Origin of the sequence: Polycladomyces abyssicola (assembly GCF_018326425.1) — a bacterium.
Lineage (GTDB): Bacteria > Bacillota > Bacilli > Thermoactinomycetales > JIR-001 > Polycladomyces > Polycladomyces abyssicola.
In genome coordinates this window covers 1,800,802-1,858,472 of record NZ_AP024601.1, presented here as the reverse complement: position 1 = coordinate 1,858,472, position 57,671 = coordinate 1,800,802, and the positions used below count along the sequence as shown (strand labels likewise).

At 53.2% G+C, this 57,671-nt stretch carries 58 protein-coding genes and 2 pseudogenes; 52 read left to right on the top strand and 8 right to left on the bottom strand.

The window, feature by feature from the left end; genetic code table 11:
- The first annotated feature begins 89 nt into the window (after positions 1-89).
- The 3 genes from KI215_RS09300 (at position 90) to KI215_RS09290 (ending at position 3,077) form a co-directional block, all read left to right on the top strand.
- A complete protein-coding gene (locus tag KI215_RS09300) occupies positions 90-632 on the top strand; it encodes a copper resistance CopC family protein (protein WP_212772480.1) in 543 nt (180 codons plus the stop codon).
- Positions 629-1,729, top strand: coding sequence for a copper resistance D family protein (locus KI215_RS09295; RefSeq protein ID WP_212772479.1), 1,101 nt, complete (start codon positions 629-631; stop codon positions 1,727-1,729). Before KI215_RS09300 ends, KI215_RS09295 begins: the two co-directional genes overlap by 4 nt.
- A gap of 142 nt (positions 1,730-1,871) precedes the next feature.
- A complete protein-coding gene (locus tag KI215_RS09290) occupies positions 1,872-3,077 on the top strand; it encodes a GTP-binding protein (protein ID WP_212772478.1) in 1,206 nt (401 codons plus the stop codon).
- An 82-nt stretch (positions 3,078-3,159) separates the two neighbouring features.
- Here the strand turns inward: KI215_RS09290 and KI215_RS09285 are convergent, their stop codons facing one another.
- The 4 genes from KI215_RS09285 to KI215_RS09270 form a co-directional block, all read right to left on the bottom strand.
- Positions 3,160-3,582: a hypothetical protein gene (locus tag KI215_RS09285; protein WP_212772477.1), complete on the bottom strand. Its 423-nt coding sequence runs from the start codon at positions 3,580-3,582 to the stop codon at positions 3,160-3,162.
- 122 nt (positions 3,583-3,704) lie between these two features.
- Positions 3,705-4,589, bottom strand: coding sequence for a MurR/RpiR family transcriptional regulator (locus KI215_RS09280; protein WP_275956695.1), 885 nt, complete (start codon positions 4,587-4,589; stop codon positions 3,705-3,707).
- A gap of 2 nt (positions 4,590-4,591) precedes the next feature.
- Positions 4,592-5,962, bottom strand: a complete 1,371-nt coding sequence (locus KI215_RS09275; RefSeq protein WP_338048293.1) for an aspartate aminotransferase family protein — start codon at positions 5,960-5,962, stop codon at positions 4,592-4,594.
- Between the two features lie 178 nt (positions 5,963-6,140).
- On the bottom strand, positions 6,141-6,587 hold the full coding sequence (locus KI215_RS09270; protein WP_212772474.1) for a cupredoxin domain-containing protein: 447 nt from the start codon (positions 6,585-6,587) through the stop codon (positions 6,141-6,143).
- Positions 6,588-6,744: 157 nt separating this feature from the next.
- Between KI215_RS09270 and KI215_RS09265 the strand changes: the two genes are divergently transcribed.
- The 23 genes from KI215_RS09265 to arsC all read left to right on the top strand — a co-directional run bounded on the left by KI215_RS09265 (position 6,745) and on the right by arsC (position 28,630).
- Positions 6,745-6,972: a WYL domain-containing protein gene (locus KI215_RS09265; RefSeq protein WP_212772473.1), complete on the top strand. Its 228-nt coding sequence runs from the start codon at positions 6,745-6,747 to the stop codon at positions 6,970-6,972.
- On the top strand, positions 6,956-7,282 hold the full coding sequence (locus tag KI215_RS09260; RefSeq protein ID WP_212772472.1) for a YolD-like family protein: 327 nt from the start codon (positions 6,956-6,958) through the stop codon (positions 7,280-7,282). Before KI215_RS09265 ends, KI215_RS09260 begins: the two co-directional genes overlap by 17 nt.
- A gap of 126 nt (positions 7,283-7,408) precedes the next feature.
- A complete protein-coding gene (locus tag KI215_RS09255; protein WP_205494337.1) occupies positions 7,409-7,552 on the top strand; it encodes a hypothetical protein in 144 nt (47 codons plus the stop codon).
- Between the two features lie 242 nt (positions 7,553-7,794).
- Positions 7,795-8,955 carry an ADP-forming succinate--CoA ligase subunit beta gene (gene sucC / locus KI215_RS09250; protein ID WP_205494339.1) on the top strand — a complete coding sequence of 387 codons (1,161 nt, stop codon included), beginning with the start codon at positions 7,795-7,797 and terminating at the stop codon, positions 8,953-8,955.
- Between the two features lie 36 nt (positions 8,956-8,991).
- Positions 8,992-9,897 carry a succinate--CoA ligase subunit alpha gene (gene sucD / locus KI215_RS09245; RefSeq protein WP_212772471.1) on the top strand — a complete coding sequence of 302 codons (906 nt, stop codon included), beginning with the start codon at positions 8,992-8,994 and terminating at the stop codon, positions 9,895-9,897.
- A gap of 72 nt (positions 9,898-9,969) precedes the next feature.
- Positions 9,970-11,058 (top strand): DNA-processing protein DprA, encoded by a 1,089-nt coding sequence (gene dprA / locus KI215_RS09240; protein WP_212772470.1) that lies wholly within the window; start codon positions 9,970-9,972, stop codon positions 11,056-11,058.
- 208 nt (positions 11,059-11,266) lie between these two features.
- On the top strand, positions 11,267-13,339 hold the full coding sequence (topA, locus tag KI215_RS09235) for a type I DNA topoisomerase (RefSeq protein WP_212772469.1): 2,073 nt from the start codon (positions 11,267-11,269) through the stop codon (positions 13,337-13,339).
- Between the two features lie 18 nt (positions 13,340-13,357).
- Positions 13,358-14,677, top strand: coding sequence for an FADH(2)-oxidizing methylenetetrahydrofolate--tRNA-(uracil(54)-C(5))-methyltransferase TrmFO (gene trmFO, locus KI215_RS09230; protein ID WP_212772468.1), 1,320 nt, complete (start codon positions 13,358-13,360; stop codon positions 14,675-14,677).
- Between the two features lie 278 nt (positions 14,678-14,955).
- Positions 14,956-15,495, top strand: coding sequence for an ATP-dependent protease subunit HslV (hslV, locus tag KI215_RS09225; RefSeq protein WP_212772467.1), 540 nt, complete (start codon positions 14,956-14,958; stop codon positions 15,493-15,495).
- A gap of 5 nt (positions 15,496-15,500) precedes the next feature.
- Complete coding sequence (hslU, locus tag KI215_RS09220) at positions 15,501-16,916, top strand: ATP-dependent protease ATPase subunit HslU (RefSeq protein WP_212772466.1); 1,416 nt, start codon at positions 15,501-15,503, stop codon at positions 16,914-16,916.
- A gap of 21 nt (positions 16,917-16,937) precedes the next feature.
- Positions 16,938-17,717, top strand: coding sequence for a GTP-sensing pleiotropic transcriptional regulator CodY (gene codY, locus KI215_RS09215; RefSeq protein ID WP_212772465.1), 780 nt, complete (start codon positions 16,938-16,940; stop codon positions 17,715-17,717).
- A gap of 246 nt (positions 17,718-17,963) precedes the next feature.
- A complete protein-coding gene (rpsB, locus tag KI215_RS09210; RefSeq protein WP_212772464.1) occupies positions 17,964-18,662 on the top strand; it encodes a 30S ribosomal protein S2 in 699 nt (232 codons plus the stop codon).
- 205 nt (positions 18,663-18,867) lie between these two features.
- Positions 18,868-19,518, top strand: a complete 651-nt coding sequence (gene tsf / locus KI215_RS09205; RefSeq protein ID WP_212772463.1) for a translation elongation factor Ts — start codon at positions 18,868-18,870, stop codon at positions 19,516-19,518.
- Positions 19,519-19,629: 111 nt separating this feature from the next.
- Positions 19,630-20,355: a UMP kinase gene (gene pyrH, locus KI215_RS09200; protein ID WP_212772462.1), complete on the top strand. Its 726-nt coding sequence runs from the start codon at positions 19,630-19,632 to the stop codon at positions 20,353-20,355.
- Positions 20,355-20,912 carry a ribosome recycling factor gene (gene frr, locus KI215_RS09195; protein WP_212772461.1) on the top strand — a complete coding sequence of 186 codons (558 nt, stop codon included), beginning with the start codon at positions 20,355-20,357 and terminating at the stop codon, positions 20,910-20,912. The genes pyrH and frr overlap by 1 nt, the downstream gene beginning before the upstream one ends.
- Positions 20,913-21,097: 185 nt before the next feature.
- Entirely contained in the window at positions 21,098-21,883 is a 786-nt protein-coding gene (locus KI215_RS09190) for an isoprenyl transferase (RefSeq protein WP_212772460.1), read from the top strand.
- 21 nt (positions 21,884-21,904) lie between these two features.
- Positions 21,905-22,705 (top strand): phosphatidate cytidylyltransferase, encoded by an 801-nt coding sequence (locus KI215_RS09185; RefSeq protein WP_212772459.1) that lies wholly within the window; start codon positions 21,905-21,907, stop codon positions 22,703-22,705.
- 12 nt (positions 22,706-22,717) lie between these two features.
- Positions 22,718-23,869, top strand: coding sequence for a 1-deoxy-D-xylulose-5-phosphate reductoisomerase (locus tag KI215_RS09180; RefSeq protein WP_212772458.1), 1,152 nt, complete (start codon positions 22,718-22,720; stop codon positions 23,867-23,869).
- Between the two features lie 72 nt (positions 23,870-23,941).
- Positions 23,942-25,201 carry an RIP metalloprotease RseP gene (gene rseP / locus KI215_RS09175; protein ID WP_212772457.1) on the top strand — a complete coding sequence of 420 codons (1,260 nt, stop codon included), beginning with the start codon at positions 23,942-23,944 and terminating at the stop codon, positions 25,199-25,201.
- 22 nt (positions 25,202-25,223) lie between these two features.
- Complete coding sequence (locus tag KI215_RS09170; protein WP_212772456.1) at positions 25,224-26,948, top strand: proline--tRNA ligase; 1,725 nt, start codon at positions 25,224-25,226, stop codon at positions 26,946-26,948.
- 273 nt (positions 26,949-27,221) lie between these two features.
- A complete protein-coding gene (locus tag KI215_RS09165; RefSeq protein ID WP_212772455.1) occupies positions 27,222-27,545 on the top strand; it encodes an ArsR/SmtB family transcription factor in 324 nt (107 codons plus the stop codon).
- A gap of 10 nt (positions 27,546-27,555) precedes the next feature.
- The gene (locus KI215_RS09160; protein ID WP_212772454.1) at positions 27,556-28,218 is read left to right on the top strand and encodes an MIP/aquaporin family protein; all 663 of its coding nucleotides are present in this window, start codon (positions 27,556-27,558) and stop codon (positions 28,216-28,218) included.
- Complete coding sequence (arsC, locus tag KI215_RS09155) at positions 28,205-28,630, top strand: arsenate reductase (thioredoxin) (protein ID WP_212772453.1); 426 nt, start codon at positions 28,205-28,207, stop codon at positions 28,628-28,630. Before KI215_RS09160 ends, arsC begins: the two co-directional genes overlap by 14 nt.
- Positions 28,631-28,671: 41 nt before the next feature.
- Here the strand turns inward: arsC and KI215_RS09150 are convergent, their stop codons facing one another.
- The 4 genes from KI215_RS09150 to KI215_RS09135 form a co-directional block, all read right to left on the bottom strand.
- Complete coding sequence (locus tag KI215_RS09150; RefSeq protein ID WP_212772452.1) at positions 28,672-29,175, bottom strand: arsinothricin resistance N-acetyltransferase ArsN1 family A; 504 nt, start codon at positions 29,173-29,175, stop codon at positions 28,672-28,674.
- Between the two features lie 36 nt (positions 29,176-29,211).
- Positions 29,212-29,700 (bottom strand): arsinothricin resistance N-acetyltransferase ArsN1 family A, encoded by a 489-nt coding sequence (locus KI215_RS09145; RefSeq protein ID WP_212772451.1) that lies wholly within the window; start codon positions 29,698-29,700, stop codon positions 29,212-29,214.
- On the bottom strand, positions 29,701-30,048 hold the full coding sequence (locus tag KI215_RS09140; protein ID WP_212772450.1) for an ArsR/SmtB family transcription factor: 348 nt from the start codon (positions 30,046-30,048) through the stop codon (positions 29,701-29,703). It abuts the gene before it with no gap.
- A 65-nt stretch (positions 30,049-30,113) separates the two neighbouring features.
- Complete coding sequence (locus KI215_RS09135; protein WP_420830101.1) at positions 30,114-30,548, bottom strand: ArsI/CadI family heavy metal resistance metalloenzyme; 435 nt, start codon at positions 30,546-30,548, stop codon at positions 30,114-30,116.
- A gap of 926 nt (positions 30,549-31,474) precedes the next feature.
- Between KI215_RS09135 and KI215_RS09130 the strand changes: the two genes are divergently transcribed.
- From KI215_RS09130 to KI215_RS09010, 26 genes and pseudogenes are all read left to right on the top strand, one after another.
- On the top strand, positions 31,475-35,767 hold the full coding sequence (locus KI215_RS09130) for a PolC-type DNA polymerase III (RefSeq protein WP_212772449.1): 4,293 nt from the start codon (positions 31,475-31,477) through the stop codon (positions 35,765-35,767).
- 342 nt (positions 35,768-36,109) lie between these two features.
- Complete coding sequence (gene rimP / locus KI215_RS09125; protein WP_205494385.1) at positions 36,110-36,571, top strand: ribosome maturation factor RimP; 462 nt, start codon at positions 36,110-36,112, stop codon at positions 36,569-36,571.
- Positions 36,572-36,594: 23 nt separating this feature from the next.
- Complete coding sequence (nusA, locus tag KI215_RS09120; RefSeq protein ID WP_212772448.1) at positions 36,595-37,701, top strand: transcription termination factor NusA; 1,107 nt, start codon at positions 36,595-36,597, stop codon at positions 37,699-37,701.
- Positions 37,702-37,749: 48 nt separating this feature from the next.
- On the top strand, positions 37,750-38,028 hold the full coding sequence (gene rnpM / locus KI215_RS09115; protein WP_212772447.1) for an RNase P modulator RnpM: 279 nt from the start codon (positions 37,750-37,752) through the stop codon (positions 38,026-38,028).
- Positions 38,021-38,317, top strand: coding sequence for a YlxQ family RNA-binding protein (locus KI215_RS09110; RefSeq protein WP_212772446.1), 297 nt, complete (start codon positions 38,021-38,023; stop codon positions 38,315-38,317). Before rnpM ends, KI215_RS09110 begins: the two co-directional genes overlap by 8 nt.
- 18 nt (positions 38,318-38,335) lie before the next feature.
- Positions 38,336-38,444: pseudogene (locus KI215_RS16325) on the top strand (translation initiation factor IF-2 N-terminal domain-containing protein); the annotation flags it as partial.
- 401 nt (positions 38,445-38,845) lie between these two features.
- A pseudogene (infB, locus tag KI215_RS09105) lies at positions 38,846-40,573 on the top strand (translation initiation factor IF-2); the annotation flags it as partial.
- A complete protein-coding gene (locus tag KI215_RS09100) occupies positions 40,570-40,857 on the top strand; it encodes a DUF503 domain-containing protein (protein ID WP_246512070.1) in 288 nt (95 codons plus the stop codon). The pseudogene infB and the gene KI215_RS09100, both read left to right, overlap by 4 nt.
- 23 nt (positions 40,858-40,880) lie before the next feature.
- Positions 40,881-41,240 carry a 30S ribosome-binding factor RbfA gene (gene rbfA, locus KI215_RS09095; RefSeq protein ID WP_212772444.1) on the top strand — a complete coding sequence of 120 codons (360 nt, stop codon included), beginning with the start codon at positions 40,881-40,883 and terminating at the stop codon, positions 41,238-41,240.
- Complete coding sequence (locus KI215_RS09090) at positions 41,221-42,216, top strand: DHH family phosphoesterase (protein ID WP_246512069.1); 996 nt, start codon at positions 41,221-41,223, stop codon at positions 42,214-42,216. Before rbfA ends, KI215_RS09090 begins: the two co-directional genes overlap by 20 nt.
- The gene (gene truB, locus KI215_RS09085; protein WP_212772443.1) at positions 42,213-43,124 is read left to right on the top strand and encodes a tRNA pseudouridine(55) synthase TruB; all 912 of its coding nucleotides are present in this window, start codon (positions 42,213-42,215) and stop codon (positions 43,122-43,124) included. Before KI215_RS09090 ends, truB begins: the two co-directional genes overlap by 4 nt.
- A 6-nt stretch (positions 43,125-43,130) precedes the next feature.
- Complete coding sequence (locus KI215_RS09080) at positions 43,131-44,090, top strand: bifunctional riboflavin kinase/FAD synthetase (protein WP_212772442.1); 960 nt, start codon at positions 43,131-43,133, stop codon at positions 44,088-44,090.
- A gap of 197 nt (positions 44,091-44,287) precedes the next feature.
- On the top strand, positions 44,288-44,557 hold the full coding sequence (gene rpsO / locus KI215_RS09075; RefSeq protein WP_212772441.1) for a 30S ribosomal protein S15: 270 nt from the start codon (positions 44,288-44,290) through the stop codon (positions 44,555-44,557).
- Between the two features lie 123 nt (positions 44,558-44,680).
- Positions 44,681-46,783, top strand: coding sequence for a polyribonucleotide nucleotidyltransferase (locus KI215_RS09070; protein WP_212772440.1), 2,103 nt, complete (start codon positions 44,681-44,683; stop codon positions 46,781-46,783).
- Positions 46,784-46,942: 159 nt separating this feature from the next.
- Positions 46,943-47,923, top strand: a complete 981-nt coding sequence (locus tag KI215_RS09065) for a polysaccharide deacetylase family protein (protein ID WP_212772439.1) — start codon at positions 46,943-46,945, stop codon at positions 47,921-47,923.
- Positions 47,924-48,000: 77 nt separating this feature from the next.
- Positions 48,001-49,254, top strand: coding sequence for a M16 family metallopeptidase (locus KI215_RS09060; RefSeq protein ID WP_212772438.1), 1,254 nt, complete (start codon positions 48,001-48,003; stop codon positions 49,252-49,254).
- Positions 49,232-49,690 carry a dUTP diphosphatase gene (dut, locus tag KI215_RS09055; protein WP_212772437.1) on the top strand — a complete coding sequence of 153 codons (459 nt, stop codon included), beginning with the start codon at positions 49,232-49,234 and terminating at the stop codon, positions 49,688-49,690. Before KI215_RS09060 ends, dut begins: the two co-directional genes overlap by 23 nt.
- Before the next feature lie 23 nt (positions 49,691-49,713).
- Complete coding sequence (locus KI215_RS09050; protein ID WP_212772436.1) at positions 49,714-49,887, top strand: aspartyl-phosphate phosphatase Spo0E family protein; 174 nt, start codon at positions 49,714-49,716, stop codon at positions 49,885-49,887.
- A 90-nt stretch (positions 49,888-49,977) separates the two neighbouring features.
- On the top strand, positions 49,978-50,247 hold the full coding sequence (locus tag KI215_RS09045; protein ID WP_212772435.1) for a YlmC/YmxH family sporulation protein: 270 nt from the start codon (positions 49,978-49,980) through the stop codon (positions 50,245-50,247).
- Between the two features lie 110 nt (positions 50,248-50,357).
- Positions 50,358-51,257, top strand: a complete 900-nt coding sequence (gene dpsA / locus KI215_RS09040) for a dipicolinate synthase subunit DpsA (protein ID WP_212772434.1) — start codon at positions 50,358-50,360, stop codon at positions 51,255-51,257.
- Positions 51,254-51,856: a dipicolinate synthase subunit B gene (locus tag KI215_RS09035; RefSeq protein ID WP_212772433.1), complete on the top strand. Its 603-nt coding sequence runs from the start codon at positions 51,254-51,256 to the stop codon at positions 51,854-51,856. Before dpsA ends, KI215_RS09035 begins: the two co-directional genes overlap by 4 nt.
- A 119-nt stretch (positions 51,857-51,975) precedes the next feature.
- Entirely contained in the window at positions 51,976-53,013 is a 1,038-nt protein-coding gene (locus KI215_RS09030; protein WP_212772432.1) for an aspartate-semialdehyde dehydrogenase, read from the top strand.
- Between the two features lie 15 nt (positions 53,014-53,028).
- Positions 53,029-54,267: an aspartate kinase gene (dapG, locus tag KI215_RS09025; RefSeq protein WP_212772431.1), complete on the top strand. Its 1,239-nt coding sequence runs from the start codon at positions 53,029-53,031 to the stop codon at positions 54,265-54,267.
- A 13-nt stretch (positions 54,268-54,280) separates the two neighbouring features.
- A complete protein-coding gene (gene dapA / locus KI215_RS09020) occupies positions 54,281-55,153 on the top strand; it encodes a 4-hydroxy-tetrahydrodipicolinate synthase (RefSeq protein WP_212775139.1) in 873 nt (290 codons plus the stop codon).
- Between the two features lie 279 nt (positions 55,154-55,432).
- Positions 55,433-57,112 (top strand): ribonuclease J, encoded by a 1,680-nt coding sequence (locus tag KI215_RS09015; RefSeq protein WP_212772430.1) that lies wholly within the window; start codon positions 55,433-55,435, stop codon positions 57,110-57,112.
- A gap of 216 nt (positions 57,113-57,328) precedes the next feature.
- Positions 57,329-57,628 (top strand): HesB/YadR/YfhF family protein, encoded by a 300-nt coding sequence (locus tag KI215_RS09010; protein WP_212772429.1) that lies wholly within the window; start codon positions 57,329-57,331, stop codon positions 57,626-57,628.
- Positions 57,629-57,671: the final 43 nt, after the last annotated feature.

The following is a 57,671-nucleotide window of genomic DNA, read 5'->3' as shown; positions in this document are numbered from 1 at the left end:
TGTGAAAGTCCTGAGGATTTCACCTAATGGGTGTTATATTATAGTAAGATTGGGTACTGCGTTCAGTCTGCTTGGACGAGGTGGAAAATATGAACCGAAAATGGATCAGGTATATCGGTTTGTGCTTGTGTATTTGGCTCGTGCCTTCACTGACGTGGGCCCACACGCACCTGAAACAATCGACACCGGGTGATGGGGACACGGTTTCCCAACCAGTGCAGAAGCTCACGTTGGTGTTTGAGGAGCGCATTGAACAGGGTGGTTCGGTGGAACTGCGTGACGACGCTGGGCACACGGTTAAACCGTCTTCCGTCAAGATTCAAGGGGATACGTTGGAAGCGACATTGGGGTCCGCCCTGCCGGACGGCAACTACACCGCCCAGTGGAAAATCATCGGATTGGACGGTCATCCGATGCAAGGGTCATTTCACTTTGAGGTGAAAGCGGGTAAAACATCGACCAGCCAAAAACCGCCGACCGTACCCAAACAACAGCCTACGCCGCATCACGACCAACATCCCGCTCCGGTTAAACGGTCCACTTCTTCTCCCGTGATCTGGGTGGTGGCCTTACTGATACTCAGCGCCGCGGTGATTGTGGGCTGGTTGTTCTGGAGGAAGCCGAAAGCATGATCGTATGGGTTCAAACATTGTTCGAGACGATGGCAGTGACGTGCCTCGCCCTGTTGACGGGCGGGGCGCTTCTTTCACTGGTGGGGGATGAGTACAAACCGATCGTTGTTTTCCCGCACCGCCTGTTTCCCTTGGTCACTCTGTTAGCGGGCCTTGCTTCTTTTGTTCCCGTCCTGCGTCTGGTTCTTTTTTTGGCACCGGATACGGGTTGGATGGAGGCCATTCGGCTGGGAGTGTTTCTCTCACGTACCGGGCAAGTTTGGTTGGGCTTGATGGCAGCATCGATTTTGCTCGCCCTATTTCTTCAGGCACGGGATATGACCAGCTCCAAATGGACGTCTGGTTTGGCTTTGATCGGTACATGGATGCTAATCCTGATCAAGTCGTGGATGGGCCACGCCGCTTCCGTTTCAGGTGTCAGCGGTTGGGTTTTGCATTCGGTTCATCTGACCGCGGTATGTATATGGGCGGGTGGATTGATGATGGCCGGTTTCTTTACGGTTGACACCGCGCGTTGGCTTTCTTTTCTTCGGTGGTTTACTCCGACGGCGATCGGTTGCGTGACGGCCGTCATCCTGGCTGGTTGGGGATTGATGGGTATCATTGCTCCTGAGTATGTTGCTTCCTGGGTATTGCCTTACGGGGAAGCGTTGTTGATCAAACAGTGGATGACTGCTGGGGTATTGGTCATGGCCGGGGTGAATGGCGGATGGATTCGCCGAAAACTGGCGCGGGGCGAAGGGGTAAATCCCCTGCCCTGGATACGCGCGGAAGCGATCTTGATATTGCTGGTGGTGGCCATCACCGCGTGGATGAGTCAGGAAGCAGCACCGCACACCGTGGCAGAGACAGTACAGGCTGTCGGTGTGTCCCCGTTGTTTGAGGGATTGTTTCCCGGGAAATGGCATCCCGGTCTACGTGCGGAATGGCAGGGACATCTTCTCGGTGGGTTGTCGGTATTGGTGGCGCTGATCCTGTTGGCGCTGATCCCGTTGTTGTTTCGCCAGCGACGTTCGGCCTACGGTGCGGTTTGGTTGGCCGGATTGGCGGCGTGCGTCGGTTTTGTGGGTGTTTTGGTTTGGGCATACGGTGGTTGATGTGTGATGTCACCCGAGTAAAGTGACCTCTTTTTTTGATTATAAAACGTAATAATTACGATTTACAAAAAGAGATGCCTTGTATAAAATGAGGTTTGTATGGATTGAAATCAGTAATGAATTCGATTTAAGGAGGAGAAAAATGAAAGGGAAAATACCGGTTACCGTATTGAGCGGTTACATGGGATCGGGGAAAACAACTATTCTCAACCATGTTCTGCAAAATCGGCAAGGGCTCAGAGTGGCTGTGATCGTCAATGATATGAGTGAGATCAATGTGGATACCGGACTGATCGATCGGAGCGGCGCTTTGTCCCGGACGGAAGAGAAGTTGGTGGAGATGTCCAACGGTTGTATCTGTTGCACGCTGCGGGAGGATTTGTTGCGGGAAGTGGAACGGTTGGCCAAGCAGGGTCGGTTCGATTACATATTGATCGAGTCATCGGGGATCAGTGAACCGGTGCCGGTTGCCCAGACCTTCACCTATTTGGATGAGGAACACGGTATCGATCTTTCGTCGCTGTGCCGGTTGGACTGTATGGTAACCGTGGTGGATGCGTACCGTTTCTGGCATGATTTCGCTTCGGGCGAAACCTTGTTGGACCGTCAACAGGCAGTCAGTAAAGATGATACCAGGGATGTATCCGATCTGTTGATTGACCAGATTGAGTTTTGCGACGTCTTGATCCTCAACAAATGCGATCTGGTGGAGGAGGAGGATTTGCAAAGGTTGGAGGCCGTCTTGCGCAAACTACAACCGCAAGCCAAGCTGATCCGCACTTCTCACGGCCGAATCAACCCGTCGGAAATTCTGAACACAGGCTTGTTTGATCTGGAGCGGGCCAGTCAGGCGGCCGGTTGGATCCAGGAATTGCAAAAAGATAGCCACACTCCCGAAACGGAGGAGTACGGCATTTCTTCTTTTGTTTACCGGCGACGTCGGCCGTTTCATCCTGAACGGTTGGCCCGTTGGATGGAAGAGTGGCCGGAAACGATCGTGCGCGCCAAAGGGATGATTTGGTTGGCTACACGTCATGACACTGCCGTGCTGCTCTCACAGGCAGGACCATCTATTCAAGTGGGACCGATGGGCCATTGGGTTGCCGCTCTTTCGGAAGAAGAGATGGAGCGGGTGTTGGTGGCGGAACCGGAGACGGCACGGCGATGGCACCCCATTTGGGGAGATCGTGTGACGGAGTTGGTACTGATCGGTGTGGATATGGATCGGCAACAAGTGGAGCGCGAGTTGGATGGGTGTCTGTTGACCGATGAGGAGATGCAGTTAGATTGGTCGACTTTTCCCGATCCGTTGCCGGGAGCGGCAGAGGGGAATGTTCCTTCTGTTTGATCATTACCGCTAAGCTCGATTTGGCGAGAAGATTCCACAGGGATACGGTAGTGACGGAGACCCTTGACAGCCGGTGTCTCCGTCATTCTTCTTTTCCCATATATTCCGGATACTCCAGCAAAAACGCCTGAACGACGTTTTCATATTCCTCATCCGGGATTTCATGCAGGCGTTGTGAGCGAACTTCGAAAAAATAGAGGTCGTCCCCCGGATTGTCTCGGTTGTAGTACATGGCATACAACCTTTTGCCCTGGCGAAAGGTGGCACCCAAAACGGCATGGATCTCCTTTTCTTCTGTCTTCAGTCTTTGGAAGAAAAACGGTTCCACCTGATCCCAGACCGTTTCGGTGTAGGTTTCCCCCGGATAACGCAACCACAGGGTATCATCCTTCCATTCCGCCACATATAGCTGGTTTTTTTCTTCCTTCGGCCATAACAACAAGAGATGCCGCACGTGTTCGTGGATAAACACATACTGGTGAGGTGTATCAAATTGGATGTACAAAGCGATTCCCCCTCTTGAATCCAGGTGATGACAGAATCAGCGGTTATCATCAGCCTGCTTGATCCATTCTATTATCCAGGACGCGAGTTGTTTTCTCCAACGGGTCCCAACCTCCTCCCCAACTACCGGCCGATTTTGTTTTCCGAAGGATAATAAATCCCTTCCATCTCCCACAAGTGCTCCATATTTTTCAGATGACGGGTAATTTCCTGTTTATTGATCCTTGCAACCGCGATCAGCAACGCGTTGATCAGGCTGAGTGGGGCGACGAAAGAGTCGAGGAAAGAAGGCGAGCTGCTCGCAGCGATCAGGTAGAGATCGGATGTGTTTGCAAGGGGTGAACGGTGCGAATCGGTAATCGCCAATGTCTTTACCCCTTGCTTTCTCACATATTGCAAGGCTTGAACCGTTCGTGACGTATAGCGGGAAAAACTGATTCCAATAACCAAATCATTGGAACCCAGCGTGGAAAGTTGTTCGAACATCGTATCGGATTCCGTGATCAGCCGGGTGTTTTTCTTCAGCAAATGCAGATAAAACGCCAAGAATGAACCCAAAGCATGGGAGCTGCGAAATGCGATGATGGTGACGGATTTTGCTTGGTGTATCTGTTGAACGGCTTTGCCGAACATATCGATGTCCAACATCTGAATGGTTTGTTTCAAATTGGACAGATCATCGGATAAAACTTCATAGGCGATGCGTTGTTCTTCGGAGTACAGTTCTTCTGCCAAGTCCAACCGCTCAACCGTTGTGACGCGTTTGCGAAGCTGTTCTTGCAAACTGCGTTGCATTTCCGTAAATCCCGCAAATCCGAGGGTGGTGGCGAAGCGGATGACGGTCGCTTCGCCTACACCTGCTTGTTTGGCCAACTGGGCCGTAGTCAAAAACGGCACGGTATCCGGGTGTGCCTCGATATAAGCCGCAATTTGTCGTTGTGCCTTGCTCATCCGGCTGATTTTCTGCCGTATTCTTTGAAAAACGTCATGCTTGTCAGACACGGGCATCCCTACTTTCTTACCAGACTTTTGACGGCAAGCTCAAATCGTTCCAGTGTTTCATCAATCACTTCGGCGGAATGGGCCGTTGACAGAGAGAAACGATTGAGCGGTTTGATGAAAACTCCTTGGTTTAACAAGTGCGTGTCCAAATTCCTCCGCAAAGACAGATTTGACTCCAAGACATCCTGGATACGGCGGACAGGCAGATCCGCCAGCACCAAATTGAATATGCTGCCTATGCCGACGGTCTGAGACGCGATTCCGTAGCGGGACAAGATTTCCTCCATTCCGTTGCGCAATTGCGTCGTGTTTGCCTCCAGTTGCGGATAAACTCCGGATTCTCGAAGTACTTGGATCGTAGCCAATCCAGCGGTGAGGACAATGGGATGACCGTTATAAGTGCCGCTGTGAAATAAGGGTTGGTCCTGACCAAAAGACGGTGGTTGCTGTTCGGTCGTCAAAATGTCCACTCCACTGGCGGGTGAACATAATTCCATCATTTCCACCCGACCTCCAACCGCTCCGACAGGAAACCCGCCTCCCAACACTTTTCCGAGGGCGGTCAAATCGGGAACCACCCCGTATATACCTTGCGCCCCCGACAATCCGGTGCGAAATCCTGTCTTCACCTCGTCAAATATCAGTACGATCCCATATTGTTGCGTGAGTTCACGTAACCTTTTCAGGAAAGTTTCATCCGGTGGAATAAATCCTCCCTGGATCGGTTCCATGATCACAGCGGCAATTTCATGACGATGTTGATGGAGGATTTCTTCCGTTTGGTCCCATTCATTAAACGGAAGAACCACGGTGTTTTCTGCGTAATATTCAGGTAGACCGAGGGAATCTGACGTTTTTACCGGATGCCGTCTGAGATTTCGTTTTTGGGGGGTTACGCTGATCAGCACTTGATCATAACTTCCGTGATAGTGACCTTCAAATTTGGCCAACTTTTTTCTCCCGGTCCACGCCATGGCTAATCGAATGGCCAGCAATGTGGCTTCCAATCCCGAGTTGGTGAAACGAACCTTTTCGATCCCGGGGTACAAGTCGACCAATACGCGGGCCATTTCCGCTTCCAGCCGATGGGGTGTTCCGAAGATCGTGGTACCGATGTGCGAGAATGTTTCGTTGATGGCGGCGATGATTCTCTGATCCCCGTGTCCCAGAATGAGCGCTCCGTAACATAGGTTGTAATCAATATATTGATTGCCGTCAACATCGTAAAGGTAAGCGCCGGAGGCCGAATCCATGAAGATGGGGTAGGGAGTGAAATATTTGATGTTGGCTGTCACCCCGCCCGGTATCCACCTGGCCGCTTCACGGTACATTTGGGCGGAACGAGCAGCAGTCTTGTGGAGGAATGAACCGTTTTCCATCATTGTCACCTCATTTGAAATAAATACTCCATAAACAAAATCAATAGGAGTACATATTTCATTTATCGCATGATTGGTACATTGTCAAGGTGCAATTTAAGAGATTCCGGTGGGAATAGGGCTTGCCAAAAAGGCGTGTTTTCCACCGATTTAGAACACGCCTTTTTGTGGTTATTGTTTAGCGCGGCAAAACGACGATGTATCCGATCATGGGACCATTGGTTTCGGCGGTGGGATGAGTGTGGCAAATCAGTTGAAACGTACCGGGTTTGTTCGCCGTAAAGGAGACGTGCGTCATATGTCCCTGCCTGACGTTACCCCGTACGTTGTACCCTTCGATGGAAAACGGATGCTCTTTGCCGCTGACGCCCCGAATCATCAGATGAACGCGGTCCCCTTGATGAACCACGATCATACCGGGGTCCCATCGGTACGCTTCCAGTTTTTTGCCTTGGTACCGACCCTTGAACTCCCCGGTTACCATATAAAACTTCTTTTCCTGTGATGACGCGGTCGGTTGACCGGCAGAAGCGTCGCGTGCCACAAACGGCGCTTTCCATACTGTGACAACGCCCGCCAAGAATAGAAGCACCACCAAATACAGCCAATAACGTCTTGTTGACATCACCAGACCTCCTTTTGGAAAGGTTATTTTCAATATCACCGACGCACAGATTTTTCATCCTTTATGTGGAATAAATTGGAGATTGTATCATGAAATGCGTGGTGCATATAATAAGAACAAACGTTCTGTCGCACTCTCCAAATCGAGGTGTAGGGTTATGGTGGACATCGTGCTCCAACAGGCGGTTCGCAAAAATGAACCGGTGGAGATCATTTATATGGACAATAGGGCGGGTGCCATCACCCAACGGCAGATACGAATTTACCGGATGACGGCAGAAACGGTCAAAGCTTATTGTTACGAGCGGCAAGCCGTGCGCACGTTCCGGCGGGATCATATTTTGGCCGCACAGAGGGGGGAGCGGCGGCGTGGATCGCGGCAATAAACTGTGGGAGGGACACCGGATGTTTCTTCCGGAACATGCGGCGTTGTACCGTGAACGAAAACGGGAACGGTATACTCCCCCCGTATTGGACGAACAGCGGTGGGAAGAGATCGACCGGTTGGTATCCGAAGCCATGAGGGAAGGATGGACATTGTGCTGGACCGTCTTCCATCCTGACGGGCCTTATGTCGTCCAAGGCCGCGTCGGGCGAATTCGTCCTGAACAGGGATGGATCGAAGTGTGCGGAGCGGATGGCGGGATACGGGTCCCGCTGAATCGTCTGGTCGATGTCCGTCCGGTGGAGGAGTGAGCAAAGGTCGACCACACGAAGAAGGTTTCCGAAAACGGTGAAACCGTGCTATACTGATGTGGGATGATGAGATAACGCTTCCATGCGAATCAGCAGCATAGGCAAACCAGACAGGAGGTTCAAAACATGGCTTCCCATATGCAACCGCGTCCCGAAGAGAACCAAGAAAATGATTTGCTCGACATGATGGTCGGCACGGGGGTCTCTATTGCTTTTTTTATGGGGATCGCCTTGATCGCCGGTGTTATCAGCTATTTCGTCAAGGGATAATCGCCCGCGCGTTGCGGGGTGAGAGGGCCGAGACAGGGTGTCGCGCCCTCTGTTTTTGTGCGTGCAGGGCGGTTGGCAATCCTGAGCGCTTGCGCTATACTTGCAATAGCCGGAAGAAGCGCTTTCGGTTTCTTTCTGCTGTTTGATTGTTTCGAAATGAACTGATAATTGGAAGTCGTTTCTCCCAACCACATGCAAAACCGATCGCAACGGGGGAGAACACCAGGATAGGGGGATGGAGCATGAACGTACATGAGTACCAGGGCAAAGAGGTGCTGAAACAGTACGGGGTTGCGGTGCCGAACGGGCGAGTCGCTTTCACCCCGGAGGAAGCGGTGGAAGCGGCCCGGGCGTTGGGCGGAGAGCTGTGGGTGGTTAAAGCGCAAATTCACGCCGGCGGCCGTGGTAAAGCGGGCGGGGTGAAGCTGGCGCGCAGTTTGGATGAAGTACGCGCTTATGCGGAGGAATTGCTGGGCAAAGTGCTGGTCACCCATCAAACCGGCCCCGAAGGAAAAGAAGTGAAGCGCCTGCTTATCGAAGAAGGATGCAAAATTGAGAAGGAATACTACGTTGGCATGGTCGTGGATCGTTCCAAAGGTCGCGTGACGATGATGGCTTCCGAAGAAGGTGGAACGGAGATTGAAGAAGTGGCGGCCAAAACACCGGAAAAAATCTTCAAGGAAACGATCGATCCGGCTGTCGGCTTGCTGCCGTTCCAAGCCCGTCGTCTCGCTTATGCGATCAACATCCCCCGCGATCGGGTGAACCAAGCCGTCAAGTTCATGATGGGCTTGTACCAAGCTTTCGTTGATAAAGATTGTTCGTTGGCGGAAATCAACCCGCTCGTCACGACAGCCGACGGGCGTGTGATGGCATTGGATGCCAAGCTGAACTTCGACGACAATGCCTTGTATCGTCATCCTGACATCGTGGAGTTGCGCGATCTGGATGAAGAAGATCCGAAAGAAGTGGAAGCTTCCAAATACGACCTCAACTACATCGCCTTGGACGGCAACATCGGCTGCATGGTGAACGGGGCCGGCCTGGCCATGGCGACGATGGACATCATCAAACATTATGGCGGCGAACCTGCCAACTTCCTGGATGTGGGCGGCGGCGCGACGACCGAAAAAGTGACCGAAGCCTTCAAGATCATTTTGGCTGATCCCAATGTCAAGGGGATTTTGGTCAACATTTTCGGCGGAATCATGAAATGCGACGTGATCGCCACCGGCGTCGTGGAAGCGGCCAAACAGGTGGGATTGGATCGCCCCCTGGTTGTGCGGCTGGAAGGAACCAACGTGGAAAAAGGAAAACAAATCCTGAACGAATCCGGCTTGAAAATCGTGGCTGCTGATTCGATGGCCGACGCGGCGCAAAAAATCGTTTCGCTGGTGAAGTGACGCAAAACGAGATCATCTGGAAAGGCGGGTTCGAAGTTGAGTATTTTCGTCAATAAAGACACCAAAGTCATCGTGCAGGGCATCACTGGTTCCAACGGCTTGTTCCACACCAAGCAAATGATTGAATACGGCACCCAGATTGTGGCCGGTGTCACCCCCGGTAAAGGGGGCACTGAGGTGGAAGGCGTGCCGGTGTTCAACACCGTGGCTGAAGCGGTGGAAAAAACGGGAGCCAATGCGTCGGTGATCTACGTGCCGCCGGCGTTCGCCGCGGACGCGATCATGGAAGCGGTGGATGCGGAACTGGATCTGGTCGTCTGCATCACCGAAGGCATCCCGGTATTGGACATGGTGAAAGTGAAACGGTATATGGAAGGCAAAAAGACGCGTCTGATCGGACCCAACTGTCCGGGCGTCATCACACCGGGTGAATGCAAAATCGGAATCATGCCCGGATACATTCACACCCCGGGTCACATCGGGATCGTGTCCCGCAGCGGCACGCTCACCTATGAAGCGGTACATCAATTGACCACCCGCGGCATCGGACAGTCCACTGCGGTAGGGATCGGCGGTGACCCGGTAAACGGCACCAACTTTATTGACTGCCTGAAGGCGTTCCAGGAAGACCCGGACACCAAAGCCGTCATCTTGATCGGTGAAATCGGCGGTACGGCCGAAGAAGAAGCGGCCGAGTGGATTCGGGAGAACATGGACAAACCGGTGGTCGGGTTCATCGGTGGACAAACGGCGCCTCCGGGTAAACGGATGGGACATGCTGGTGCCATCATCTCCGGCGGTAAAGGTACCGCAGCGGAAAAAATCGCAAAGTTGGAGGAGTGCGGGGTCAAAGTGGCACCCACTCCGGCCGCTATCGGCGAGACGCTGGTCGAGGTTCTGAAAGAGAACGGCTTGCTGGAAGCCTGCATCACGAAGAAATGACATCATCGCTTTTTTCAGGGGACCTGCACGGCATGGTCCCCTTTTTTATTCAACGGTAAGCGGGGTGGAACCGTGAAGGAGCGGGATGCATGGATCGCATTGCATCAGGTGAAGGGGGTGGGTTGGCATACCATTGATCGGTTGCATCGGGCCGGTTGGGTCCCGCCCCATCCAATGTCTCCGGCCGTGATGGAGGCAGCCCGGGCGATGGGTGTGACGCAACAGCGATTGGATCGGATCAGGGAAAAATGTACCCCGGCGTTTGTTCGTGAAGTAAAGGTGGAATTGCAAAGAAGGGAGATCTGTGCGGTTACAGTGTGGGATGACGATTACCCATCCTTGCTGCGGGAAATCCCGCAACCTCCTTGGGTGTTATATGTCAAAGGGGATGTATCGTTTCTTGACGGCCCGGGCATCGCCGTGGTGGGGACTCGAAAGCCGACACCGTACGGTCGCCAGGCGGCACGCATGTTGTCCGAACAGTTGGCTGGTGCAGGTTGGGTAGTGGTCAGCGGGATGGCGACGGGGATCGACAGTGAGGCTCATCGTGGTGCATTGCGGAAAAACGGGGCGACAGTGGCTGTATTGGGGACGGGCGTCGATGTGGTATATCCCAGAAACAACCGATCGTTGTATCACGAATTGATCCGACACGGTGCGGTCTGCTCGGAGATGCCGCCGGGGACGGAACCGCATCCCGGTCTATTTCCTCAACGCAATCGCATCATCAGCGGATTGTCATACGGCACGGTGGTGGTGGAGGCCGCGGAGCGGAGCGGGTCGCTTATCACCGCTGACTGCAGCATGGAACAAGGACGGGAAGTGTTCGCGGTACCGGGGCCGATCACCTCGACACAAAGCGCAGGAACACACCGCCTCATCCAGGAAGGGGCGAAATGTGTGCGTCGGGTGGAAGACATTTGGGAAGAATTCGCTCATCTGATGCCGTCGCCTTCTCACGAATCTTCTGGCGGAGCCAATCTTCCCCTCACGGTGGAGGAAGAGCGGGTGTTCTCGCTGATCGGGATCGACCCCGTTTCATTGGAAACAGTGATGAATCGATGTCCGCTTCCGGCTGAAGCAGTTCATTCTGTTTTATTGTCCCTGCAGTTGAAAGAACGCATCCGACAATTGCCGGGAATGCAGTTTGTTCGGATGTGAACGGCATATACATATCCCCAAATGGGTGTATGAGATGTTGATAGTTGGGTAAGGATTGGGAAAGAACTGATCCGTGGATGGGGAGACTTGTAGGATTTGTGTTGCTCGGTGTTGTATATGTTACGAACAACCGCCAGGGTACTCATTTGACATCGGCGGTTGACATCCGAAATAATAGGAACGGTTTTATATGAGGGGAGGGCACGGGATGGCCGATTCGCTGGTAATTGTCGAATCGCCCGCCAAAGCCAAGACCATCGGGAAATACTTGGGAAAGAATTATATCGTCAAAGCATCGATGGGACACGTGCGGGATTTGCCCAAAAGCCAGTTGGGCGTAGATATCGAACACCGTTATAAACCGAAATACATCACCATCCGGGGAAAGGGAAGTGTGCTGAAAGAACTGCGCGAAGCGAGCAAAAAAGTGAAACGCGTGTATCTTGCCGCAGACCCCGATCGTGAGGGGGAAGCGATCGCGTGGCATTTGGCGCACAGTTTGGATCTAGAGTTGGATAAGCCCTGCCGGGTGGTGTTCAACGAGATTACCAAGCAGGCTGTTCGGGAAGCGTTTAAGCATCCGCGAAAAATAGACATGGATTTGGTCAACGCCCAGCAGGCGCGCCGAATTTTGGATCGGCTCGTGGGGTACGGCATCAGTCCCCTGCTGTGGAAAAAGGTGAAAAAAGGACTGAGTGCCGGTCGGGTCCAGTCGGTGGCCGTCAAGCTGATCATCGACCGGGAAAAGGAGATCCGAAACTTCCAGCCCGAAGAGTACTGGACGGTCACTGCCGTGCTGTTGGCCGGCGATGAACCGTTTGAGGCGAAATTTTACGGCTACGGCAAGGACAAGGCGGAGTTGAAATCTGAAGATGACGTGAAGCAACTACTGGAGAAGATAAAAGGAAAGCGGTTCGTCGTCGGGGAGATCAAAAAGAGTGAACGCAGACGCAACCCGGCTCCGCCGTTTATCACCAGTTCACTGCAGCAGGAAGCGGCCCGTAAGCTCAATTTCCGTGCGGCCAAGACGATGTCGGTGGCACAACAGCTGTACGAAGGGGTGGAGTTGGGCAAAGAGGGTTCCGTCGGATTGATCACCTACATGCGGACGGACTCGACACGGGTGTCGGAAGTGGCGCAATCGGAGGCACGGCAATACATCGCGGAACAATTCGGGGAGAACTTTGTCCCGTCTCAACCCCGGTCGCATAAAAAAAACGCCGGTGCGCAGGATGCTCACGAAGCGATCCGGCCCACCTCGGTTATGCGTACACCGAGCCAGGTCAAGCCATATCTGAGCCGCGACCAATACCGCTTGTACAAACTGATTTGGGAGCGGTTCGTGGCCAGCCAAATGGCACCGGCTGTGTTGGATGTCATCTCTTGCGAGGTGCACGCCGGAGACGCAGTGTTCCGTGCGACCGGTTCCAAGGTGAAATTTCCCGGTTTTATGAAGGTGTACGTAGAGGGCAACGATGACAACCAAAAAGAGGAGGACAAACTCCTGCCTCCGTTGGAGGAAGGGCAAGTCCTGAAAAAGAAATCGATCGAACCCAAACAGCATTTCACCCAGCCCCCTCCGCGCTATACGGAGGCGAGACTGGTGCGAACGCTGGAAGAATTGGGGATCGGTCGCCCCAGCACCTACGCGCCGACACTGGAAACCATTCAAAAGCGTGGGTATGTCACGTTGGAGGACAAACGGTTCATTCCCACCGAATTGGGAGAAATCGTCATCGAACTGATGGAGGAATTTTTCCCCGAGATTCTGAACGTAGAGTTTACAGCCAATATGGAAGAGGAATTGGACCACATAGAAGAAGGCAAGGTAGACTGGGTCAAGGTGCTGGATGCGTTTTACAGTCAGTTCCGTGAACGGTTGAGTGTAGCGGAAAAAGAAATGGAAACGGTCGAGATCCAGGACGAAGTGTCAGACGAAACATGTGAAAAGTGCGGCCGTCCGATGGTATACAAATTCGGCCGTTACGGCAAGTTCCTGGCCTGCTCCGGTTTTCCGGATTGCCGCAACACCAAGCCGATTCTCAAATCGACGGGGGTAACCTGCCCCAAATGCAAGCAGGGTGAAATCGTGGAACGTAAAACCAAACGCCGTCGAACGTTTTACGGTTGCAGCCGGTACCCGGAATGCGATTTCGTTTCATGGGATCAGCCGGCATCGCGTCCATGCCCCCGTTGCGAAAACTTGATGGTGATCAAAAAGAAAAAGAACGAATCCACAATTCACTGTACTGAGTGTGACTATCAGACAACTGAGCGTTGACGAAAGGGGAGCCTTGATATGCCGAAACAACCGGTAAATGTGATCGGCGCCGGGCTGGCGGGGAGCGAAGCAGCGTGGCAGATCGCTCAACGCAATGTGCCGGTTCGTTTGTACGAGATGCGGCCGGTCAAACGGACACCGGCGCACAGGGGAGGCGATTTCGCCGAGCTGGTATGCAGCAACTCGCTCCGTTCCAATGAATTGACCAATGCCGTGGGTATATTAAAAGAAGAAATGCGTCGGTTGGACTCGCTGATCATGCGGTGTGCCGACCAACACGCCGTTCCCGCCGGCGGTGCGTTGGCCGTAGATCGTGAGGCGTTCTCCGCCGCGGTGACGGCGGCATTGCACAATATCCCCCACGTGGAGATCATCCATGAAGAAGTGACAGAGATTCCCGAAGGGATCACCGTGGTCGCGACGGGACCGCTTACTTCCGCCGCCCTGTCGGAGAAACTGAAAGCATTGACCGGTGAGGAGTATTTGTATTTCTACGACGCGGCGGCGCCGATCGTGGAAAAAGAGAGCATCGACATGGACAAGGTTTTTGTCGCTTCCCGCTACGGCAAGGGGGAAGCTGCCTACCTCAACTGTCCGATGACCGAAGAAGAATTCGACCGGTTCTATGAAGCACTGGTCACGGCGGAGACGGCCCCGCTCAAGGAGTTTGAGAAAGAAATTTACTTTGAGGGATGCATGCCGATCGAAGTGATGGCCAAACGGGGCAAAAAAACCTTGTTGTTCGGTCCGATGAAGCCTGTCGGGCTGGTCGATCCCCGCACCGGAAAACAACCGTTTGCAGTGGTCCAATTGCGGCAGGATAACAGTGCAGGAACGCTGTACAACTTGGTCGGTTTCCAAACCCATCTGAAATGGGGGGAACAAAAGCGGATATTCCGCATGATCCCAGGTTTGGAAAACGCCGAAATCGTACGTTACGGTGTGATGCACCGCAATACATTCATCAATTCGCCCAAGGTGCTCAAGCCCACGTATCAATTCCGAGATCGGGATGATTTGTTCTTTGCCGGACAGATGACCGGAGTGGAGGGATATGTCGAGTCGGCCGCCTCCGGTTTGATCGCCGGGATCAATGCGGCAAGGTTGGCCATGGGTCAAGAACCGGTTGTGTTTCCGCATGAGACAGTGATCGGCAGTCTCGCCCGCTATATTACCACGGCCGACCCGGACAATTTCCAGCCGATGAATGCCAACTTCGGGTTGTTGCCGCCGCTTCCCCAAAGAATCCGCGCCAAAAAGGAGCGCAATCTGAAAATCGCCGAACGTGCATTGGAGCGGTTACAGGCGTTTTCCGACGAGTTGTATGCCTTCTCTTGATTCATCAACCGTTGGTGTGATACGATTGTGTAGGAACGTTCTGCTTTTTCTGAAAAGATTCGGTAGCTGAGAAACAGCAGTGTAAAACTGCTGTTTCTTTATGGATCAATCACACCCGCCACTGCATCAGCGGAGAGAGGATTGTCTTTTGCGAATGGGTTGTCTCGCCTTTCCTTGGTTTGCCACATTTTTGCCCCTTTTTGTTCACTGATGCGCAAACTTTAGCAGAAACGGCGAGGAGCTTTGTGAGGTTGATTAATGATGGAGGAGGGAAATTCATGTCCGCATTTCACGCAACCACGATTTGTGCTGTACGTCACCAGGGAGCAGCTGCGATGGCGGGTGACGGTCAGGTGACGTTTGGTAACCAAATGGTGATGAAACATCGGGCCAAAAAAGTGCGTCGTTTATACAAGGGTAAAGTGGTTGCCGGTTTTGCCGGTTCCGTGGCCGATGCCATCACCTTGTTCGAAAAGTTTGAAAGCAAACTGGAGGAATTCAACGGCAATCTGCCGCGAGCCGCGGTGGAGCTGGCGAAGGAATGGCGATCGGATAAGGTTTTGCGTCGGTTGGAAGCGATGATGATCGTCATGGACAACGAACACCTCCTGCTGATCGCGGGTACGGGCGAAGTAATTGAACCGGACGATGACATCGTCGCGATCGGTTCAGGCGGCGGTTTTGCATTATCGGCGGCCCGGGCGCTGAAACGGCATGCACCGGAGATGTCCGCACGCGAAATCGCTGAGGCCGCGTTGAAGATCGCCGGTGAAATCTGTGTTTTCACCAATGACCAAATTGTCGTGGAGGAGGTATGAGCCTCATGCCGCAAGCCAATCGCAAACGGGAACAGCTGACGCCGCGCCAAATCGTGGAGGAACTGGATAAACACATCGTCGGTCAGAAAGAGGCCAAACGAGCGGTGGCGATTGCCCTGCGCAACCGTTATCGCCGCAGCTTGTTGCCGGATGAGATGAAAGACGAGGTGGTGCCGAAAAACATCTTGATGATCGGACCCACCGGCGTCGGAAAAACGGAAATCGCTCGTCGTCTGGCAAAATTGGTGGGTGCACCGTTCGTCAAGGTGGAGGCGACCAAATTCACCGAAGTGGGATATGTAGGTCGGGACGTTGAGTCGATGGTGCGCGACTTGGTGGAAACGGCCATTCGTATGGTGAAGGCGGAAAAAATCGAAGAAGTGAAGGAACGCGCCGAAGAGCTGGCCGAGGATCGCATCGTCGAAATCCTGGTGCCGTCACGCAAACCGGGAGCGGGATTCAAAAATCCATTGGAAGCGTTGTTCCAATCCGCCACTTCCCCCCGGATGGATGACGTGGATGATGCCGAACGTGGCCGCATCGCGGAAAAGCGTCGTCAAGTGCGGGAAAAATTGATCCGCGGCGAGTTGGAAGACCAAGTGATCGAGATTGAAGTGGAAGATAGCTCCTTGCCGATGATGGATATGTTTGCCGGCTCGGGCGTGGAGCAGATGGGGATCAACATGCAGGAGATGCTGGGACAGTTTTTGCCCAAACGAACGAAGAAGCGGCGTTTACCCATACGTGAGGCGCGAAAGGTGTTGATCCAAGAGGAAGGGCAAAAACTGATCGACATGGATCAGGTGATACAGGAATCCCTGGAACGGGTAGAACAATCCGGGATCATCTTCATCGACGAGGTGGACAAAATCGCCGGAAAGGATCGTGGCACAGGGCCGGATGTCTCCCGCGAGGGAGTGCAGCGGGACATATTGCCGATTGTCGAGGGTTCCACGGTGATGACCAAATACGGACCGGTCAAGACGGACCATATATTGTTCATCGCCGCGGGTGCGTTTCACACGGCCAAACCGTCCGATCTCATCCCGGAATTGCAGGGGCGTTTTCCCATTCGCGTGGAGCTGAACGATTTGACGGCGGACGATTTCGTTCGGATCTTGACCGAGCCCAAAAATGCGCTTCTCAAACAATACGCCGCCCTGCTGGAAACTGAGGGGATCAAGGTGAAGTTCACCGATGCAGCGATTCGCGAGATTGCCGAGTTGGCCGCCAAAGTAAATAAAGAGACGGAAAACATCGGGGCTCGCCGGCTGCACACCGTGTTGGAGTGTTTGTTGGAAGAACTCTCGTTTGAGGCTCCGGACATCCATTTGAAAGAAATCGTGATCACACCGAAATATGTGCAGGATCGCCTGGCGAAGATCGTTCAAAACAGGGATTTGAGTCAATACATTTTGTAGTGAGGAAGGGAGGAATCGGAGATGGATTTGCTGACCAAAGCCCGCCAGATCAACCGACTGTTACAGCGTACGGGCGGGCAGGCTGTGAGTTTCATGGAGATGGCCGAAGTATTGCGGGACGTCATCGTGGCCAACGTGTACGTGGTCAGTCGCAAGGGAAAAATTTTGGGCTACGGCATTGCTCAGGAATATGCGGTGGATGAAATGAATCATGTCGTGTTGCGTGATCGGCGCCTGCCGGAGGAATATAACCGGCTGTTGAAGCAGGTGAAGGAGACGTCCCCCAACTTGGACGAAACGAGTGAATACAGTTTCACGAAACAACTGGGTGGGATGTTTGAACACCGCTATACGACGGTGGTGCCGATCATCGGAGGCGGTGATCGGTTGGGAACGCTTTTGCTCACCCGGTTTGACGCGCCGTTTGTCGACGATGATCTCGTTCTGGCGGAATACGGTGCGACAGTGGTCGGGATGGAAATTTTGCGCGAAAAGGCGGAACAGGCAGAAGAGGAAGCCCGCTCCCGCGCGGTGGTCCAATTGGCGATCCACTCGCTTTCGTATAGCGAGTTGGAAGCAGTGGAACACATTTTCGAGGAGCTGGACGGGACGGAGGGTCTGTTGGTGGCCAGCAAAGTGGCCGACCGTGTCGGCATCACCCGTTCTGTCATCGTCAACGCCTTGCGCAAACTGGAGAGCGCCGGTGTGGTCGAATCACGGTCGTTGGGGATGAAAGGAACATATATCAAGGTATTGAATGAAAGATTGTTGGTTGAATTGGCAAAACTGAAGGAAGTATGAGGTAACCAGGTTGTTGAACGCGGTTGTGTCAGGACTTGCCCCTTGATGAAATGATCCGACACCCCGCTGACTGTAAACTTATGGACACTGCCGAAGTTCTTGCCACCGGCGAGACGATTGTGTTATATTATAGAGCGGTGTGAAACACACACGTTGGAGGAAGCGGACGGATGTGCCGCCGCTGTGGTGTGCGGTCCCGTTCGCGGATGAATCCGGCGGAGGAAGAACAAAGAAGGAGGAATTTTCGTGGCTGTCGTTTCGATGAAACAATTGCTGGAAGCCGGTGTTCACTTCGGACACCAAACGCGTCGTTGGAACCCGAAAATGGCGAAATACATCTTCACGGAACGGAACGGGATCTACATCATCGATCTGCAAAAAACCGTGAAGATGATGGAAGAAGCCTACAACTTCGTCCGCGAGCTGGCCGCACAAGGCGGCAACCTCTTGTTTGTGGGGACCAAGAAGCAAGCGCAGGACGCAGTGCGGGAAGAAGCGGAACGCTGCGGCATGTTCTATGTCAACCATCGTTGGCTGGGCGGTACCCTGACCAACTTCCAAACGATCCGCAAACGGATCGAGCGTCTGCACCAGCTGGAGGAAATGGAGCAAGACGGCACCTTTGACGTCCTGCCGAAAAAAGAAGTGGTGTTGCTGCGCAAAGAAAAGGCACGCCTGGAAAAATTCCTGGGCGGCATCAAGCAGATGAAAAAACTGCCGGATGCGGTATTCATCATCGATCCGCGCAAAGAACGGATCGCTGTGGCTGAAGCGCGCAAGCTGAACATCCCGATCGTGGCGATCGTGGATACCAACTGCGATCCGGACGAAGTGGATTACGTGATTCCGGGTAACGATGATGCCATCCGCGCTGTGCGGTTGTTCACCTCCAAAATGGCCGATGCCGTGTTGGAAGGGAAACAAGGCGAGCAAAGTGCTTCGTAATTGATCGAAAGCAAAGGGTGGCTGTGGGAAGGGATTCCTGCCCACCCTTTTCCTGCGTTATGATCCCCTGGAGGAAAGGAAAGTGCCTTTTTTCTTTTCAGTGAGCGACCTGAGAAGCATGGAAACACAGGGGCGGAAAGGAAAAAAGTGCACCCAATTCCCTGGGCGAATGGAAGAACAAGACTGTTGAAGGAGGAATCTCTTCATGGCCATTAGCGCGGCTCAAGTAAAAGAATTGCGGGAAAAAACGGGCGCCGGCATGATGGATTGCAAAAAGGCCCTGCAAGAAGCGAACGGTGACATGGACAAAGCAGTAGAAATCCTGCGCGAGAAAGGACTGGCTGCTGCCGAGAAAAAAGCAGGCCGAATCGCTGCCGAAGGGCTTGTGGAATCCTACATACACGCAGGCGGACGAATCGGCGTGTTGGTAGAAGTGAACTGCGAAACCGACTTCGTGGCGAAAAACGCCGAATTCCAAGCGTTTGTGAAGGACATCGCGATGCAGATCGCTGCGATGGCGCCGAAGTACGTGCGTCGTGAGGAAGTGCCCGCCGAAGAGGTGGAAAAGGAGCGCGAAATCCTGCGTACTCAAGCTTTGAACGAAGGCAAGCCCGAACACATCGTGGACAAAATGGTGGCGGGTCGACTGGAGAAATACTTCCAACAAGTATGTTTGTTGGAACAGCCGTTCATCAAAGACGGCGACAAAACGATCGATCAGTTGGTGAAAGAGCAAATCGCCCGGATCGGGGAAAACATCTCCATTCGTCGTTTTGTACGTTACGAGCTGGGTGAAGGGCTGGAAAAACGCGAAGACAACTTCGTTGAAGAAGTCATGGCTCAAATGAAGAAGTGAGTTTCGCGTCAAAAAGGGAACACCCGGTGTTCCCTTTTTTGACGATGACAAGGGAAGGAAAACCAGACACCCTGTCGAATAAGGGTATCGTGTAGAAACGGAGGAACCGTTATGGAGCGGCCCCATTATCGACGTGTCGTGTTAAAACTGAGCGGAGAAGCCCTGGCCGGTCAGCAAGGCTACGGGATCGATCCCAAGGTGATCACTTCCATCGCTCAACAAATCCAGGAAGTGGTCGAAATGGGCGTACAAGTAGCGGTGGTCGTCGGTGGCGGCAACATCTGGCGGGGTGTGGCCGGAAGCGCACGCGGCATCGACCGGGCGACGGCCGACTACATGGGCATGTTGGCTACGGTGATGAATTCTCTGGCGTTGCAAGATTCTTTGGAGCAACTGGGTGTCCCCACCCGGGTCCAAACCTCCATCGAGATGCGTCAAGTGGCGGAGCCCTACATCCGGCGACGCGCCATCCGGCATTTGGAAAAAGGACGGGTGGTCATTTTCGCCGCCGGAACCGGTAACCCCTATTTCTCTACGGACACCACGGCTGCTTTGCGCGCTGCTGAAATCGAGGCCGATGTCATCCTCATGGCCAAAAATAAGGTGGATGGTGTCTACTCCGCCGACCCGGCACGCAACCCGGATGCGGTCAAGTATGATGAACTCACCTTCCTCGACGTGCTTAACCAGGGTCTCGGCGTGATGGATTCGACGGCGTCTTCGCTTTGCATGGACAACGACATTCCTTTGATCGTATTTAATATTGAGAAAGAAGGCAACATTCGACGGGTCATTCTCGGAGAAAAAATCGGAACACTGGTGAGGGGGAGTATCTGATGCTGGAGCCGGTGAAAAAACAAGCATCCGATAAGATGGAGAAAGCGATTCAAGTGTTGAAGAAAGATTTGGCCGCTTTGCGTGCCGGCCGCGCGACACCGGCACTGCTCGATAAAGTGGTGGTCGAGTACTACGGCAGTGAAATGCCTGTGAACCAATTGGCCAACATCTCAACGCCGGATCCGCGCACGTTGGTGATTCAGCCGTGGGATAAATCCGCTCTGGCTGAAATTGAGCGTGCCATCATGAAATCAGATCTGGGGCTGACCCCGTCGAATGACGGCAATGTCATTCGCATCAACTTGCCGGCTTTGACCCAGGAACGGCGTGCCGAGCTGGTCAAGGTGGTCAAGAAGACGGGCGAAGAAGCCAAAGTGGCTATCCGAAACATTCGACGTGACGCCAACGATGAAATCAAGAAATTGGAGAAAAACGGCGACATCTCCGAGGATGAATCCCGCCGCGGGCAGGATGAGATTCAAAAACTGACCGACAAATTCATTCAGGAAGCGGACAAGGTTGTAGCGGCCAAAGAAAAAGAGATCATGGAAATCTGACAGCTGCGTGCCAAAACGGCTTGAGGAACCATGTTCCCAAGGCGTTTTCGCAGCGAAAAGCGTGGCGTTTTTCGGGAGCCCCTCTTCTTCACGGATGAGGGGGTTTTTTTCAAATCATTTCTTGGGTCAACGGTTTGTATTATACTAGAGTTGTATTGCGACAGGTAATGTGCGGAGGAATGATCATGATCCAAACGCTGAAGCAATGGTTGACCGGTTATACGGAAGATACAAAACCCAAGGATGAAGATCGGTTGCATGCTTTGAAAAAGGGGCCTATTCCCCGGCATGTGGCCGTGATCATGGATGGGAACGGTCGTTGGGCCAAAAAGAGGGGACTTCCCCGCATCGCCGGTCACCGCGAAGGGATGAAAACTGTACGTGAAATTGTCCGTGCGGCGGACGACTTGGGCATCCAGTCTCTGACGCTTTACTCCTTTTCAACGGAGAACTGGAAACGACCCAAAGAAGAAGTGGAATACCTGATGAAACTGCCCGAAGAGTTTCTGAAAACCGATCTGGAAGATTTGAAAAGGCGAAACGTCCGTGTGAAGATGCTGGGCCAGGAGGAGGACTTGCCGCCGCATACGCAGCGGGCGATGCGTACGTTTCAGGAGGAGACGAAAGAGAACACGGGTCTTACACTCAATCTGGCGCTCAACTACGGTTCACGAACGGAAATCGTGATGGCATTGAAACGGATTATAGAAGACGTGGAAACGGGAAAGATGGATAAAGACGAGGTCGACGAACAAACGGTGGATCGATATTTGTACACGGCCGGGCAACCGGACCCGGATTTGATCATCCGTACCAGCGGGGAGATTCGGATCAGCAACTTCATGTTGTGGCAGCTGGCTTACAGCGAACTGTGGTTCACCGAAGTGGCGTGGCCTGATTTCAACCGCGAACTGTTTTATCAAGCGATCATGGATTATCAACAGCGCTCGCGTCGTTACGGGGCGGTATGATGAAGACAGGAGAGTCCAAGGATGAAGCAACGTGTGATCACGGGGGTGTTGGGCGCCGCGGGATTTCTTTTCCTTCTGTGGATGGGCGGTTGGTGGTACACCGGACTGGTCGGCCTGCTGGCCACGGTGGGATATGCGGAATACTGCCGGATGAACCGTGTAAAGTGGAACAGCCTGCAAGCGGCCATAGGCTTTATGGTCGTCTGGCTCCTGTTTTTGTCCGGATTGTTCTCGGCTGTGGCCCACCCGTACGCGGGTGTTTTCCATTCACCCGAAAACATATTGATCGGTCTCATACTCTATTTTCTGCTGACCGTGTGGACCAAAAACCGCGTCAACATTCATGAGACCGCCTATCTGCTGGTTGGTGCGCTATACATAGGTTTTGGTTTTACGTTTATGATGCAGTTTATTTGGCGACCTGATGGGTGGGCATGGACGCTGTTGGTTCTGTTGATTACATGGACCAATGACTCGGGTGCCTATTTTGTCGGGAAACAGTATGGCCGGCGCAGACTGTGGCCGGCCATCAGTCCCAACAAAACCGTAGAAGGCTCCATCGGCGGCATCATTTTCTCGGTTTTGATGGGTGTGGCCGCCGGATGGATTTTGCCCATCGATGCCAAACCACTGGCGCTGTTGGGCATCAGCCTGCTCGTCGCAGTGACGGGCCAGTTGGGTGATTTGGTCGAATCGGCGTGGAAACGTACAACAGGGGTAAAGGATTCCGGTATGTTGCTACCGGGGCACGGCGGCGTATTGGACCGATTCGACAGCTTGCTGTTCAGTTTGATTGTGCTCAAAGTATGTCACCTGATTTGAGGAGGAAGTTTCATGAGACATCTGGCCATTCTCGGTTCCACAGGTTCCATCGGCACCAATACGCTGGCTGTGGCGGCGGAGCACCCTGATCAATTTGAAGTCGTGGCGCTGGCGGCCGGAACCAATGTGGAAGAGATGGTGCGACAAGTGAACCGTTTTCGCCCCCGCCTGGTGTCCATGGCGACGAAAGAAGCGGCTGAGGCGGTGCGGAGCCGGGTGGACGCCGGGGTGAAAGTGATGTGGGGAGATGAAGGTGTGTTGTCGGTGGCCACCCATCCCGATGCCGATTATGTTGTGTCCGCTTTGGTCGGCAGTCGCGGTTTGCGCCCGACATTGGCGGCGATCGAAGCGGGTAAGGCCATCGGGCTGGCCAACAAGGAAACGCTGGTGACGGCGGGGCATATCGTCAAAAAGGCGGCAGAACGCGCAGGTGTCACCATCTATCCGATCGACAGCGAACACTCGGCCATATTCCAATGTTTGAATGGGGAACGTCACAAGGATGTTCACCGAATCATCTTGACGGCTTCCGGCGGGGCGTTTCGGGATTGGACACGCGAGCAATTGGCCGAAGCGACTCCGGAGGCAGCACTGAAACACCCCAATTGGTCAATGGGAGCCAAGGTCACCATCGATTCCGCCACCATGATGAACAAAGGGTTGGAAGTGATTGAGGCGCATTGGCTGTTCGATCTTCCGTATGACCGGATCGAAGTGGTCATTCACCCGGAGAGTATCATCCACTCGATGGTGGAGTTTGTCGACGGTGCCGTGATGGCACAATTGGGAACGCCGGATATGCGCGTACCCATTCAATACGCGCTCACGTACCCGAAACGACTTTCGCTCAGCACGAAACGATTGGATTGGATCGAGTTGGGCAGTCTTCATTTCCGCCGGGCGGATTTTGACCGGTATCCTTGTTTGAGAATGGCATATGAGGCGGGACGAATCGGCGGTACAATGCCCACCGTTCTCAATGCCGCCAACGAAGTGGCTGTCGAACGCTTTTTGGCGAGGGAGATATCCTTCCTGGAAATGGAGAAGGTCATCGAGCGGGTGATGGAACGGCACCAACCCATCACTGAACCTTCGTTGGAAGCGATCGATGAGGCAGACCGATGGGCGAGAAGCGTCGCCTACGATGACCGGGTATGCGTGTAAAAGACAAGGGATGTCCGGTGTGGACAACCACCAGACACGCCCTTGCCATTGAAAAACAAGGCGGTGATCGGGATGCAAACCATCTTGTCATTTGTCATCGTGTTGAGCGTTTTGGTGTTCATTCATGAATTGGGACATTTCCTCTTTGCCAAACGGGCGGGAATCTTGGTAAGGGAGTTCGCCATCGGGTTCGGTCCCAAGATTTTCTCTCGTTGGAAAGGGGAAACCCAGTATTCGATCCGCGCATTACCGTTGGGTGGCTTTGTACGGATGGCGGGGGAAGACCCGGAAATCGTCGAGATGCAGACGGGATCCGAAGTGGCGGTGGAATTGGATGATCAGAATCGTGTGACGGGATTCTTTTTCCCAAAACATCCGAAGTACCAGTCCCTGCCCGTTAAAGGGAAAGTAACGGGAATGGATTTGGAGAAGGACTTGTTCGTCCGTCTGGAGACGGAAGATGGTCGTGCCTTACGATATGACGTTCATCCGCAAGCCTTTCTGTACCGCGATCAAAAGGATAAAACACAGATCGCTCCTTTGGACCGGCAATTCAGTTCCAAAACACTGGGGCAGCGTGCGCTGACGATTTTGGCAGGACCCGTTTTCAACATCGTATTGGCCACTGTGTTGTTCATGGTCTTGGTTAAACTGACCGGTGTTGAATCCAAGGTGATTCAAGATGTGGTACCCGGTTCACCTGCAGCCGAGGCTGGGTTAAAATCAGGAGATGTGATTCGTGCCGTGGACGGTCAAACGATCCGTGACGGTGACGACTTACGGGAAAAGGTGCAGCAATCACAGGGGCAACCGATGTTGATCACGGTACAGCGTGGGGACCAGGTTTTTCAAACCAAGGTGAAACCGATTTGGAACCCGCAAATCAAACAGTATCTCATGAATGTACGCTTGAAGCAGCAACCGGCCACCGCCACAGAAGTGGTGGTGAAGGGGGCAAAGGAGACCGTCATGTGGACGAACCGGATCTTTGAAGGGTTCGGCCAATTGATCACAGGCAAAATTGGCATCCAGGCCCTGGGAGGTCCGGTGCAGATTGCCTCCATCACCGGACAGGCTGCCGAAGCGGGTTTCCTCGCCTTGATCAGGTGGACGGCTTTGCTCAGCCTGTATCTCGGCGTGTTTAATCTGTTGCCCATTCCGGCTTTGGACGGAAGCCGACTGGTGTTTATCGGCTTGGAGGCTTTGCGTGGACGGCCGGTGGATCCGAACAAGGAGAGCATGGTTCACTTTGTCGGATTCGCTTTGCTGATGGTACTGATGTTGGCAGTGACGTACAACGACATCATGAAAGTGTTTTTCAGTCAACGTTGAAGGGTGAAATGAGGAGAGATCGATGAGGCAAAAAACAGCTTTGATACCTACCTTGCGTGAAGTTTCCGAAGCGGCGGAGATGGTCAGCCATCGTCTGATGCTCCGGGCTGGTCTGATCCGCCAACTTGCGGCGGGGGTTTACACCTACATGCCGCTGGCGTATCGCGTGCTGAGAAAAGTGGAACAGATCGTGCGCGAAGAGATGGATCGGACGGGTGCGCAGGAGTTGTTGTTGCCAGCAATGCATCCGGCCGAACTTTGGCAGGAAACCGGTCGGTACGAAACCTACGGACCGGAACTCGTCAAGCTGAAAGACCGTCACGAGCGGGAGTTCGTCTTGGGACCGACCCATGAAGAAGTGATCACCGATTTGGTCCGTCACTTCATCAACTCCTATAAACGGCTGCCGATGACGCTGTATCAGATCCAGACCAAATTCCGCGACGAGCGCCGGCCGCGTTCCGGTTTGTTGCGCGGTCGGGAATTTATCATGAAAGATGCCTACTCTTTCCACACGGACCGGGAGAGTCTGGACGAGACCTACCAGGCGATGTACGATGCCTATGTCAATGTATTCACCCGTTGCGGATTGGATTTCCGAGCGGTGGAAGCGGACGCCGGTGCCATCGGAGGAAAGGGGACGCACGAGTTTATGGTGTTGGCCGACTCCGGTGAGGATACGATTGCGCTCTGCAATGAATGCGACTATGCGGCCAACATCGAAATGGCCGAGGTGGTGTTCAACGAACCGGCGGAAGTGACGCGCGGAGAGCAGCAGCCGGAGAAGGTGGCCACACCAAAAGCGTCCACCATTGAAGAAGTGACGAAAGTATTGGGCGTCAAACCGGATCAGGTGATCAAAAGCATCTTGTTTGTCGCGGACAAGGAGCCGGTGCTGGTTTTGGTTCGCGGCGACCATGAAGTGAACGAAGTCAAGGTGAAGAACGTGTTGAATGCCTCGATCTGCGAGTTGGCTGACGAGGCGACCGTTCGTCGCGTGACGGGGGCACCGGTCGGTTTTGCCGGGCCGGTCGGCTTGAAGGAAAAAGTGAAAATCCTTGCCGACCGGGCTGTCAAAGTGATGCCGGAAGCAGTGGTCGGTGCCAACGAAGCCGACGCGCACTTGATTCATGTGGTGCCGGATCGGGATTTCCAGGTGGATCTGTATGCCGACTTGCGCAACATCCAGGAGGGCGATGTCTGCCCGCGTTGCGGCGGCTCCATCCGGTTCGCCCGTGGCATCGAAGTGGGGCACGTGTTTAAGCTGGGCACCCGCTACAGCGAAGTGATGCGCGGGACGTTCCTGGACAAGCAAGGTCGGGAGCAACCGTATATTATGGGTTGTTACGGCATCGGCATCTCCCGGACGGTGGCGGCTGTCGTCGAGCAACACCACGACGAAAACGGGATCATCTGGCCTTCCAGCATCGCCCCGTTCCAAATTCACCTGATCGCTGTCAATATGAAAAACGAGGATCAGGCGCGTACGGCCGAACAATTGTACGAAGCGCTGACCCAAGCCGGATACGAGGTATTGTTTGACGACCGGGAGGAACGAGCCGGCGTGAAGTTCAAAGACGCCGACCTGATCGGTATTCCTCTCCGGATCACGGTGGGTGCCAAAGTCTCGGAGGGATTGGTAGAATACAAATTCCGCCGGTCCGGGGAAAGTGGCGAGTTGGCGGTGCAGGAAGTGTTGGAGCAACTGCCGGAGTTGCTCAAACGCGTGGATCAACCCGCGTCGTAAGGATCGATAAAGAAAACCACTGCAGTTTCCGTAACCGACCTTTACCGTAAACTCCAGTAAGGTCAAGCAAAAAGCCAATGAGTCTATGAAGTGCTCCTTCATAGATTTCATTGGCTTTTTTGTGTCTGTAACAGGGAGCGCGCGATTATTGTTGAATGTCCTGGAAGGTGGTCATCAGGGGCAAAGAAAAGTACCATATGTAATCAATTTCCTGTAGATTTCTCTTTGACACTATAAATAAGTATATGTTTATATATGCATGAGGTGATGGTGATGGACGTTCATCTTCTCGCGGAATGTCATAAGGCGCTTGGCGACAAAACGCGTTTACAGATTCTTGCGCTGTTGAAGGAAGAGGAGTTGTGTGTCTGTGAACTGGTGGAGATATTGAATATCAGCCAACCTGCCGTTTCCCAACATATGCGTAGGTTGAAAAATGCTAAGTTGGTGAAGGAGCGCCGTCAAGGACAGTGGGTTTTTTATTCCTTGGATGGGTCGGAGTTTCCTTTCATGGCAAGCGTTTTGAATTGCTTGCCAGATATGAGCAGCGAAATCGAAGCATTAAAAGAAAAAGGCTTAAAGGTTCATTGTGGGTAGGAGTGGATTGATGAAAAGAAAATGGATCGCAGAATTTATCGGTACTTATTTTCTTGTGTTTGCTGGTACAGGGGCCGTTGTCATCGATGAGCTTACGAGAAGCATCACTCATGTCGGGATTGCATTGACGTTTGGGATGGTTGTGATGGCGCTGATTTATGCATTCGGGCACGTGTCAGGAGCTCACTTCAATCCCGCGGTTACCTTGGGTTTTCTCGTTAACCGGGATGTATCGTTACGTGAAGCTGGTTGGTACGTCCTTGTTCAAATCCTAGGAGCAATGGCGGCGAGTGGAACGTTGCGTATACTTTTTGGAAACGTAGCTCACTTGGGTGCCACATTGCCGCGATATTCATGGCAGCAGTCCTTTGTGTTGGAATTTATCTTGACTTTTACTCTGATGATGGTGATTTTCGGCTCGGCTGTTCATGGTAAAGCAGTGAAGTCGTTTGCCGGTATCGCCATCGGCGCGACAATAGGACTGGAAGCCATGTTTGCCGGACCAATCAGTGGTGCTTCCATGAACCCCGCCCGATCCCTTGCTCCTGCCGTTGTATCCGGTACATTGGACCACGTATGGATTTATGTCGTTGCTACCAGCTTGGGAGCAATCGGAGCTGCTTTGGTTTATCGTCTTATTCATGAAGGAGGATCTGAAGATGAAGGACAATAAGAAAATCATCTATTTCTTGTGTACCGGCAACTCTTGCCGCAGTCAAATGGCGGAGGGCTTCGGTAAAAAGTATTTGGGTGACCGTTTTGAAGTATATAGTGCTGGAATCGAGGCTCATGGTCTGAATCCTAAGGCAGTAAAGGTCATGGCCGAAAAAGGGATCGACATCTCGCAGCAGACGTCGGATGTCATCGACCCTGAAATCTTGAACAAGGCCGATTACGTTATCACTTTGTGTGGTGATGCAAATAACAAATGTCCGATGACCCCGCCTCATGTCAACCGACAACATTGGGGATTTGATGATCCAGCTAAGGCACAAGGGACCGAAGAGGAAGTATGGGAAGTTTTTCGACGGGTTAGAGATCAAATTGAAGCCAGGATTATTCAGTTTGCAAAAGAAGGGAAATAAATAATAGCCACATCCTCGTTGTGGGATGTGGCTTTCTCATATTAATCAAGGTTGTCATCAATGAGCTTTTCTACAATAATACAGTCTACCCATTTTCCATCTAATTTCCCGTGCTTTTCGTAAACCCCTACTTCCCTAAACCCACAGGCTCGACATAACGCGCGGCTAGCGTGGTTAAAATCAAAGATTCGAGAAACCAGTTTCCAGTAACCCAGTTCAGCACATGTATTCACTAGTGAATTAAGCAGATGTTTTCCAATTCCCATTCCTTTATAACCTTCCCGGATATAAATCGAAAACTCGCCGACACCACGATAACAATTACGGGATCGGTAAGGATGAACACAAGCCCAACCAACAACCAGTTCATCCTTCACTGCCACTAATATGGGATAATGATCTTCGTGATTCTTGATCCATTTTCGTCGATCTTCCACCGTATATAAAGAGGTTTCAAAAGTGGCTTGGCGCGATTGAATTCCCTCGTTATAAATTTCCGTTATTGCCGCGGCATCCAAAAGAAGTGCTGGACGAATCATGATCATTGGTTCCTCACCAAATTTCATTTAGTTTGAAAATAACTATAGTAATTTTTCCATTGCCATCACATCAACGAATTGGCCGTCGAGCTTTCCTTGGTTTTGAAACACTCCTACTTCCCTGAAGCCCATTTTCCGATATAAACCTTGGCCGAGATGGTTAAAGGACAGCACCATTTTAAAAAACCCGTTTTCTCTCGCTTTTTCTTCTAATGACCGTAGCAGCTTAGTGCCAAGACCTTTTCCCCGCCACTTTCGATCGATATAGACGGAAACATCTGCCACCCCTGCATAAGCACACCGATGAGAATACGGATTGAGTGAAGCCCACCCATGGATTTTACCGTTGAGCTCTGCGACCAGCACAGCGTACCGAGGGGATCTTTGGTGAAACCACTGGTTCATCTCTTCCATGGTTTTGGGCTGCTCCTCCAATGTGGCAATCCGATCCTCAATCCCTTGGTTGTAGATGTCTCGGATCCGGGGGATATCTTTTTCTTCCGCTTTCCGGACGACCCAATCATAGCTCATTTATTCCACCTTCGCTTCAGTATGAAGGAGATTTAAGAAAAAACGATCATTCAACTCCCGACAAAAGCGTTCTAGGGTATCTTGATTTACGGCGTAATAATGCCACTTTCCTTCTTTCCGCTCATAAAGAAGGCCGGCGTTTTTCAATTCTTTCAGGTGATAGGACACTTTTGACTGCTTCATATCCAACGCTTCTTGGATATCACAGACGCACATTCCTTTCGTGCAACATTTTTGGATCGGCGTTTCATTAAGGCTCCCTTTGGCTACCAGGTCCATGATCTGCAACCGAATCGGATCTGATAGAGCCTTAGCGATTAAGGATAATTGTTCATTCGTGCAAACCATAGGTATTCACCCCTTACTTCGGACAGAGGTAAAACCCGGGCACTCTGCCCAGGTTTTACGAAAGGTTAACCGTTGTTGGTGGTACAGCAGGCGCTACCAGATTCAAAATTAACGGAGGATTTTCCGTATTGATCTGCGTCTGCTTTTACCACAAACACTTCCCAACGATGTCCGTCGGGACTAGTCACCCAGATTTTATCCTGACGTGCGTAACAGCATGTGGTGTCCATCTCGTCGAAGGTTGCCAACCCGGCACTTTTGAGTCGTTCCTTGGCGGCCAGCACTTCTTCCGTCGAGCCCACTTGGATCCCAAGATGATTGATCCCGCCGTTGACTTCGCCTCCCTCATTCAACGTGAAGTTTAAGGCGGGTTCATCCAAGTCAAATTTAGCGTAACCCGGACGTACTTTGACAGGTTCTTCTCCAAATAGGTGCCGGTAAAATTCAATGGATTGCTCCAGGTTTCGGACGTTGATAGCGACATGGGGTTTGAGAATCATGGTCATCATCCTTTTCATGGGAATTAAAACGGTTGGGAACAGCAAGCCAATTGTTTTTGCAGGTACTGTTGGCATCGAGGATTATGGGGAAGAGTTTTGAACCACTCCAACCATTTACCAAGTCTAAACGGACTTTGTCTGGCCTTTTCCCTACCTGACGGATTTCTTCGGTCCGAATCCTGCAATGCTCCAAATCGTTCATCATGGGGTTGCACATCAAATCAATTTTTGTTGATATGAGTTTATATCAATTATTTTTGATGTGTCAAGCATGATTCGATTACTTAGAAGAAAATTCATAGTAGAAAATTCTGCTGATGAGGTCCCATGCTCACAAGAAGACATAGAAATAGGCCCCTTCCGGGCCTTTATTTAAATGTGACAAACGGGATACTCAATGGAGCATCCTGTTCCTTTTGTACCTACTTAGTCCCCGTAGAAGGTCAGTTACAGGTACTGTCAGCGCATGTTTACGAAGTACTACTTCATAGGCTAGCTTCTTGTGGTTCTAAGCGTTTGTGGCACTGATTGAACATGCGCTAAAATATTTCCTTCGGGGGTTTCATTTTGCAAAGCCCTGATTGTCGGTTCCCGTTGGGGCTTTGATCATTTTCGAAATGTCCGCACCTGAAGCGAACGACCTCCTTGAGCGTGTTAGGTGAATACTGACCAATTGTTTTCCCGGCTTGTTCCACCTGCGCCCTGCAGGGAAGCAGGTCTGGCCGCTACGCCCCGGGGCACAAAATGCGGGCAAAGTACGCTTCGCTTAGGGGAAGTTTCCCGCGAATTCATTCCTGCGCTTTCCGGGTCTTCGCTCACCATGGAAAGTATTTGCTACCTTACGGATTTACCAGAGATGCCTAGTCGCCTATTTCTCTTTCTGATACACTCTTAAGAGACGAAATGGTAGGGAGGTGAACCGGACGATGTCTTCTGCGGCTCTCAAACTGGAGAAGTTGTTGGCACATGGCAATCTGTCACCAGAGTGGTGGAACGAGCATTTTTCGGGTGCGTACATAGAAAAGGTTCGGGTCAGTCGCAAGAGGCAGTCATGGACGATCCTTCTTCGCTTGCCCCGGTTGGTACCTCCGCATATCGTACAGGAGGCGCAAGAGCGGATTTCCCGGGCATTTCAGGAGTATGCCCGCGTTTCGCTCAAGGTCCGCTTTGATCATGTGGAAATGAACCAGCTGCTGGAGGTCTACTGGCAGGTGATCCGGCATCACGTGGCCGAGAACGTATCCACCGCCGCGGCTGGTTGGTTGGGCAAAGCAACTTGGAACTGGGAACGGGATCGGCTCACCATCGTGTTTCCCAATCCGATGATGTTGAATATGGCGCGTCAAAAACGGGTGGACGATGCAATCGCCTCCTATTTGCAGGATCTTTCCGGTGGACGCATTTCGGTGATCCTGTCGAGTGAACAAGCCGAAACGGCGGAGGAGCGGTTCCGCGAACAACAGGAAGAAGCGATGCGCGCATTGGTGGAGGAAGCGTTGGTTAAGCGCGAGGAAGCGAAGTCAGGGTCGACGGAACCACCGGTCCACGAACCGGAAGAGCTGGCGATCGGATACGACTTTCAGGATGAACCAATTCCGATCAGACAGATTCAGGAAGAAGAGAGACGCGTCGCCATCAAGGGGGAAGTTTTCAACTCCGAGGTGCGCGAACTGCGGAGCGGACGGACGCTGTTGACGTTTAACCTCACCGATTTTACGGATTCGATTCAAGTCAAGGTGTTTGCCCGCGATAAGGAAGACGCGGCTATGTTGTCCCGCGTCAAAGACGGTATGTGGGTGAAGGCGCGCGGCTCCGTCCAGTTTGATACCTTTGCCCGTGAGCTGGTGTTGATCGCAAATGACTTGCGTGAGACGGACCCGGTACGCAGGGTGGACACAGCTGAAGAAAAGCGGGTGGAGTTGCATCTGCACACGTCGATGAGTGCGATGGACGGTGTATACGATGCCGGTGACATGATCAAACGGGCGGCCGAATGGGGTCACCCGGCGGTGGCGGTCACTGATCACGGTGTTGTGCAGGCATTTCCCGAAGCCTACAGTGCGGGGAAAAAGCACGGCATCAAGGTGATTCTGGGTGTCGAGGCGTATGTGGTGGACGATGGGGTACCGATTGTGATGAACGCCGCCCACCGTGAGCTGAAAGAGGATACGTATGTGGTGTTCGACGTGGAGACGACTGGCTTGTCTGCGGTGCACGACACGATTATCGAGCTGGCTGCGGTCAAGGTGAAAAACGGTGAAATCATCGACCGTTTCGAGTCGTTTGCCAACCCGCACCGTCCACTGACGGCTCAGATTACGGAACTGACCGGGATCACAGACGACATGTTGGAAGGTGCACCGGAAGTGGAGGACGTGCTGTCCCGTTTTCTGGAGTTTGTCGGTGACAGCGTCCTGGTGGCTCACAACGCCCGTTTCGATATGGGCTTCTTGCAGATGGGAGTAAAAAGGATGGGGCGGCAGCCGGTGACCAACCCCGTCATCGACACATTGGAATTGGCCCGCTTTCTCTATCCGGGGATGAAAAACTACCGACTGAACACTCTCTGTAAACAGTTTGACATCCATCTGGAACAACACCACCGGGCCATCTATGACGCGGAAGCGACCGGATACCTCACGTGGAAGATGATCGTCGACTGCGTCGAACGGAATATCCGGTATCTCGATCAGCTGAACGATTTCACCGGTGACCGGGATATCAGCCGGTTGCGGCCGTTTCATGCGATTATACTCGTCCAAAATGAGACCGGCTTGAAAAACCTGTACAAACTGATTTCGCTTTCCCATTTGAAATACTTCGGTAACAAAACACCGCGCATTCCGCGCAGTGAACTGATCAAACACCGGGAAGGGTTGATCATCGGGTCCGGTTGTGAGAAAGGGGAGCTGTACGAGGCGGCATTGCAAAAGTCACCGCAGGAAGTGGAAGAGATTGCGCAGTTCTACGATTACCTGGAAATCCAACCGGTGGAAGTGAACCGCCACCTGATCGAAAAAGGAATCGTCGAAAGTGAGGAGCGTCTGCGCGAGGCTAACCGCCTGTTGGTGGAGATCGGAGAGAAGCTGGGCAAACCGGTGGTGGCCACGTCCAATGCCCACTACCTTGACGAGTGGGATGCGATATACCGTGAGATTTTGGTGGCCAACGACAATCGTTTCCGTCAAACCGATCCGTTGCCCAAAGTCTATTTCCGCACCACCGACGAAATGTTGGAGGAGTTTTCGTATCTCGGCGAAGACAAGGCATTTGAGGTGGTGGTGGCCAATCCGCGCAAGATCGCTGACATGGTGGAAGAGCTGAAGCCTTTCCCCGATGAATTGCACACGCCGATCATCGAAGGCGCGGACGAGGAACTGCGGCGCATCTGTTATGAGACGGCGAAAAACACGTACGGTGATCCGCTTCCGGATATCGTGCGCGAGCGGTTGGAAAAGGAACTGGGCAGCATTATCAAGCACGGTTTTGCCGTTATTTATCTCATCGCTCATAAATTGGTGACCAAATCGCTGTCCGACGGATACCTGGTTGGATCGCGGGGGTCGGTCGGATCGTCTTTTGTGGCGACGATGAGTTCGATTACCGAGGTAAATCCCTTGCCGCCGCACTACATCTGTCCCAACTGCAAATACAATGAATTCATCACCGACGGTTCGGTGGCGTCCGGTTTCGACTTGCCACGCAAGGATTGTCCAGAGTGTGGAACGCCGTTGAAAAAAGATGGGCACGATATTCCGTTTGAGACGTTTCTCGGATTCGAGGGGGACAAGGTGCCCGATATCGATTTGAACTTCTCCGGGGAGTACCAGCCCCGTGCTCATAAATACACCGAGGAATTGTTCGGCAAGGATTACGTGTATCGTGCCGGAACGATTTCGACAGTGGCTGAAAAGACGGCATACGGATTCGTGAAAAAGTACCAGGAAGAACGCCAGCTCAATTGGCGCAATGCAGAAATCGAGCGCATGGTACGTGGATGCAGCGGGGTGAAGCGGACAACCGGGCAGCATCCCGGCGGGCTGATGGTTATTCCCAACAACCGGGAAGTGTACGATTTTACACCCATTCAGCGTCCGGCGGACGATCCCAAATCGGAGACGATCACGACGCACTTCGATTACCATGCGATCAGCGGCCGCCTGTTGAAACTGGATATCCTGGGACACGATGATCCAACGGTGATTCGCATGTTGCAGGATTTGACCGGTGTGGATCCTAAAACGATCCCGACCGATGATCCCGAGGTGCTGAAGTTGTTCAGTGGAACCGAGTCACTCGGGGTGACACCGGAGGACTTGGGCGGCAATACGATGGGCACCCTGGGCATTCCCGAGTTCGGCACCCGTTTTGTCCGTCAGATGCTGGAGGACACCAAGCCGACCACGTTTGGCGAACTGGTCCGTATCTCCGGTTTGTCCCACGGGACCGATGTGTGGCTCAACAACGCCCAAGACTTGATCCGCAGCGGTACGGCGAAGCTGTCCGAGGTGATCTCTACCCGGGACGACATCATGGTTTATCTGATCTATAAGGGACTACCACCCTCCAAAGCGTTTAAGATCATGGAGAAGGTGCGGAAAGGGAAAGGTCTGACCGACGAAGAGGCCGATTTCATGCGGCAACATAATGTGCCGGAATGGTACATCGAATCCTGCCGCAAGATCAAATACATGTTCCCCAAAGCACACGCGGTGGCTTACGTGATGATGGCGGTGCGGATCGCCTGGTTCAAAGTGTACTATCCGGCGGAGTATTACGCGACCTATTTCTCGGTTCGTGCCGACGATTTTGACCTGGAGCTGGTGCTCAAGGGCAAAGATGCAATTCGTCTCCAGATCGAGGAGATCCTGGAAAAGGGCAACGCCGCCACGGCCAAGGAAAAGGGCTTGCTCACCGTGTTGGAATCGGCGCAGGAGATGTTGGCCCGCGGCCTCAAGTTCGGCAACATCGATCTGTATCGCTCCGACGCCACCCGGTTCCAGGTGGACGGCGACCGCTTGCTGCCGCCGTTCTCCTCCGTTTCCGGTATCGGGGAAAACGCGGCACGCAATATCGTACAGGCACGAGAGCAGGGTGAGTTTCTCTCCATTGAAGACTTGCAAAAGCGGAGCCGCATATCCAGTGCGGTGGTGGAAGTGCTCAAAAAACTGGGCTGTCTCGAGGGATTGCCGGAGAGCAACCAGTTGACACTGTTTTAAATCCCTGATCCGAACCGGAAGCACGGGGCGCGGGCAATGTTCGCTTCATTTGAGGGAGAATTGCTCGCGATTATATTCCCGTCTTCCGGTTCTCCGTTCGTTCGGGAAAACGTAGTGACTCAAGCAGGTCCAGACGCCTTCATCGAACGCGTGTCAAGTTTCCCCGCCTTTTTGCCACACCGTTCCAGTTTCATTGCATCCGACGAAATGATTGTGATATAATGATTTTGGCTAAACTGTAGCGTAGATAACGTCCGGCCGAAAAGAGTGGGTTACAACCCACTCTTTCGCTTTGTCGCATGGGTTCCGGACAAGAAAGGCACACATGAAGGAGGGTGCGGGTTGAGCCAGCAGGTAGTGGAAACGGTGGAACAGTTGGCGGCCCCCATTTTGGCAGCGGAAGGGCTGGAACTGGTCGACATCACGTTTCAAAAAGAAGGAAAGAACTGGTATTTGCGTTTGTTCATCGATAAAATCGAGGGACGCGTCGACTTGGACGACATCAGCCGCGTCAGTGAAAAACTGAGCGAAGAACTGGACCGTGTCGACCCCATTCCCGGGGCCTATTTCCTGGAGGTCTCTTCACCTGGGGCGGAACGGCCGCTGAAAAAACCGCGGGATTTTGAGCGGGCCGTGGGAAAATTCGTCCATATCACCACGTTGGAGCCGGTCGCCGGGCGTAACAAGTTTGAGGGAACGCTGACCGCATACGCGCCGGATGTGCTCACGGTCGAGGTCGAAGGCAAACCGGTGGAAATTCCGTTTGACAAAGTGTCGAAAGCACGGTTGGCCATTGTTTTTTAATTGAAGGGAGGAGAACGATTCCGATGAATGCAGAGTTCATCGAGGCCCTCAATCAGCTGGAAAAAGAGAAAGGCATCAGTAAGGACGTGTTGATCGAGGCATTGGAAGCCGCACTGATCTCCGGTTACAAACGCAATTTCCACTCCGCACAGAACGTGCGGGTGGACATCGACCGTGAAACCGGCGTGGTGCGCGTATTTGCTCGGAAAACAGTCGTTGATGAGGTGACGGATCCGCGGTTGGAGATATCGCTGGAGGCTGCCAGGGAGATCAATCCTGCCTATCAGCTCGATGACATCGTCGAAATTGAAGTGACACCGAAAGATTTCGGACGGATTGCCGCCCAGACCGCCAAACAAGTGGTCACCCAACGCATTCGCGAAGCAGAACGCAATATCATCTATGACGAGTTCGTAGATCGCGAGGAGGATATCGTCACCGGCGTGGTGCAGCGGGCCGATCATCGACAGTACTATATCGATCTGGGCAAGGTGGAGGCGCTCCTGCCGTACAACGAAACGATGCCGGGTGAGCGCTTCAAACAGGGTGAACGGGTGAAAACGTACATCACCCGCGTCGAGAAATCGACCAAAGGACCGATGATCTATGTTTCCCGTACGCATCCTGGTCTTTTGAAACGGTTATTTGAACTGGAAGTGCCGGAAATCTACGAAGGGATTGTCGAAATCAAGTCGGTGGCGAGAGAAGCCGGCTTCCGTTCCAAAATCGCAGTGTCGTCCCGGGATGAACAGGTGGACCCGGTAGGCGCTTGCGTGGGACACCGCGGCATGCGTGTGCAGACTGTGGTGAATGAGCTGCGCGGCGAGAAAATTGACATCGTCCGCTACTCCGATGATCCGCAGGAATTCGTGGCCAACGCGCTCAGTCCATCCAAGGTGATCAGTGTGGACATCCAGGAGGATGAAAAAGTAGCTCGTGTGGTTGTGCCGGACCATCAACTGTCGTTAGCCATCGGCAAAGAAGGTCAGAATGCCCGGCTGGCGGCCAAATTGACTGGTTGGAAGATCGACATCAAGAGCGAATCGGAAGCGCAGGAAGAAGCAAATGTTGATGAAGTAAACGACACCTTGGAATCGGATGTGGAAACGACGGAAGAAGAGAACGCATAAGCCTTCATCGTAACAACTTCCATCCATCTGAAGGAGGTGGACGGAGCGATGCGGACCAGAAAGGTACCGATGCGCAAATGTGTCGCGTGTCAAGAAATGATGCCGAAAAAGGAACTGATTCGAGTGGTTCGGACACCTGAGCAAGAGATCCTGATTGACCCCACCGGGAAAAAATCGGGTCGAGGCGCTTATCTGTGCGGAAAGGAGGAGTGCTTCCGGCTGGCCAAAAAGAAAAAGGCGCTGGACCGGGCACTCAAAGTGCAGGTGGACGATTCGATCTACGATCGGTTACAAGAAGAGTTGTCACGGGTGAATTTGCATGGATAAACGGTTACAACTGCTCGGCTTGGCGCAGCGTGCGGGGAAAGTCGTGACCGGAGAGGAAGCGGTGCTGCGGGCGATCCGGTCGGGTCAAGCCGCCGCGGTGATCTTGGCGGAAGATGCTTCCGACAACACGCGGAAGCGGTTTACTGATAAATGTTCCTACTATGATGTTCCCCTCTGGCATATGGGGACACGGACTGAACTGGGAAGAGCGATCGGGAAGCCGGAACGGGTGGTGATTGCGCTCACTGACCCCGGTTTTGCCCGTGCGATGAGGCAGAAGGCAGAGTAACAGACGGGGGTGACGAGTTTGACCAAACTTCGTGTATACGAATATGCGAAACAGATGAATATGAGCAGTAAAGAAGTATTAACCATCCTGCAACGGATGAACATCAATGTGAATAACCATATGAGTGTGATGGACGATCAAATGGTGCAAAAGGTGGAACAGTTCATCAAAAAAGTGAAGGAGCAAAACACTCCAGGCAAAGCGAAACCGGCCGGTACGTCCGGCAATAAGCGACCGAACGGATCGTCCAAATCACAAGGGGAAATCAAAGGACAAGCGAAAGTGACGGAGCAAAAAAACATGGGTGGGAAGAACAAAGAGGTGAACATGAAGAAACAACGGAACAAAGCAGCAAACGACAATGGGGAAACAGTCGGTGTCAAAGGAAAACCTTCACGGAAAGGTACGTTTGACAACCGCGAGAACGGCGGAAAAAAAGGACGGGGCAAAAAACAAAAAGATCGGAATCGCCGTCCTCAGCAGTGGGAGAAACCGGCGCCAAAACTGCCGTCGGAAATTGAGATTTCGGGACCGATGACCGTCGGTGAAGCAGCCAAACTGATGCGTCGGGAAGCTGCCGATGTGATCCGCAAGTTGATGGGGCTCGGTGTAATGGCCACCATTAACCAGGAAATCGATACGGATACGATTACCCTGGTAGCGGAGGAATACGGCATCAAGGTAAAAGTAAAAGAGGAGATCGACGAATCGGCCTTTGAAGAAATCGAAGAAATCGATGCGCCCGAAGATTTGCAAGAGCGTCCGCCCGTGGTCACCATCATGGGGCACGTGGACCACGGAAAAACCACGCTGTTGGACACGATTCGCCACTCCAACATCACGGCGGGAGAAGCCGGTGGCATTACCCAGCACATCGGAGCATATCAAGTGGAAGCCAACGGCAAGAAAATTACGTTCCTCGACACCCCGGGTCATGCTGCGTTCACGACGATGCGGGCGCGCGGAGCCAAGGTGACGGACATCACCGTACTGGTCGTCGCTGCGGATGACGGTGTGATGCCACAGACCGTGGAGGCGATCAACCACGCCAAGGCGGCGGACGTGCCGATCATCGTGGCGGTGAATAAAATGGACAAACCGGATGCCAACCCGGACCGCGTCAAACAACAATTGATGGAACACGGTTTGGTGCCGGAAGAATGGGGCGGTGACACCATTTTTGTCCCTGTGTCCGCACTCAAAGGTGAAGGGATCGACGAGCTTCTGGAAATGATTCTGCTTGTGGCGGAAGTGCAGGAATTGAAAGCCAACTCCAATAAACGTGCCCGCGGCGTCGTCATCGAAGCCGAGCTGGACAAGGGACGCGGCCCCGTAGCCACCGTGTTGGTGCAGAACGGGACGTTGCGAGTCGGCGACAGCATTGTGGCCGGCAACTACTTCGGTAAAGTACGGGCGATGGTCAACGACCGCGGACGCCGGGTCAAAGCGGCCCCGCCGTCCACACCGGTGGAAATTTTGGGATTGCAGGACGTGCCGAATGCCGGGGATGCGTTCATGGTCTTTGAAGACGAGAAAAAAGCACGGGCCATCGCCGAAAAGCGGGCTGAGAAACAGCGGCAACAGGAGCTGCGTGCGCAAAGTCGCGTCACGTTGGATGATCTGTACAAGCAGATTCAGGAAGGCGAAGTGAAGGAGCTCAATATCATCATCAAGGCCGACGTGCAGGGTTCGGTGGAAGCACTGCGCGGCGCCTTGGAGAAGATCGATGTCGAAGGGGTTCGGGTAAAGATCATCCACTCCGCTGTGGGTGCGATCACCGAATCCGACATTATTCTGGCATCCGCTTCCAATGCGATCATCATCGGTTTCAACGTTCGGCCGGAAACGAATGCCCGGGCCGCGGCGGAACAGGAAAAAGTGGATATTCGACTGCACCGCGTGATCTACGATGTGATCGAAGAAATTGAAGCGGCGATGAAGGGAATGCTGGACCCCGAATACGAAGAAAAAGTGGTCGGTTCGGCAGAAGTGCGCCAGATCTTCAAAGTCTCCCGGATCGGAACGATTGCCGGTTGCTACGTCACGGAAGGCAAAATCGTTCGCGACGGAAAAGTGCGCTTGATCCGCGACGGCATCGTGGTACACGAAGGGGAGATCGATACGCTGAAACGCTTCAAAGACGATGTGCGTGAAGTAGCTCAAGGATATGAGTGCGGTTTAACCTTGAAAAACTTTAACGACATTAAAGAGGGCGATGTAGTCGAAGTGTACGTCATCCAAGAAGTGGAGCGGTGAACGTGTACGTCGGCATTCAGGAATGTGAGGGACGGATTATCGGTTCCACCTCGCTCAAAGAGAAGCGTCGGGTGATCAAGAGCGGGATCAGCCGGATTCAACACCGGTTTAACCTGTCGGTGGCGGAAGTCGGGTTTCAAGACGACCGCCAACGCACCCGCTTGGCCATGGCTGGAGTCGGCTCCAGCAAAAAAGTGGTGGAACAGGAGCTTCGGCAGGCTTTGCGTCTGCTGGAGGAGCTGGATGGATTGGAAATATTGCACGCGGAACTATCATTCGTGTAGATCACCAGGAGGAGGTATCGGCGATGGCTCGCATCCGCGTGAGTCGCGTCGGCGAACAGATCAAAAAAGAGTTGAGCCAGATTTTGCAGCAGGAACTGAAAGACCCCCGCATCGGATTTGTTACGATCACCTCGGTGGAAATGAGTGGGGATCTCCAGCACGCCAAAGTGTATGTCAGCGTCATGGGTGACGAAGAGCAAAAGAAAAATACCTTGGCGGCATTGAACAAAGCCAAAGGTTTCATCCGATCTGAGATCGGGCGCCGCATTACCTTGCGTCATACACCCGAGCTGGTCTTCAAGGTGGATGAATCCATCGAACACGGTCAATACATCAACCAATTGTTGAGAGAAGTGAAAACGAATGATGCGGGAGACCAATAATCAATTGGAGGCGGCCACCCGTTTCGTTCAGGACGCTGACCGGTTCCTCGTGGTTTCCCATGTCAATCCCGACGGCGACGCGATCGGTTCGACCCTGGCGGTTGGGCAAATCCTGAAACAATTGGGAAAACGCTATGTGATGATCAATGAATCCGCCATCCCGCAGAAATATCAATTTCTTCCGGATTGTAATCAAATCCGATCTCCGGAAGATCTTCGTACCGAGGCGCCGTTTTCCCATGTGATCGCGGTGGATGCGGCGGATGCTGATCGCATGGGGGAGTGTCGGAAGGTGTTCGCCCGGGATGTGCACATTCTCAACATCGACCATCACGCCACCAATGATCGCTTCGGCACTGTCAACGTGGTCATCCCGGATGCGGCGGCGACGGCGCAAGTGCTGTACGATTGGGTCGAATCGATGGGATTGGAGTGGACCCAGGAATTGGCCACCTGCATTTACACCGGGTTATTGACTGACACGGGCGGTTTTCGCTATGCCAACACCACCCCTCGGGTGATGAACCAAGCGGCCCACCTGATCGATCGGAAGGTGGAAGCACACCGGATTGCGGAGGAAGTGTTGGAAACCACTACGTTGGCGCATTTGCAACTGTTACGTAAAGCGTTGGAAACGCTGCGCCTGTCCAAAGATGGGCAGATCGCTTGGATGTGGATTCGCCGGCGAGACATCGAAGCGACGGGAGCCAAGGAAGAGGATTGGGACGGCATCGTCAATTACGCCCGAAATGTCATGGGCGTTGATGTGGGCATTCTGTTCCGTGAAGTCAATGAGAAAACAATCCGCGTCAGTTTTCGATCGCGCAGAATCGTGGATGTCGGCGCATTGGCCCAGACATTGGGCGGTGGCGGTCATGCACGGGCGGCCGGCTGCACGATCATGGGAAGCGCCGGGGAAGTGGAACGGCAAGTGTTGCAAAAGGTGGCCAGCGCCCTGCGGCGCGTGGTGTCATGACGATTCACGGTATCATCCCCGTGCGTAAAGCCCCCGGCATGACTTCCCATGATGTGGTGGCCCGCATCCGCAAGCTGACGGGACAAAGGCGAGTCGGCCACACCGGAACGCTGGACCCCGACGTGGAAGGTGTTCTTCCCGTGTGTTTGGGACAAGCCACGAGAATTGTAGAATACATTCAGGAATTGCCCAAACAGTATCTCGGTACCATGGTGTTGGGCCGTTCCACCGATACGGAGGACGCCTCGGGGGAAGTGTTGGAGGATCGTCCCGTCGATCGCATCGATCCCGCTATTGTAAACGAGGTGTTCCAGCGTTTCCATGGTACAATCACACAGGTACCACCGATGTTTTCGGCAGTGAGGGTAAAGGGAAAACGGTTATATGAGTTGGCGCGCGAAGGGAAAGAAGTCAAGCGCCCGTCCAGACAGGTGACCATTTACCGTTTGCGCGCTACCCGGATTCAACCGGAGGGACCCTATCCCGAAGTGGACTTTGATGTCACCTGCTCCCGAGGCACCTATGTGCGGACGCTGTGTGTCGACATCGGCAAAGCGTTGGGTTATCCCGCTCACATGGCCCGCTTGATTCGGGTAAAGAGTGGCCCTTTTGTCTTGGAAGATGCGGTGACATTGGAAGAATTGGCAGAAGTGGCGGCAGACGGAAGATGGGACGAAGTACTTCACCCGATCGATGCGGTACTGGGTCATCTTCCGGCTGTCGTGGTGTCCGGGCGGGCCGAATCCGGTGTGTTGAACGGACAGCCCCTTGAATGCGACCCGGTCGACGGATGCGATTGGGAAGGGCGTCTGATCCGGGTCTACGGTGACACTCACGGTTTTTGCGGCATTTACCGCTTAAATGACGACGGTGTCGCTTTGGCAGAAAAAGTGTTCCGGAATGGGTGAAGCGACATGGAGACGATTCATCTGCGATTTCCGTTACAATCCAATGAGCCCGTGCCTCCGGTGGCGTTGGCGATCGGCTATTTTGACGGTGTCCATTTGGGACATCAAGCAGTGATTCGGCAAGCCCGACGGATGGCAAAAGAGCGGGGGATCCAAACAGCGGTGATGACGTTCCATCCCCATCCCAGGGAAGTGTTGGGCCTGGTCAAGATGTCCCGATACCTCACCCCCCTTCCGGAAAAGTTGGAGCAGTTTGCGCAACTGGGAGTGGACCGGACATATGTGATGAGGTTCGACCGGGATTTTGCTGGCCTTTCCAAAGAATCATTCGTGGAAGATGTGTTGATTCCTCTTCGCGTTCAGGCTGTGGCCGTCGGGTTCAATTTTCGGTTTGGCCATCGTGCACAAGGGTGCGCGCAAGATCTGGGCGTATTGGCAAAGGACCGATTTGTCGCCGAAGTGGTCATGCCGGTAGTGGATGAAGGCGTAACCGTCAGCAGTACGCGGTTGCGCCGTGCACTGGACGATGGGGAAATGGAGCTGGCCCATCGCATTCTGGGACGTCCCTATACTTTGAAGGGAACAGTGGTCCAAGGTGACCGGCGTGGGCGAACCATCGGCTTTCCGACGGCCAATGTGCAACCGGAGGGACCGTATCTGATCCCCAAAAACGGGGTTTATGTGGTGCAAGTGCGTCGGAATGGCCGGATCGATACAGGCGTGATGAACATCGGGACCCGTCCGACCTTTGACGATCCCGTTCCGCGGCACACTTTGGAAGTGCATCTGTTCGATGTGAACGAAGACCTGTACGGTCAAACGCTGGAAGTGGCATTCCTCCATTTTCTGCGGGAAGAAAAACGATTCGATTCCGTGGATGCATTGGTCAAACAGATTCAGGCGGACGTCGAACAGGCGCGCAACTGGTTGACAACACACGGATGGATCGGCCAACAGATGGGCTAAGGTGTGAAGTGATCCGGGAAACTGAGGCAAAAATTCATCTCAGGAGTACCATTTTGCATAGAACTTATGTTATACTGTTATTCGGCACTTCGAACGAATGGGTTCGATGTGACGACAGACCCTGGCGCGGGTGATCGAGTCACCTCGGCGATGACCTGGGCTATGGGCATACGCAATCACAAGGAGGTGAAACGGCGATGAGCTTGAGCCAAGAACGGAAGCGCGAAATCATCAACGAGTTCAAAACGCACGAGAACGACACCGGATCCCCGGAAGTGCAAATCGCCATTTTGACGAAGCGGATCAACGAACTCAACGAGCACCTGAAAAAGCACAAAAAAGACCACCATTCCCGTCGCGGACTCTTGAAAATGGTGGGGCATCGCCGGAACTTGCTCAACTACCTGAAAAAGAAAGACATTACGCGGTACCGTCAACTGATTGAAAAACTGGGATTGCGTCGGTGACAAAAAGCGGGGTATTCCCCGCTTTTTTCAGTAGATGCCCTCTAAAACCACCGGGGGCAGGAAATACTGGTTAAATGAAGAAATTTAGCAATGTGCTGTTTGAGAGGAGGATATTTACTCGTTATGGAACCTGCAAAATTTGAGACAGAATTGGCCGGCAGGCGACTTGTCCTGGAATTTGGCAGTTACGCCAATCAGGCCAATGGTTCGGTCCTGGTGCGATATGGAGATACAGTGGTCCTGGCGACGGCAGTAGCCTCCAAAGAACCAAGGGATACGGACTTTTTCCCGCTGACGGTCAACTACGAAGAGCGTTTGTACGCGGTTGGTAAGATACCCGGCGGATTCATCAAACGTGAAGGGCGGCCGAGCGAAAAAGCGGTGTTGGCCAGCCGGTTGATCGACCGTCCGATTCGTCCGCTGTTCCCTGACGGTTTCAGGAATGAGGTGCAAGTGGTTTGTTTGGTCCTGTCGGTCGATCAGGATTGTTCTTCCGAGATTGCCGCGATGATCGGAGCATCCGCCGCACTGTCTGTTTCCGACATCCCGTTTGACGGCCCGATCGCTGGCGTGATCGTCGGACGGGTGGATGGAAAACTGGTGATCAACCCGACGGTGGAGCAGATGGAAAAAAGTGACATGCATCTCGTGGTGGCCGGTACGAAAGACGCCATCAACATGGTGGAAGCCGGGTCCAACGAGGTGCCGGAGGAAGATATCCTGGAAGCGATTCTCTACGGTCATGAGACGGTACGTCGATTGGTCGAGTTTCAGGAGGAAATCGTGCGGGCAATCGGCAAGGAAAAAATGGTGCCCGAGCTGTACGAGGTGCCGGAAGAGCTGGAGCGCCGTGTCCGCGAGATGGCGACGGACCGTCTGATCCAGGCGGCACAAATCGTGGAAAAACAGGAACGGCAAAACGCGATCGACGCGATCAATCAGGAAGTGCTGGAGGCGCTTGCGGAGGAATATCCGGAGCAAGAAGCCGATATTCTGAATGTGCTGCATGACATCCTCAAAGAAGAAGTGCGCCGCATGATTCTCGAGGAAGGCAAACGGCCCGATGGACGGACCGCTGAAGAGATCCGGCCGCTATCCAGTGAGGTTCACATTTTGCCGCGCACGCACGGTTCTGGTCTGTTCCGGCGGGGTCAGACGCAAGTGCTCAGTGTGTGTACCCTGGGTGCACTGGGAGATGTGCAGATTTTGGACGGTTTGGATCTGGAGGAGTCCAAGCGGTTCATGCACCATTACAATTTCCCGCCTTTCAGTGTCGGCGAGGCACGACCGATCCGGGCGCCGGGACGGAGGGAAATCGGTCACGGTGCGTTGGGTGAACGCGCATTGGAACCTGTCATTCCGTCTGAGGACGAATTCCCGTACACCATCCGGCTGGTATCGGAAGTACTGGAGTCCAACGGTTCCACCTCCCAAGCCAGCATTTGTGCGTCCACGTTGGCGCTGATGGATGCGGGTGTGCCGATCAAGGCTCCGGTGGCCGGTATCGCGATGGGATTGGTCAAAGAGGGTGACCGGGTAGCGGTGCTGACCGACATTCAGGGTATGGAAGACCACTTGGGTGACATGGACTTCAAAGTGGCCGGCACGCGCAAAGGGGTCACCGCCCTGCAGATGGATATTAAAATCAAAGGCATCGACCGTGACATCTTGAAAGCAGCATTGGAACAGGCACGTAAAGCGCGGATGACGATTCTGGACAACATGGCACAAGCGATCGCAGAACCACGTCAGGAGTTGTCGCCTTACGCTCCGAAAATCTTGACGATGCGCATCCATCCGGACAAGATCCGCGACGTGATCGGACCGAGCGGTCGTGTGATCAACCGCATCATCGACGAAACGGGCGTCAAAATCGACATCGAGCAGGACGGCCGTATCTACATCGCTTCCACCGATCCAAAACAAAACGAAGCGGCCAAGAAAATCATCGAAGACCTGGTGCGCGAGGTGGAAGTGGGCGAAACGTATCTCGGCACGGTGAAGCGAGTGGAGAAGTACGGCGCCTTTGTCGAGGTCCTGCCGGGCAAGGAAGGGTTGGTCCATATCTCGCAACTGGCTGAAAATCGAGTGGCCAAAGTGTCGGATGTCGTGAAAGTGGGAGACACGATTCTGGTCAAGGTAACGGAGATCGACGACCAGGGACGGATCAATCTGTCGCGCAAAGCGGTATTGAAGGAGAAACCCAACATCAAGATCAAGAACTGAACAGGGTCCCGTTTCCCCGCCCGACGGGGCGGACCCGGAATTTTTCAAAAAAGAGTCAGAGCCGATCTGCCTCTTTTTTATTTGTTCGAGTACAAGCTCCGCATAGGGAACGGATCGCCTGCATACGTTAGTACCAGCCCGGATGGGAGGTGGCTAACGGTGAGGCGATGGACGGCCAAAGGAGCTTTTTTGTTGATCTGTCTGCCGGTGTTGTGGGGGTTGGTTTCAGCGGAACCCGTGGATTCTTATGTGAGCCAGATCAAGGAAAAGGCCGAGCCGGTTTGGAGTTTCGACGACCTGTATGCCCGGATCCGGCAGGAAGCGCAAAAACGGGGGGAATCGCCGATCGATGCCCGGATCGATCGGGTATGGAAAGCCATTCCGGGCTATGACGGGCTTCAAGTGGATGTGGAAGCCACCTACCGTTTGGCCAAGCGTAAAGGATGGACGGAGCCGAAACAGTGGATCTACCGGGTTGTGCCCGCCCGAGTGACGCTGGACGATCTGGGGCCCCACCCGATCTATCGCGGCAATGAACGAAAGCCCATGGCCGCGTTGATGATCAATGTGGCATGGGGGACGGAACATCTGCCCGCCATGTTGAATATCCTTCGGAAAGAGCGGGTCAAGGCGACGTTTTTCCTTGATGGATCGTGGTTGAAACGTCATCCGTCCAATGCAAAACGGTTGAAGGAGGCCGGACATGAGATCGGGAATCATGCCTATTCTCATCCGATGATGAGCCGTCTCTCGCGGGAGCGGATGCGATTCGAGATGAAAAAGACGGAGCAGTTGATCCGTCAGACGTTGGGGGTTCGGTCGCAATGGTTCGCACCGCCCGCCGGCGATTACAATCAGGCGGTCGTGGAAGAAGCCGCTCGCTTGCATATGAAAACGGTGTTGTGGACGGTGGACACGGTAGATTGGCGTCCCACTTCCACACCCGAATGGATGACGGCGCGTGTGAAGGCGGGGGCCTCCAACGGTGTGCTGGTGCTGATGCATCCCACCGACCGAACCGTTACAGCACTGCCTCAAATCATAAGCGTAATGAAGCATAATGGAATAAAACTGGGAACAGTCAGTGAAGTTTTGTCTTCCAGCAGGGTGGAATCGGTTGAGCCCGCTCCACCGTTTTGATATAGTAGGGATACTTCTCTCTCCAAAAGACGTTTTCTTCCAATCAACAGCAGATGCAGTCCATAAGGGGGATCAACGTGATCGTTCAACATACATTGCCCAACGGGGTTCGTGTCGTGGCCGAACAAATTCCGTACGTACGTTCTGTGGCGTTGGGGTTGTGGGTCGGCGCCGGTTCCCGTCACGAATCCGAAGAAGATAACGGAATATCCCACTTTATCGAGCACATGCTGTTTAAGGGAACCCGGAAACGGACAGCGCGTCAATTGGCCGAGGCGTTTGATGAGATCGGCGGACAGGTGAATGCCTTTACATCCAAGGAGATGACGTGCTATTACGCCAAAGTGTTGGATCAGCATTTTCCGATCGCGTTGGATATTTTGGCTGATATGTTTTTTGAATCAACGTTTGCCGAAGGGGAAATCGCCAAAGAACAAAAGGTGATCGTCGAAGAGATTCGGATGGTGGAGGACACCCCGGATGATCTGATCCATGATCTTTTGTCATCGGTTGCTCTGAAAAACCATCCGCTGGGTTATCCCATTCTGGGCAGTGAAAGCAACGTTCGTTCTTTTGATCGCGGACGTCTGTTGTCCTATCGTGATCGTTACTATCGGCCGGACAATTTGGTTATCGCCCTTGCAGGACATCTGCCGGATGATTTCATGTCATTGGTGGAATCTTATTTTGCGTCGTTTACAAGTGAACAGCCGGTGGAAGTGAAACAGACACCCTCGTTTTCTCATGAGGTGATCACCCGGCAAAAACAGACGGAACAAACCCATCTCTGTTTGGGATTGCCCGGTGTCTCATTGGCTGATGAGCGCATTTATCCTTTTATCCTTCTCAACAATATCCTCGGGGGCAACATGAGCTCCCGGCTATTCCAGGAAATACGGGAAGAGCGCGGGCTGGCCTATTCGGTTTACTCATATCATTCCGCGTATCGCGATTGCGGCTTGTTCGCTGTATATGCGGGAACGGCCCACGGGCAGGAAGAAGAAGTGACCGATCTGATTCTTCGTATACTGGAGGATGTTCGGGAAAACGGTGTGACAGAATCGGAGTTGAAAAAGGCCAAGGAACAGATGAAGGGAAGCATGATGTTGGGTCTGGAGAGCACCAGCAACCGGATGAGCCGGTTGGGTAAAAATGAGTTGCTTCTCGGTCGGCATCTTACATTAGATGAGATGGTGGCGCGCGTGGAAGATATCACCTTGGAGGACGTCCGCACCATTGCCCGCGAGATTTTCTCTCAGCCGCTGTCGATGGCCCTGATTTCCCCGTCCGGAAACATTCCCGCATCGTATGGGAGGGATCGACTTGTTTGAAGTGCGAATCCGCCAACTTCCCGGTTGCGAAGATTTGCCGCTGCCGGAAAAAATGTCGGAACAAGCCAGCGGTTTCGACCTCAGGGCGGCGGTAACGGAACCGCTGTTGATTGAGCCGGGGAAGTGGAAACTGATTCCTACCGGGATTGCGTTGGAAATGCCGCCCGGGTTGGAGGCACAGGTTCGGCCACGCAGCGGCTTGGCATTCAAAAAAGGAATCACGGTGCTGAATGCTCCGGGGACGATCGACGCCGATTACCGGGGAGAGCTGAGAATCATCTTGATCAACCTGGGGGAAGAAATCTTCACCATTGAACGCGGTGACCGGATTGCCCAGCTGGTCTTTCAGCAAGTGCCGCAAGTTCGGTTGATGCCGACGAGGGAGTTAAGCGAAACCGTCCGGGGCAGCGGTGGTTTCGGCCATACCGGAATCTGAAGAAAAATGCGGGGGGACAAACGATGGAACCGACGCGTTTGACCGTGTTGGAACAGGAAATGGAGCGGTTGCGGGGGGAATTGTACCAAACGGATACCGATCCGCGGCATTTGTCTGAAGCGACCCTACTGCCCATCAGCAAGAAACTGGACGCACTGATTGTTGAGTACTACAAGGAAAAGAAGAAACAAATGTGAGAGAAGGCACCCTGAAAAGGGTGCTTTTTTCATACCCGCTCGGACGAGGCGATACACTGTTAACAGAATGAAGAAAAAGGAGGAAGTGCGATGCGATGGAGCGAGCTGGCGGGAAAAGAGCTGATCGATTTGCAAAACGGGCAACGGTTGGGTGAATTGGGGCGGGCGGATCTGCTCATCGACCCGCAGACCGGAGAAATCGGATCACTGCTGTTTCCGGTGGGTCATTCGTGGTTTCAACGAAGGCAGGACATGTTGACCATTTCCTGGAGCAGGATTCGTAAGATCGGGCCGGATATGGTGATCGTCGATTCCGTTGGGGAACGAAACAGTTGGTATCCCGGCGAGAGAGGGCGGTAACCGATTCATTTACCCTGTCATATGATGGCATCATACAGCGGCGATTTCCTATTGGAAGGGTTCGTCTGGGGACGTCTCGTGAACGCTCCAAGGGAAAGGGGTCTTGGAGGATGCTGACAGGGAAACATGTCGCGTTCCTCGGCGGGGATGCCCGTCAGTTGGAAGTGATCAAAAGTTGTATTGAACTGAATGCCACAGTGAGTTTGATCGGGTTCGACAACCTGCAAAAGCCGTTTAGTGAAGCGAACCACCGCGAGTTGACCCATGAATTGCTGGAAACGGTGGACATATTGGTATTGCCGATTGTGGGAACGGATGAGCACGGACAGGTGGACAGTGTTTTCACCTCCAAAAAATTGGTCCTGACGGAAGAGCACATACAATCCCTGCACCGTAACGCTATCATCTACGCCGGCATGGCCAAACCGTACCTGCAGAATCTCTGTGCGGCTCATGGGATCCGTTTGATCGAACTGCTGAACCGGGACGATGTGGCCATCTACAACTCTATTCCGACAGTGGAAGGTGCACTGATGATGGCCATCCAAAACACCGACTTCACTATTCACGGTTCCAAGTCAATGGTGTTGGGGCTGGGACGCGTCGGGTTGACGCTGGCACGAACGTTGAGCGCGCTTGGTGCGAACACTCGGGTGGGTGTTCGACGGTCGGAGCATGTGGCCCGTGCAACAGAGATGGGATTGCAGCCTTTTTACTTATATGATTTGGCGCGGCAGGTGCATGATGTGGACTTATTGTTTAATACCATTCCCTCCTTGGTCGTGACGGCGCAAGTGATTGCGCGGATGCCGCATCACGCCGTCATCATCGACCTGGCGTCCAAACCCGGCGGCGTTGATTTCGGGTACGCGGATAAGAGGGGAATCAAAGCAATGCTGGCACCCAGTCTTCCCGGCATCGTGGCGCCCAAGACGGCAGGGCGGATACTGGCGCGAACAATGACCCGACTGATGATGGAGGACATAGGGACGGAAGAGGTGGAAATATGAACCTGCACGATACAACGATTGGATTTGCGTTGACCGGTTCTCACTGCACCCATGACGAAGTGTTGCCACAGATGAGACGACTCGTCCAACTGGGGGCGCGTGTCATCCCGATCATCTCCCATACGGTGGCTACGGTGGATAGCCGGTTCGGAACAGCGGAGGAATGGTTGCATCAGATCAAGGAGATCACGCCGGAACCGATCATATCCACCGTACCGGAAGCGGAGCCGATCGGGCCGAAGAAAATCTTGGATTGTCTCGTCATCGCACCCTGTACGGGCAACTCGCTGGCGAGATTGGCCAATGCATTGACGGATGGCCCCGTTTTGATGGCGGCCAAAGCCCAGATGCGCAATCAACGCCCCGTGGTGATCGCCATCTCCACCAATGATGCGTTGGGCTTGAATGCCGCCAACTTGGCAAAGTTGTTGGCTGCCAAAAATATATATTTCGTCCCATTCGGACAGGACGCACCTGAAAAAAAACCCAACTCGATGGTGGCCCGAATGGAGCTGATCCCCGAAACCTGCGCAGCCGCGATTCAGGGTCGGCAATTACAACCCTTAATAGTTGAAAAGTATCGCTACTTGACTTCATAATAGTACAAGAGGCTTGTGAAGCAAACGAATGTTTCTGGTTTGCGACGCCAGCATATACAAGGGTTCGCTGCTTGTGGAACCGCATCGAGGCGAAACAGGAAACAGGGGAGGAGATGCCGATGTCCGCACAAACGTATACGGTGGCCGTGGTCGGCGCAACGGGTGCGGTTGGAGAACAAATGATTAAAACCCTGGAGGAGAGAAACTTTCCGGTCGGGGAACTGAAACCGTTGGCATCCGCGCGGTCGGCCGGGACCACCGTTCGTTTCCGCGGTCAGGAGATCGTCGTTCAGGAAGCCACTCCGGAAGCGTTTGAAGGAGTGGATATTGCTTTGTTCAGCGCAGGCGGCGGTGTCAGCAAAGAATTGGCACCTGAGGCGGCCAAGCGCGGGGCAGTGGTGGTGGACAATTCGAGCGCCTTCCGCATGGAGCCGGATGTACCGTTGGTGGTGCCGGAAGTCAACCCGGAAGAAATCAAAAAACACAAAGGGATTATTGCCAACCCGAACTGTTCCACGATACAGATGGTGGTGGCGCTGAAGCCGTTGTACGACCGTTACGGAATCGAACGGATCATCGTTTCCACCTATCAAGCCGTTTCCGGCTCCGGTGCCAAAGCGATGGCTGAGCTGGAGGCACAAACGCGCGCTTATATGAACGGGGACGACATGCCGCTGAACGTGATGCCGGTCGCCAAATTGGATAAGCATTATCCGATTGCGTTCAACGTGATTCCGCAATGCGACGTGGCGCAGGAGAACGGGTACACGTTTGAGGAAATGAAAATGGTCAACGAAACCCGCAAGATTTTCGGGGATGAGACGATCGGGGTATCCGCCACATGCGTGCGCGTGCCGGTATTGAGTGGCCATAGTGAATCTGTCTACGTAGAGTTGAAATCCGATTACGATCTGGACGAAGTGCGGGAGCTGTTACAGAACGCACCGGGTGTGATTGTCCAAGACGACATTTTCCAACAGATCTATCCGATGCCGGCCAACGTGGCGGGTCGCACGGAAGTGTTTGTCGGCCGTATTCGTCGGGATTTGACCAATCCCCGCGGGCTCAACCTGTGGGTTGTGGCGGACAACTTGTTGAAGGGCGCGGCAACCAACGCAGTACAGATCGCGGAAAAATGGATCTCATTCAAGGCATGAAGAAGGGATCGGTCCATGAAGATTTTAGTACAAAAGTTTGGCGGCACTTCGTTGGCCACCTATGAGTTGCGCCAACGGGTGATTCACCATATTCGAAACGGGTTAAACGAAGGATATCAACTGGTCGTGGTCGTGTCGGCGATGGGACGCAAGGGGGATCCCTACGCGACCGACACCTTGTTGGATCTGATCAACCAAAACGGGCGTTCTCTCCAACCGAGAGAACGCGATTTATTGCTGAGTTGCGGAGAAATCATCTCCGCAACCACTTTGTCGAGCATGTTGCACCGGGAAGGGATCGATAATACAGTACTGACCGGTGGGCAAGCAGGAATCATTACCAATCATCAACATAACAACGCACAAATCATCACGATCAATCCCAGCCGTATCCACCAAGAACTGAAGAAGGGGAAAGTGGTCATCGTCGCCGGTTTTCAAGGAAAAACCACAGACGGTGAAATCACCACGCTAGGACGCGGCGGGAGCGATACGACGGCCACCGCCCTGGGTGTTGCACTGGGAGCGGAAATGGTGGATATCTTCACCGACGTGGACGGAATCATGACGGCTGATCCGCGGATCGTGGAAGATGCGGTTCCGTTGGAAACCGTCACCTATACGGAAATGTGCAATCTGGCGTTCCAGGGAGCCAAGGTGATTCACCCCCGTGCGGTGGAAATCGCCATGCAGACCAACGTACCGATTCGTGTCCGCTCGACGATGACGGACAATCCGGGGACACTTGTCACCAGTACCTCGGAAGTGACACGTCTGGCCGGGGAAGTGCAGGATCGTCTGATCACCGGCATTACACAAGTGCCCAATGTCACGCAGATCAAAGTGAAAGCCAAGGAAGGGCAATACGATTTTCAGCTCAAGGTGTTCAAGGCGATGGCCGAAAACGGCATCAGCGTCGATTTCATCAACGTCAATCCGAGCGGCGTTGCCTACACCGTTTTTGATGAATTGGCGGATCGGGCCGAAGAAATTCTCCGATCCCTCGGCTTCGAACCGGAGTTGCACCGTCATTGTGCCAAGGTCTCTGCGGTTGGAGCTGGCATCGCCGGTGTGCCGGGTGCGATGGCCAAGATGGTGGAGGCGTTGACGGAAGAAGATATTCAAATTTTGCAGTCCGCCGATTCGCATACTACTTTGTGGGTGTTGGTGCGCGGGGAGGATATGGTGAAGGCTGTTCGGGCATTGCACCGCAAATTCGAGCTGCACAACATCCACTATCAGACGGCGGAGTGAACGGGGAGGGAAGATCGTGAAATTCGGTCGATTGCTGACAGCCATGATCACGCCGTTCACCTCGGAAGGAACCATTGATTGGCCGAAGGTGTCGGCGTTGATCGATCATTTGATCGCTACAGGAACGGAGACGATCGTCGTCGCGGGAACGACGGGAGAATCGCCCACCCTCTCCCACGACGAGAAATTGGAGCTTTTCCGCCGTACGGTTCAACATGCGGCCGGCAGAGTCAAAGTGATGGCCAGTACGGGCAGCAACAACACGGCGGCTTCCGTTGCATTGACGCGAGAAGCCGAACAAATGGGCGTCGACGGTGTCATGTTGGTGGCACCGTACTACAACAAACCGTCCCAGGAAGGACTGTATCGGCATTTCCGGACGGTGGCTGAGTCCACATCCCTTCCGGTGATGGTGTACAACATTCCGGGCCGCACCGGAGTAAATTTAACTGTGGAAACCATGGCCCGCTTGGCCGAGATCGATAATATTGTCGCTTTCAAGGAGGCAAGCGGCAGTGTCATCCAGGCCGGAAAATTGGCTGACCGCGTACCTGAAGGGGTAGCGGTATACAGTGGTGATGACGCACTCACCTTGCCGACGTTGGCTGTGGGTGGCCACGGGATCGTCAGTGTAGCCAGTCATTTGGTCGGCTCCGGTATGCAGAAAATGATGCAATCGTATTTTGCGGGTGATGTGCAGACCGCGGCCAAACTGCATGCGCGGTATCTGCCGCTGTTTGAGGGTCTGTTCATGGCCCCCAATCCGGTGCCGGTTAAATATGCCCTGTCGCTAAAAGGATTGTGCGAACCGTACGTTCGGCTGCCGCTGGTTGAGCTGGATGAAGAACAAAAAGAAAAAGTGAAGGCATTAGTTGAGGCATTGTAAGCCTCGGTAATGTTGTGTTGAGGGGGGCCCGGTTACGGGCCCCTGTCTGTTGTAATACGAGGAAAGCCGGATAACTTCATCTCGAACATCCTTCTCTCTTAAAAAACGTGGTTCGTAACAGGGATGTCCCCGATTTCGGGGGGCTTTTGTCTGTTTGCAAAAAGTCGACTCAAATTTTTCTTCCCTTTCTTGCCAGAGGGTTTTCCATTCGTGTATAATAACATTAAGTGACTTGTGCGGTTTCGGGTGAGCTACAACTGAATACAGGAGGTTACGTTTTTGACTAAGCACAACCTACGAGGCAAATTGACCATTTTTGCACTCGGTGGGTTGGATGAAATCGGGAAAAACATGTACGTGGTACAGTACGGGGACGATATCGTCGTCATCGATGCCGGACTGATGTTTCCTGAAGAAGACATGCTCGGCATCGATGTGGTGATTCCGGATATCACGTATCTGTTGGAAAATCGTGAGAAAGTACGCGGGATAATCATTACACACGGACACGAGGATCATATTGGCGCATTGCCTTACATTCTACGCTATCTGAACGTACCGGTTTTCGGAACCAAGTTGACTTTGGGCCTGATCGAACACAAATTGCGGGAAGCGCATCTATTGAACGAGACGAAACGAGTATTGATCAACAACCGCTCGGAGATCAAGCTTGGTTCGATGAAAGCGACGTTTTTCCGGACCAATCACAGCATTCCGGACTCGGTCGGCGTCTGCTTGGAAACACCGGAGGGGATCGTGGTACACACCGGTGATTTCAAGTTCGACATGACGCCGGTAAACGGCCAGACGGCAGACTTGCACAAAATGGCGGAGATCGGAAAAAGAGGTGTGTTGTGTCTGCTGTCGGACAGTACCAATGCTGAACGTCCGGGATTCACCGGATCGGAAAAAAGCGTGGGCGAATCAATCGAGGAAGTGTTTCGAAAAGCGAAGCAACGGATTATCGTCGCTACATTCGCTTCCAATATCCACCGTATCCAGCAAGTTGTGGATGCGTGCTACAACAACGGTCGCAAGCTGGCTGTCGTGGGTCGGAGCATGGTCAACGTCGTCAATATCGGTATGGAACTCGGATATCTGCGGGTTCCGTCCGATTTGTTGATCGATCCGGATGATATCGGTCGGTTGCCCGCCAACCGGGTGGCGGTAATCTCCACCGGAAGCCAGGGTGAACCGATGTCCGCTCTGACACGCATGGCGCACGCTTCCCACAGGAAGGTGGAAGTGCTTCCAGGCGATACCGTCATCATCGCAGCCACACCGATTCCGGGAAACGAGAAATTCGTCGCACGTACGGTAGACCAATTGTTCCGAATCGGAGCAGATGTGGTGTACAACGCCAATACGCCAAAAGGGGTTCACGTGTCCGGTCATGGTCACCAAGAAGATCTGAAACTGATGCTCAATCTGATTCGTCCCAAGTACTTCATCCCGATTCATGGTGAGTACCGCATGTTGCGGGCTCACGCCCAACTCGCCGAATCCGTTGGAGTGAAACCGGAAAACATCTTTATTTGCGATAATGGCGACACTGTTGAAATATCCAATGGAAAAGCTCGTTACGGCCCGAAGATTCCCACCGGCAATATACTGATTGACGGCTTGGGGGTCGGAGACGTCGGTAATATCGTTTTAAGAGACCGCAAACTGTTGTCACAAGATGGAATTTTAGTGGTTGTAGTCACCCTTAGCAAAACCAATGGGGCCATCTTGTCCGGGCCCGATATCATCTCGCGCGGTTTTGTCTACGTGCGCGAATCGGAACAACTAATGGAAGAAGCCAACCGCATCGTCACGCAGACGATGGAAAAGTGTGTCAAAGACCGCGTCAGTGAATGGGCTTCTCTGAAAACCAGCATCCGGGATAGCCTGAGTCGATTCCTGTACGAACGGACGCGGCGTCGGCCGATGATTTTGCCGATTATCATGGAAGTGTGATCTAGAGCCGAGAACCCTTGTTAGAAAAGGGCTCTCGGCTCTCATCCTTTTTGGCGGCAACAATCCTTCGAGTTGAATCCCTCCCAGTAGAGTGGAAAGGTTCCTGGTTTCACTGTAAGATGGAGAAGGCACCCGAGTAGCGATTTATAAAAAAATCAGGCCGCCCTCTTATGTTGTAGGCGGCGTCGGGAATTTGAAGCATTGCAGGTGAGAAAGATGAAATTGGAGATTACCCCACAGGCACTGGATTGGTTTCGTCGAGAACTGTCGCTGAAAGAAGGGGATACGGTTCGATTGCTGATACACTATCAGGAACAAGAGTCGAATTGTTTTGCGGGTACGGGTTTTTCGATGCGGTTTTCATTGGAGAAACCAAGGAAGATCGGTGTCATTGCCGAGGTAGAGGGTATCATGTTTTTCATCGATGATGACGAACTGTTGTACTATCCTGATTTTGACCAACTGGTGATCCGGTATGACCGTGGAGAGGACAGGATTGTCTATCAGATGGACTAGGGCGTGTTTGGTGAATACTCTCCACATTGCAGTTGGAGGTTAC

Bases quoted from the DNA above. Each gene is read 5' to 3' on its own strand.
- KI215_RS09300 (WP_212772480.1), top strand. From the start codon at position 90: ATGAACCGAAAATGGATCAGGTATATCGGTTTGTGCTTGTGTATTTGG.
- KI215_RS09295 (WP_212772479.1), top strand. From the start codon at position 629: ATGATCGTATGGGTTCAAACATTGTTCGAGACGATGGCAGTGACGTGC.
- KI215_RS09290 (WP_212772478.1), top strand. From the start codon at position 1,872: ATGAAAGGGAAAATACCGGTTACCGTATTGAGCGGTTACATGGGATCG.
- KI215_RS09280 (WP_275956695.1), bottom strand. From the start codon at position 4,589: ATGCCCGTGTCTGACAAGCATGACGTTTTTCAAAGAATACGGCAGAAA.
- KI215_RS09275 (WP_338048293.1), bottom strand. From the start codon at position 5,962: ATGGAAAACGGTTCATTCCTCCACAAGACTGCTGCTCGTTCCGCCCAA.
- KI215_RS09270 (WP_212772474.1), bottom strand. From the start codon at position 6,587: ATGTCAACAAGACGTTATTGGCTGTATTTGGTGGTGCTTCTATTCTTG.
- KI215_RS09265 (WP_212772473.1), top strand. From the start codon at position 6,745: ATGGTGGACATCGTGCTCCAACAGGCGGTTCGCAAAAATGAACCGGTG.
- KI215_RS09255 (WP_205494337.1), top strand. From the start codon at position 7,409: ATGGCTTCCCATATGCAACCGCGTCCCGAAGAGAACCAAGAAAATGAT.
- sucC (WP_205494339.1), top strand. From the start codon at position 7,795: ATGAACGTACATGAGTACCAGGGCAAAGAGGTGCTGAAACAGTACGGG.
- topA (WP_212772469.1), top strand. From the start codon at position 11,267: ATGGCCGATTCGCTGGTAATTGTCGAATCGCCCGCCAAAGCCAAGACC.
- trmFO (WP_212772468.1), top strand. From the start codon at position 13,358: ATGCCGAAACAACCGGTAAATGTGATCGGCGCCGGGCTGGCGGGGAGC.
- hslV (WP_212772467.1), top strand. From the start codon at position 14,956: ATGTCCGCATTTCACGCAACCACGATTTGTGCTGTACGTCACCAGGGA.
- hslU (WP_212772466.1), top strand. From the start codon at position 15,501: ATGCCGCAAGCCAATCGCAAACGGGAACAGCTGACGCCGCGCCAAATC.
- codY (WP_212772465.1), top strand. From the start codon at position 16,938: ATGGATTTGCTGACCAAAGCCCGCCAGATCAACCGACTGTTACAGCGT.
- tsf (WP_212772463.1), top strand. From the start codon at position 18,868: ATGGCCATTAGCGCGGCTCAAGTAAAAGAATTGCGGGAAAAAACGGGC.
- pyrH (WP_212772462.1), top strand. From the start codon at position 19,630: ATGGAGCGGCCCCATTATCGACGTGTCGTGTTAAAACTGAGCGGAGAA.
- frr (WP_212772461.1), top strand. From the start codon at position 20,355: ATGCTGGAGCCGGTGAAAAAACAAGCATCCGATAAGATGGAGAAAGCG.
- KI215_RS09190 (WP_212772460.1), top strand. From the start codon at position 21,098: ATGATCCAAACGCTGAAGCAATGGTTGACCGGTTATACGGAAGATACA.
- KI215_RS09185 (WP_212772459.1), top strand. From the start codon at position 21,905: ATGAAGCAACGTGTGATCACGGGGGTGTTGGGCGCCGCGGGATTTCTT.
- KI215_RS09180 (WP_212772458.1), top strand. From the start codon at position 22,718: ATGAGACATCTGGCCATTCTCGGTTCCACAGGTTCCATCGGCACCAAT.
- rseP (WP_212772457.1), top strand. From the start codon at position 23,942: ATGCAAACCATCTTGTCATTTGTCATCGTGTTGAGCGTTTTGGTGTTC.
- KI215_RS09170 (WP_212772456.1), top strand. From the start codon at position 25,224: ATGAGGCAAAAAACAGCTTTGATACCTACCTTGCGTGAAGTTTCCGAA.
- KI215_RS09165 (WP_212772455.1), top strand. From the start codon at position 27,222: ATGGACGTTCATCTTCTCGCGGAATGTCATAAGGCGCTTGGCGACAAA.
- KI215_RS09160 (WP_212772454.1), top strand. From the start codon at position 27,556: ATGAAAAGAAAATGGATCGCAGAATTTATCGGTACTTATTTTCTTGTG.
- arsC (WP_212772453.1), top strand. From the start codon at position 28,205: ATGAAGGACAATAAGAAAATCATCTATTTCTTGTGTACCGGCAACTCT.
- KI215_RS09150 (WP_212772452.1), bottom strand. From the start codon at position 29,175: ATGATCATGATTCGTCCAGCACTTCTTTTGGATGCCGCGGCAATAACG.
- KI215_RS09145 (WP_212772451.1), bottom strand. From the start codon at position 29,700: ATGAGCTATGATTGGGTCGTCCGGAAAGCGGAAGAAAAAGATATCCCC.
- KI215_RS09140 (WP_212772450.1), bottom strand. From the start codon at position 30,048: ATGGTTTGCACGAATGAACAATTATCCTTAATCGCTAAGGCTCTATCA.
- KI215_RS09135 (WP_420830101.1), bottom strand. From the start codon at position 30,548: ATGATTCTCAAACCCCATGTCGCTATCAACGTCCGAAACCTGGAGCAA.
- KI215_RS09130 (WP_212772449.1), top strand. From the start codon at position 31,475: ATGTCTTCTGCGGCTCTCAAACTGGAGAAGTTGTTGGCACATGGCAAT.
- nusA (WP_212772448.1), top strand. From the start codon at position 36,595: ATGAATGCAGAGTTCATCGAGGCCCTCAATCAGCTGGAAAAAGAGAAA.
- rnpM (WP_212772447.1), top strand. From the start codon at position 37,750: ATGCGGACCAGAAAGGTACCGATGCGCAAATGTGTCGCGTGTCAAGAA.
- KI215_RS09110 (WP_212772446.1), top strand. From the start codon at position 38,021: ATGGATAAACGGTTACAACTGCTCGGCTTGGCGCAGCGTGCGGGGAAA.
- rbfA (WP_212772444.1), top strand. From the start codon at position 40,881: ATGGCTCGCATCCGCGTGAGTCGCGTCGGCGAACAGATCAAAAAAGAG.
- KI215_RS09090 (WP_246512069.1), top strand. From the start codon at position 41,221: ATGATGCGGGAGACCAATAATCAATTGGAGGCGGCCACCCGTTTCGTT.
- truB (WP_212772443.1), top strand. From the start codon at position 42,213: ATGACGATTCACGGTATCATCCCCGTGCGTAAAGCCCCCGGCATGACT.
- KI215_RS09080 (WP_212772442.1), top strand. From the start codon at position 43,131: ATGGAGACGATTCATCTGCGATTTCCGTTACAATCCAATGAGCCCGTG.
- rpsO (WP_212772441.1), top strand. From the start codon at position 44,288: ATGAGCTTGAGCCAAGAACGGAAGCGCGAAATCATCAACGAGTTCAAA.
- KI215_RS09070 (WP_212772440.1), top strand. From the start codon at position 44,681: ATGGAACCTGCAAAATTTGAGACAGAATTGGCCGGCAGGCGACTTGTC.
- dut (WP_212772437.1), top strand. From the start codon at position 49,232: ATGGGAGGGATCGACTTGTTTGAAGTGCGAATCCGCCAACTTCCCGGT.
- KI215_RS09050 (WP_212772436.1), top strand. From the start codon at position 49,714: ATGGAACCGACGCGTTTGACCGTGTTGGAACAGGAAATGGAGCGGTTG.
- KI215_RS09045 (WP_212772435.1), top strand. From the start codon at position 49,978: ATGCGATGGAGCGAGCTGGCGGGAAAAGAGCTGATCGATTTGCAAAAC.
- dpsA (WP_212772434.1), top strand. From the start codon at position 50,358: ATGCTGACAGGGAAACATGTCGCGTTCCTCGGCGGGGATGCCCGTCAG.
- KI215_RS09035 (WP_212772433.1), top strand. From the start codon at position 51,254: ATGAACCTGCACGATACAACGATTGGATTTGCGTTGACCGGTTCTCAC.
- KI215_RS09030 (WP_212772432.1), top strand. From the start codon at position 51,976: ATGTCCGCACAAACGTATACGGTGGCCGTGGTCGGCGCAACGGGTGCG.
- dapG (WP_212772431.1), top strand. From the start codon at position 53,029: ATGAAGATTTTAGTACAAAAGTTTGGCGGCACTTCGTTGGCCACCTAT.
- KI215_RS09010 (WP_212772429.1), top strand. From the start codon at position 57,329: ATGAAATTGGAGATTACCCCACAGGCACTGGATTGGTTTCGTCGAGAA.